The 57,671-nt window shown below is 41.1% G+C and carries 51 protein-coding genes and 5 pseudogenes; 16 read left to right on the top strand and 40 right to left on the bottom strand.

Translation table 11 applies throughout. From position 1 onward, the window contains the following. Nucleotides 1-344: 344 nt before the first annotated feature. On the top strand, nucleotides 345-1,952 hold the full coding sequence (locus tag AC5590_RS06805) for an NAD(P)H-quinone oxidoreductase subunit 4 (protein WP_169263420.1): 1,608 nt from the start codon (nucleotides 345-347) through the stop codon (nucleotides 1,950-1,952). Nucleotides 1,953-2,142: 190 nt separating this feature from the next. Here AC5590_RS06805 and AC5590_RS06800 read toward each other — a convergent pair whose 3' ends face one another. The 8 genes from AC5590_RS06800 to AC5590_RS06765 form a co-directional block, all read right to left on the bottom strand. Beyond that, the gene (locus AC5590_RS06800) at nucleotides 2,143-2,472 is read right to left on the bottom strand and encodes a hypothetical protein (protein ID WP_169263419.1); all 330 of its coding nucleotides are present in this window, start codon (nucleotides 2,470-2,472) and stop codon (nucleotides 2,143-2,145) included. Then, nucleotides 2,469-3,467, bottom strand: a complete 999-nt coding sequence (locus AC5590_RS06795; RefSeq protein ID WP_169263418.1) for a DNA-methyltransferase — start codon at nucleotides 3,465-3,467, stop codon at nucleotides 2,469-2,471. The genes AC5590_RS06800 and AC5590_RS06795 overlap by 4 nt, the downstream gene beginning before the upstream one ends. Before the next feature lie 389 nt (nucleotides 3,468-3,856). Beyond that, on the bottom strand, nucleotides 3,857-5,260 hold the full coding sequence (locus AC5590_RS06790; protein ID WP_169263417.1) for a hypothetical protein: 1,404 nt from the start codon (nucleotides 5,258-5,260) through the stop codon (nucleotides 3,857-3,859). 66 nt (nucleotides 5,261-5,326) lie between these two features. Beyond that, nucleotides 5,327-5,860 (bottom strand): pentapeptide repeat-containing protein, encoded by a 534-nt coding sequence (locus tag AC5590_RS06785; protein WP_169263416.1) that lies wholly within the window; start codon nucleotides 5,858-5,860, stop codon nucleotides 5,327-5,329. A 94-nt stretch (nucleotides 5,861-5,954) separates the two neighbouring features. Further along, on the bottom strand, nucleotides 5,955-6,197 hold the full coding sequence (locus tag AC5590_RS06780; protein ID WP_169263415.1) for a hypothetical protein: 243 nt from the start codon (nucleotides 6,195-6,197) through the stop codon (nucleotides 5,955-5,957). Between the two features lie 327 nt (nucleotides 6,198-6,524). Then, nucleotides 6,525-6,779 carry a TIGR03643 family protein gene (locus AC5590_RS06775; RefSeq protein ID WP_169263414.1) on the bottom strand — a complete coding sequence of 85 codons (255 nt, stop codon included), beginning with the start codon at nucleotides 6,777-6,779 and terminating at the stop codon, nucleotides 6,525-6,527. A gap of 144 nt (nucleotides 6,780-6,923) precedes the next feature. Further along, the gene (ftsH3, locus tag AC5590_RS06770; protein ID WP_169263413.1) at nucleotides 6,924-8,765 is read right to left on the bottom strand and encodes an ATP-dependent zinc metalloprotease FtsH3; all 1,842 of its coding nucleotides are present in this window, start codon (nucleotides 8,763-8,765) and stop codon (nucleotides 6,924-6,926) included. A gap of 427 nt (nucleotides 8,766-9,192) precedes the next feature. Then, nucleotides 9,193-9,978 carry an aminotransferase class IV gene (locus AC5590_RS06765; protein ID WP_169263448.1) on the bottom strand — a complete coding sequence of 262 codons (786 nt, stop codon included), beginning with the start codon at nucleotides 9,976-9,978 and terminating at the stop codon, nucleotides 9,193-9,195. 683 nt (nucleotides 9,979-10,661) lie between these two features. On the opposite strand from AC5590_RS06765, the gene AC5590_RS06760 reads away from it, so the two are divergent. Further along, on the top strand, nucleotides 10,662-12,773 hold the full coding sequence (locus AC5590_RS06760) for a TonB-dependent receptor plug domain-containing protein (protein ID WP_169263412.1): 2,112 nt from the start codon (nucleotides 10,662-10,664) through the stop codon (nucleotides 12,771-12,773). 162 nt (nucleotides 12,774-12,935) lie between these two features. Here AC5590_RS06760 and AC5590_RS06755 read toward each other — a convergent pair whose 3' ends face one another. Continuing rightward, nucleotides 12,936-13,562 carry an SMI1/KNR4 family protein gene (locus AC5590_RS06755; protein ID WP_169263411.1) on the bottom strand — a complete coding sequence of 209 codons (627 nt, stop codon included), beginning with the start codon at nucleotides 13,560-13,562 and terminating at the stop codon, nucleotides 12,936-12,938. A gap of 430 nt (nucleotides 13,563-13,992) precedes the next feature. Between AC5590_RS06755 and AC5590_RS06750 the strand changes: the two genes are divergently transcribed. Both AC5590_RS06750 and AC5590_RS06745 read left to right on the top strand, forming a co-directional pair. Then, on the top strand, nucleotides 13,993-14,289 hold the full coding sequence (locus AC5590_RS06750) for a hypothetical protein (protein ID WP_169263410.1): 297 nt from the start codon (nucleotides 13,993-13,995) through the stop codon (nucleotides 14,287-14,289). 411 nt (nucleotides 14,290-14,700) lie between these two features. Further along, complete coding sequence (locus tag AC5590_RS06745) at nucleotides 14,701-14,958, top strand: hypothetical protein (RefSeq protein ID WP_169263409.1); 258 nt, start codon at nucleotides 14,701-14,703, stop codon at nucleotides 14,956-14,958. Nucleotide 14,959: 1 nt separating this feature from the next. Here the strand turns inward: AC5590_RS06745 and truB are convergent, their stop codons facing one another. After that, on the bottom strand, nucleotides 14,960-15,859 hold the full coding sequence (truB, locus tag AC5590_RS06740; RefSeq protein ID WP_169263408.1) for a tRNA pseudouridine(55) synthase TruB: 900 nt from the start codon (nucleotides 15,857-15,859) through the stop codon (nucleotides 14,960-14,962). On the opposite strand from truB, the gene AC5590_RS06735 reads away from it, so the two are divergent. Next, nucleotides 15,860-16,168, top strand: coding sequence for a hypothetical protein (locus tag AC5590_RS06735; RefSeq protein WP_169263407.1), 309 nt, complete (start codon nucleotides 15,860-15,862; stop codon nucleotides 16,166-16,168). It abuts the gene before it with no gap. Here AC5590_RS06735 and AC5590_RS06730 read toward each other — a convergent pair. From AC5590_RS06730 to AC5590_RS06715, 4 genes are all read right to left on the bottom strand, one after another. Beyond that, a complete protein-coding gene (locus tag AC5590_RS06730; protein ID WP_211178281.1) occupies nucleotides 16,165-17,082 on the bottom strand; it encodes a DMT family transporter in 918 nt (305 codons plus the stop codon). The two genes, AC5590_RS06735 and AC5590_RS06730, sit on opposite strands and share 4 nt — an antisense overlap. Nucleotides 17,083-17,219: 137 nt before the next feature. Beyond that, nucleotides 17,220-18,392 carry a GNAT family N-acetyltransferase gene (locus AC5590_RS06725; protein ID WP_169263406.1) on the bottom strand — a complete coding sequence of 391 codons (1,173 nt, stop codon included), beginning with the start codon at nucleotides 18,390-18,392 and terminating at the stop codon, nucleotides 17,220-17,222. Nucleotides 18,393-18,917: 525 nt separating this feature from the next. Continuing rightward, a complete protein-coding gene (locus tag AC5590_RS06720; protein WP_169263405.1) occupies nucleotides 18,918-19,475 on the bottom strand; it encodes an alpha/beta hydrolase in 558 nt (185 codons plus the stop codon). Between the two features lie 237 nt (nucleotides 19,476-19,712). After that, a complete protein-coding gene (locus tag AC5590_RS06715; protein ID WP_169263404.1) occupies nucleotides 19,713-20,486 on the bottom strand; it encodes an amino acid ABC transporter ATP-binding protein in 774 nt (257 codons plus the stop codon). 193 nt (nucleotides 20,487-20,679) lie between these two features. Between AC5590_RS06715 and AC5590_RS06710 the strand changes: the two are divergent. Continuing rightward, nucleotides 20,680-21,504 (top strand): annotated as a pseudogene (locus AC5590_RS06710) (basic amino acid ABC transporter substrate-binding protein); the annotation flags it as partial. 199 nt (nucleotides 21,505-21,703) lie between these two features. On the opposite strand, the gene AC5590_RS06705 reads toward AC5590_RS06710, so the two are convergent. Both AC5590_RS06705 and AC5590_RS06700 read right to left on the bottom strand, forming a co-directional pair. Continuing rightward, on the bottom strand, nucleotides 21,704-22,276 hold the full coding sequence (locus tag AC5590_RS06705) for a DUF3611 family protein (RefSeq protein WP_169263403.1): 573 nt from the start codon (nucleotides 22,274-22,276) through the stop codon (nucleotides 21,704-21,706). A gap of 109 nt (nucleotides 22,277-22,385) precedes the next feature. Continuing rightward, nucleotides 22,386-22,643 (bottom strand): annotated as a pseudogene (locus AC5590_RS06700) (DUF389 domain-containing protein); the annotation flags it as partial. Nucleotides 22,644-23,046: 403 nt separating this feature from the next. Here AC5590_RS06700 and AC5590_RS06695 point away from each other — a divergent pair. Then, nucleotides 23,047-23,748, top strand: a pseudogene (locus AC5590_RS06695) (amino acid ABC transporter permease); the annotation flags it as partial. Between the two features lie 38 nt (nucleotides 23,749-23,786). Here the strand turns inward: AC5590_RS06695 and AC5590_RS06690 are convergent. The 6 genes from AC5590_RS06690 to AC5590_RS06665 all read right to left on the bottom strand — a co-directional run bounded on the left by AC5590_RS06690 (nucleotide 23,787) and on the right by AC5590_RS06665 (nucleotide 28,899). Then, nucleotides 23,787-23,963 carry a hypothetical protein gene (locus tag AC5590_RS06690; RefSeq protein WP_169263401.1) on the bottom strand — a complete coding sequence of 59 codons (177 nt, stop codon included), beginning with the start codon at nucleotides 23,961-23,963 and terminating at the stop codon, nucleotides 23,787-23,789. A gap of 2 nt (nucleotides 23,964-23,965) precedes the next feature. Beyond that, a complete protein-coding gene (locus AC5590_RS06685; protein ID WP_169263400.1) occupies nucleotides 23,966-25,219 on the bottom strand; it encodes a nif11-class peptide radical SAM maturase 3 in 1,254 nt (417 codons plus the stop codon). A 92-nt stretch (nucleotides 25,220-25,311) separates the two neighbouring features. Next, entirely contained in the window at nucleotides 25,312-25,629 is a 318-nt protein-coding gene (locus AC5590_RS06680; protein WP_169263399.1) for a Nif11-like leader peptide family natural product precursor, read from the bottom strand. Between the two features lie 341 nt (nucleotides 25,630-25,970). Further along, a complete protein-coding gene (locus AC5590_RS06675) occupies nucleotides 25,971-26,372 on the bottom strand; it encodes a Nif11-like leader peptide family natural product precursor (RefSeq protein WP_169263398.1) in 402 nt (133 codons plus the stop codon). Nucleotides 26,373-26,812: 440 nt separating this feature from the next. After that, the gene (locus AC5590_RS06670) at nucleotides 26,813-28,129 is read right to left on the bottom strand and encodes an amino acid permease (protein WP_169263397.1); all 1,317 of its coding nucleotides are present in this window, start codon (nucleotides 28,127-28,129) and stop codon (nucleotides 26,813-26,815) included. A gap of 149 nt (nucleotides 28,130-28,278) precedes the next feature. After that, the gene (locus AC5590_RS06665; RefSeq protein WP_169263396.1) at nucleotides 28,279-28,899 is read right to left on the bottom strand and encodes a GDSL-type esterase/lipase family protein; all 621 of its coding nucleotides are present in this window, start codon (nucleotides 28,897-28,899) and stop codon (nucleotides 28,279-28,281) included. A 561-nt stretch (nucleotides 28,900-29,460) separates the two neighbouring features. Between AC5590_RS06665 and AC5590_RS06660 the strand changes: the two genes are divergently transcribed. Next, nucleotides 29,461-29,967, top strand: coding sequence for a sterol desaturase family protein (locus tag AC5590_RS06660; protein WP_169263445.1), 507 nt, complete (start codon nucleotides 29,461-29,463; stop codon nucleotides 29,965-29,967). A 207-nt stretch (nucleotides 29,968-30,174) separates the two neighbouring features. On the opposite strand, the gene AC5590_RS06655 is transcribed toward AC5590_RS06660, so the two are convergent. Beyond that, on the bottom strand, nucleotides 30,175-30,789 hold the full coding sequence (locus AC5590_RS06655; RefSeq protein ID WP_169263395.1) for a glutathione S-transferase family protein: 615 nt from the start codon (nucleotides 30,787-30,789) through the stop codon (nucleotides 30,175-30,177). A 155-nt stretch (nucleotides 30,790-30,944) separates the two neighbouring features. Here AC5590_RS06655 and AC5590_RS06650 point away from each other — a divergent pair. Beyond that, nucleotides 30,945-31,049, top strand: a pseudogene (locus tag AC5590_RS06650) (fatty acid hydroxylase); the annotation flags it as partial. Nucleotides 31,050-31,062: 13 nt separating this feature from the next. Here AC5590_RS06650 and AC5590_RS06645 read toward each other — a convergent pair. The 5 genes from AC5590_RS06645 to AC5590_RS06625 form a co-directional block, all read right to left on the bottom strand. Beyond that, nucleotides 31,063-31,803: an amino acid ABC transporter ATP-binding protein gene (locus tag AC5590_RS06645; RefSeq protein WP_169263394.1), complete on the bottom strand. Its 741-nt coding sequence runs from the start codon at nucleotides 31,801-31,803 to the stop codon at nucleotides 31,063-31,065. A gap of 83 nt (nucleotides 31,804-31,886) precedes the next feature. Continuing rightward, entirely contained in the window at nucleotides 31,887-33,545 is a 1,659-nt protein-coding gene (locus AC5590_RS06640; RefSeq protein WP_248277140.1) for a mechanosensitive ion channel family protein, read from the bottom strand. A gap of 199 nt (nucleotides 33,546-33,744) precedes the next feature. Next, nucleotides 33,745-34,779, bottom strand: coding sequence for an amino acid ABC transporter permease (locus tag AC5590_RS06635; protein ID WP_169263392.1), 1,035 nt, complete (start codon nucleotides 34,777-34,779; stop codon nucleotides 33,745-33,747). A gap of 10 nt (nucleotides 34,780-34,789) precedes the next feature. Beyond that, entirely contained in the window at nucleotides 34,790-35,707 is a 918-nt protein-coding gene (locus AC5590_RS06630; RefSeq protein ID WP_169263391.1) for an amino acid ABC transporter permease, read from the bottom strand. 123 nt (nucleotides 35,708-35,830) lie between these two features. Then, nucleotides 35,831-36,874 (bottom strand): amino acid ABC transporter substrate-binding protein, encoded by a 1,044-nt coding sequence (locus tag AC5590_RS06625; RefSeq protein ID WP_169263390.1) that lies wholly within the window; start codon nucleotides 36,872-36,874, stop codon nucleotides 35,831-35,833. A 54-nt stretch (nucleotides 36,875-36,928) separates the two neighbouring features. On the opposite strand from AC5590_RS06625, the gene AC5590_RS06620 reads away from it, so the two are divergent. From AC5590_RS06620 to AC5590_RS06610, 3 genes are read left to right on the top strand one after another with little or no spacing between them, the layout of a single operon-like run. Next, a complete protein-coding gene (locus AC5590_RS06620; protein ID WP_348982680.1) occupies nucleotides 36,929-37,087 on the top strand; it encodes an element excision factor XisH family protein in 159 nt (52 codons plus the stop codon). A 15-nt stretch (nucleotides 37,088-37,102) separates the two neighbouring features. Continuing rightward, entirely contained in the window at nucleotides 37,103-37,252 is a 150-nt protein-coding gene (locus AC5590_RS06615; protein WP_211178280.1) for a hypothetical protein, read from the top strand. A 34-nt stretch (nucleotides 37,253-37,286) separates the two neighbouring features. After that, complete coding sequence (locus tag AC5590_RS06610) at nucleotides 37,287-37,811, top strand: GNAT family N-acetyltransferase (protein WP_169263388.1); 525 nt, start codon at nucleotides 37,287-37,289, stop codon at nucleotides 37,809-37,811. A gap of 372 nt (nucleotides 37,812-38,183) precedes the next feature. On the opposite strand, the gene AC5590_RS06605 is transcribed toward AC5590_RS06610, so the two are convergent. The 3 genes from AC5590_RS06605 to AC5590_RS06595 form a co-directional block, all read right to left on the bottom strand. Next, nucleotides 38,184-38,888 carry a haloacid dehalogenase type II gene (locus AC5590_RS06605; protein ID WP_169263387.1) on the bottom strand — a complete coding sequence of 235 codons (705 nt, stop codon included), beginning with the start codon at nucleotides 38,886-38,888 and terminating at the stop codon, nucleotides 38,184-38,186. A 12-nt stretch (nucleotides 38,889-38,900) separates the two neighbouring features. Further along, nucleotides 38,901-39,602, bottom strand: a complete 702-nt coding sequence (locus AC5590_RS06600) for a GntR family transcriptional regulator (protein ID WP_169263386.1) — start codon at nucleotides 39,600-39,602, stop codon at nucleotides 38,901-38,903. A gap of 166 nt (nucleotides 39,603-39,768) precedes the next feature. Then, complete coding sequence (locus AC5590_RS06595; protein ID WP_169263385.1) at nucleotides 39,769-40,476, bottom strand: rhomboid family intramembrane serine protease; 708 nt, start codon at nucleotides 40,474-40,476, stop codon at nucleotides 39,769-39,771. Between the two features lie 120 nt (nucleotides 40,477-40,596). Between AC5590_RS06595 and AC5590_RS06590 the strand changes: the two genes are divergently transcribed. After that, the gene (locus AC5590_RS06590; protein ID WP_169263384.1) at nucleotides 40,597-42,708 is read left to right on the top strand and encodes a tetratricopeptide repeat protein; all 2,112 of its coding nucleotides are present in this window, start codon (nucleotides 40,597-40,599) and stop codon (nucleotides 42,706-42,708) included. 44 nt (nucleotides 42,709-42,752) lie between these two features. On the opposite strand, the gene AC5590_RS06585 is transcribed toward AC5590_RS06590, so the two are convergent. Then, nucleotides 42,753-44,567 (bottom strand): serine/threonine-protein kinase, encoded by a 1,815-nt coding sequence (locus AC5590_RS06585; RefSeq protein ID WP_169263383.1) that lies wholly within the window; start codon nucleotides 44,565-44,567, stop codon nucleotides 42,753-42,755. Nucleotides 44,568-44,854: 287 nt separating this feature from the next. Next, the gene (locus AC5590_RS06580) at nucleotides 44,855-46,414 is read right to left on the bottom strand and encodes a YcjF family protein (RefSeq protein ID WP_169263382.1); all 1,560 of its coding nucleotides are present in this window, start codon (nucleotides 46,412-46,414) and stop codon (nucleotides 44,855-44,857) included. 463 nt (nucleotides 46,415-46,877) lie between these two features. Between AC5590_RS06580 and AC5590_RS06575 the strand changes: the two genes are divergently transcribed. Together AC5590_RS06575 and AC5590_RS06570 are read left to right on the top strand one after the other, a co-directional pair. Beyond that, nucleotides 46,878-48,557 (top strand): sensor histidine kinase, encoded by a 1,680-nt coding sequence (locus tag AC5590_RS06575; protein ID WP_348982679.1) that lies wholly within the window; start codon nucleotides 46,878-46,880, stop codon nucleotides 48,555-48,557. 201 nt (nucleotides 48,558-48,758) lie between these two features. Next, complete coding sequence (locus tag AC5590_RS06570) at nucleotides 48,759-49,283, top strand: DUF937 domain-containing protein (RefSeq protein WP_169263381.1); 525 nt, start codon at nucleotides 48,759-48,761, stop codon at nucleotides 49,281-49,283. Nucleotides 49,284-49,572: 289 nt separating this feature from the next. Here the strand turns inward: AC5590_RS06570 and AC5590_RS06565 are convergent, their stop codons facing one another. Both AC5590_RS06565 and AC5590_RS06560 read right to left on the bottom strand, forming a co-directional pair. Then, nucleotides 49,573-51,168: an alkaline phosphatase D family protein gene (locus AC5590_RS06565; RefSeq protein ID WP_169263380.1), complete on the bottom strand. Its 1,596-nt coding sequence runs from the start codon at nucleotides 51,166-51,168 to the stop codon at nucleotides 49,573-49,575. A 412-nt stretch (nucleotides 51,169-51,580) separates the two neighbouring features. After that, a complete protein-coding gene (locus AC5590_RS06560) occupies nucleotides 51,581-52,351 on the bottom strand; it encodes an SDR family NAD(P)-dependent oxidoreductase (RefSeq protein ID WP_169263379.1) in 771 nt (256 codons plus the stop codon). A 192-nt stretch (nucleotides 52,352-52,543) separates the two neighbouring features. On the opposite strand from AC5590_RS06560, the gene AC5590_RS06555 reads away from it, so the two are divergent. Continuing rightward, a complete protein-coding gene (locus tag AC5590_RS06555; protein ID WP_318284123.1) occupies nucleotides 52,544-52,708 on the top strand; it encodes a hypothetical protein in 165 nt (54 codons plus the stop codon). Between the two features lie 118 nt (nucleotides 52,709-52,826). On the opposite strand, the gene AC5590_RS06550 is transcribed toward AC5590_RS06555, so the two are convergent. From AC5590_RS06550 to mnmE, 5 genes and pseudogenes are all read right to left on the bottom strand, one after another. Then, complete coding sequence (locus tag AC5590_RS06550) at nucleotides 52,827-53,306, bottom strand: hypothetical protein (RefSeq protein WP_169263378.1); 480 nt, start codon at nucleotides 53,304-53,306, stop codon at nucleotides 52,827-52,829. Beyond that, nucleotides 53,284-54,207 carry a hypothetical protein gene (locus tag AC5590_RS06545; protein ID WP_169263377.1) on the bottom strand — a complete coding sequence of 308 codons (924 nt, stop codon included), beginning with the start codon at nucleotides 54,205-54,207 and terminating at the stop codon, nucleotides 53,284-53,286. The genes AC5590_RS06550 and AC5590_RS06545 overlap by 23 nt, the downstream gene beginning before the upstream one ends. A 399-nt stretch (nucleotides 54,208-54,606) precedes the next feature. Continuing rightward, nucleotides 54,607-54,735 (bottom strand): annotated as a pseudogene (locus tag AC5590_RS06540) (cell-cell signaling protein); the annotation flags it as partial. 111 nt (nucleotides 54,736-54,846) lie between these two features. Continuing rightward, nucleotides 54,847-55,905, bottom strand: coding sequence for a lipase family protein (locus AC5590_RS06535; RefSeq protein ID WP_169263376.1), 1,059 nt, complete (start codon nucleotides 55,903-55,905; stop codon nucleotides 54,847-54,849). Between the two features lie 200 nt (nucleotides 55,906-56,105). After that, on the bottom strand, nucleotides 56,106-57,488 hold the full coding sequence (gene mnmE, locus AC5590_RS06530) for a tRNA uridine-5-carboxymethylaminomethyl(34) synthesis GTPase MnmE (RefSeq protein WP_169263375.1): 1,383 nt from the start codon (nucleotides 57,486-57,488) through the stop codon (nucleotides 56,106-56,108). Nucleotides 57,489-57,671: the final 183 nt, after the last annotated feature.

Here is a 57,671-nt window from a genome sequence, read left to right as displayed (position 1 = left end):
ACGAATCAAACAAACACCATCCCCCTTCTTCCCTGTTCTCTATTCCCGGCTCCCGGCTCCCTGCTCCCGGCTCCCTGCTCCCTGCTCCCGGCTCCCTGTCTTTCCCACAGAACCCTCCTAGGGCAGAGTTAACATAACAAATTGTGACGGTGGCTGTTGCCACCTTTTTTGTTGACTTAGCAAAACTTTACAATTAGAATGGATTTGCTTCCAAAAATAAGTATTTGTTACTAATGAAATCTAAAGATTTGGTTTTGATAGAGAAATGACGTTCACAAAAGTATGAACAACTTAATATAATGTAATTAAAATAAAAACGTAAAGTGATTGTCACCTGATAGAATATGTTTGATTTTCCTTGGTTAACAACCATAATTTTATTGCCGATAGTGGCTGCTACAGCCATCCCCCTAATCCCAGATAAAGAAGGCACAACTCTCCGCTGGTATGGTTTGGGAGTCGCCTTTACAGACTTTGCCCTGATGATTTATGCTTTTTGGCATAACTACGATTTTCAAAGCTCTGCATTCCAACTGGTTGAAAAATATTCTTGGATTCCTCAAATAGGTTTGAATTGGTCTGTAGCGGTTGATGGGTTATCGATGCCATTGATATTGTTAACAGGCTTGATTAACACACTCGCAGTATTCGCGGCTTGGAAAGTAACTACCAAGCCGCGTTTGTTTTATGCTCTCATGCTGGTGATGTACAGCGCCCAAATTGGCGTCTTTGTTGCCCAGGATTTACTGTTGTTCTTCTTGATGTGGGAAATCGAGTTGGTACCTGTGTACTTGCTGATTTCTATCTGGGGAGGAGAAAAGCGCCGCTATGCAGCTACCAAATTCATTCTCTACACTGCTGCTGCATCAATATTTATCTTGGTAGCGGGCTTTGCAATGGCATTCTCTGGAGACAGCGTTACCTTCGACATGGCAACTTTGGGAATGAAGGAATATCCCAAAGCATTTGAACTTCTAGTTTATGTGTGTTTCTTGATTGCTTTTGGTGTCAAGCTGCCGATTTTCCCGCTGCACACCTGGTTACCTGATGCTCACGGTGAAGCCCCAGCACCTGGTTCGATGATTTTGGCTGGTGTTTTGTTGAAGATGGGTGGTTATGCACTTATCCGCATCAACGTGGAGATGTTACCCAACGCTCATGTTTACTTCGCTCCAGTGCTAGCAATTTTAGGTGTCGTAAACATTGTCTACGGTGCTTGCTGTGCCTTTGCTCAAACGAATCTTAAGCGGCGCTTGGCTTATTCGTCTGTTGCTCACATGGGGTTTGTCCTGATTGGTATTGCTTCCTATACAGAGTTGGGTATCAGCGGCGCAATGCTACAGATGATTTCTCATGGTTTGATTGCTGCAAGTTTGTTCTTCCTCTCTGGCGTGACTTACGAGCGCACTCACACCTTAATGATGGACAAAATGGGTGGCATAGCAAAAGTCATGCCCAAAACCTTTGCTCTATTCACTACGGCTGCAATGGCTTCTCTGGCGTTACCAGGGATGAGTGGGTTTGTCGGTGAGTTGATGGTTTTTCTCGGAATTGCCACAAGCGATGTCTACAGCTCTAGCTTCAAGGTTGTCGTCGTGCTACTCTCAGCTGTTGGTGTGATTCTGACTCCGATTTATTTACTCTCAATGTTGCGCGAAGTCTTCTACGGTCAGCAAAATGAAGAGTTAGTGCTGGATGCAGTGGTACTAGATGTTAAACCACGCGAACTGTTCATCACTGCTTGTTTGATACTTCCCATCATCGGTATCGGCTTCTATCCTAAGGTGGCGATGCAAACATACGACGTGAAGACTATGCAAGTCGCAACTCATGCTCGTCAAGTTCTACCAGTTGTTGCACAGCAGCAACCAACAAGTTTATATTCCCTTATATTTACCGCACCAACACTGGCTAGTTCAGAAGTTCCAGGTTTGGTTAATATTGCTGAGTAATATCTGTCCCCACAGGAGTGGGACTGTTAAAGAATCCTAGAATGATCATACAGGGGGTGATTCAGCAATCACCCCCTAAAATTTAGTAATAAAGTCACATCAGCTCATGACTTTAGTCCCATGTAATTCCTCAGTAGAATTTTTAGTATTAATTCGGCATTAACATCAAGCACTCAAAACCTGACCCGAATTAAATCTGGGTTAGGTTTTTTTTGTAGTTCGATTGTCCCTGACTTTTTTTTATACTTACAACACCCCGTGCAACCGCACAGCGATCGCCTGCTTTTAGTCTAAACTCCAGTTCATAAACACTCCTGGTATGTTGGGCAACTTTATTGGCTGGTGTAAGTTCTTTCACATCAAGGTTAAGCAGACTCAGCAGAAAATATTTTTGTCGGGGAGTCAGGGTATAAAGCTCGTCGATAAAATCTTTCTTAATGCCTAGAATATCGCAAACAACATCCCAGTTTATTTTGTATTCCCGTTCAAAAACACCTGCCAGGGACAACCAACTTCTCAAGGAGCATTTTGTTCAAATCTCAATTTTGAGCTTTTGATGTAGTCTTCATCAATCTCAAAAGCCAACCAGCGTCTTTGTAAGGTTTCTGCAACTCGACCTGTCATGTTAGAACCCGCGAAAGGTTCTAAAACAATATCGCCCGGTTCTGTACAAAGGTTGATGACAAACTCTGGTAATGCTTGAGGGAATCTTGCCGGGTGTGGCTTCAAACCTTCTTCTTTGCAACGCCGTTGATAATAATCCTTAGAAGCAGTATTCGATGCAGAAATCACATTTACAGGCTGGACTAAATCTTCAAATAAAATTTCTTGTATAAGAGTCGGTTGCCCTATTTCTTCTTTATCTGTACTGCAACGTCCATCAATAATATTCGGGGGGATAGCCCCTCCTCTGTCGTTCCCAAATTTATCGGAAATATCATGACCCGATGGTCTAACTTTGGGCTTGTATCCATTCTTAATCAGGTTTTTCATCGCATCGCTATAAGGCTTTAAAACCCTTCTATTGTTAGCTTTAGGATGTGGTTCTTTTGACAGCCACCAAATTGTATTTACCGAATCTTTAACTCTTTCCCTGCGAACTGTTACCCATTCAGCCGGGGTGGGAAGTTTAGCTGGATTATACCAATATAATTCTTGTGCCAGATAAAACCCTATTCCGCCTTTTTCTTTCGGTTTGCACAGAGCAACAACTAATTCAAAATGGTAAAGAGAGCGAACTGGCATCCCCTTAATCCAACTGCCACCAATATCAATAAACAGTGAGCCTGTTGGTTTTAGAATACGGTGAAATTGTTTTGCAAAATTTTTAAACCATTCGACATATTCGTCGGCGTCAACATTTCCGTATTCTTTTTTACGAACAAGTGCGAATGGTGGAGATGTACAAATTAGGTCGATACTGTCATCGGGAATACCTGCCATTAATTCCAGGCTGTTTCCCAAATAAGTAGCACCAAATTTTGTTTCGTAGTAAGAGTTACAATTAAGTCTCATATAAACTTTGTTAGTACTATTGTACGCTTCACGAAGACAGCATTATCCATAAAAGCATAAGTTTTCCAACTGTGAACTATTTTTTTGATCAATTTGCTGGCTCAATAGGGTGATTGGTACACCTACCCAACCTCCCAAAACTCAAAGGAATTTCTCCAGGTTGCAAACAAAGTTAACCCGGCAAACGTAGAATCCCATACCCTGTCGTTAAAAAAGGTACAAAAATTCCCAAGTTTCGACGCTCAAAAGTCACGTAATTTCTAAGCTTTGCTTTTTACCTTACTTTTTTATACAACTCAGCGGTGCTGAGTCATTTTTCATGCTTTAGTTTAAATTCCAGTTACTTGATATGACAAATCAAAAAAGTGCATGCAATGGAAAAGACCTCATTATCTACGGTCTTCTAGTTCTAATCTATATAAGCCATACCAGTGACGAACTGCAAGCCAGATGACTGAAAGCAAGCCTGCAAGGCTAAGAGTAAGACCGCTAAATGGTACTAATAATCCAAAGACAGGGAGCACAGTGCCAGCAATTGTACAGATCAGGGCAGCTAGAGAAACACTGCGATTTTTTGACCCTAAACCCCATGTCAATGCTAGTAAGACAAGTGAAATCAGAGTCCAACCTAGCTGAGGATTTATGAAGCGACTGAGATAAGTCAAACTCAGCAAACAAGCAAAGAAAACACTACCTGCAATTGCCACATTTGTCAAGCTCATGGGTAGTGATAAATACAGCAGCAATATCCACCAGAAAAATATTGTCGGTGCTAGCAATAGCAGTCGCGGCAGGACACCAGTGTGACGAACAGGGTCGGTGTAGGTGTATACTCCAAATGGGTTCTTGACTGAAACATTATCGTCAAAGAGCCAAGTAAATTGAGTTCCTTGTCTGTCATTTTTTATCTCATTGGGTATGATACCGCTGGCAAAATCTGCTCCAGGGAAGTTGGCGATGGCTAGCAGACGGAAGTTAGAAAGCAACTGCCCATTTGAGCTATAAACCCAGCGTGGTGATCCTTGTGCTTTATAAGTGACTCTTAGACTCGTTTCTTGTCCCGGTTGTAGTTGAAAAGGAAAGCTATAGTCACCAGGATTTGTTTGTGGAAGTCTAGTACCGTCACGCTCTACTTTATAACTTTGCAATAAGGAGTAACCAATGAGTGGTGATGCTTCAAAGAAAAAACTATTAATATCTTTGAGTTGGTTAACAACTTTATAGTCAGCAGTGTAGTCTATTTTATAAATTGCCCGACGACCTCGAACATCTGGGCTTTGGTCAATCTTAACTTGAATTTGCGATCCACTTAATGTTAAGAAACGGCTAATCTTTCGTTTTTCATTTACCTTGACTATCTTGCCATTCACTTGAGTGGTGTATGCATATGGCTCTTCAGTCATGTATCGTATTTGAGGCGCTATTTGTTCTAACCTTTCACCAGCGACACTCTCGGCAACTTGAGCCACCTTTGCCTGTTCCCAATGATGGTAACGATTGCTCAAAGTTGAACAAAGAAAAAACCCTCCCACCAGCAAAACTAACACGAGGGTTAAATGCTGTAATCCCCGCAATAGTTGAGAGTAACTAACTGCCCACTCTCCAATCAAAATCTCTTGCTGTTGTTGATTTTGACGTAGGGCAAAGCTCAACAAAGCAATTGCAATTCCCAAAGCGAAAACCAGAAATACTAATAACAGTGAACCTTTAAGTAGATGCGTTCCAAATTGCATCAGTTCGCTAGGATGCGTTAAATCGGGTAATCCTGGAATGCCTTGGGCAGATTCAGACATGGGGGAGTGTTGGAAGAGTTTGGAGATTCTGACTGAGAAAATCTCCTAAAAGTTTCTTACCAAAAGTTAGGCTTTATCTTCATCCAGGATTGTTCCTTCTAGATTTGCATCATCCAAGTTGGTTTGGTTTAAATTCGCTTCATGGAGTTCTGCATTCTTGAGATCTGCTTGGCTTAAATCTGCTTTAGCTAAGTCAGCATGACTGAGATCTGCTTCAGTTAGAGAAACTGCATTGAGGTTAGCTTCTTGTAGATCGGCTTCGCGCAAGTTGGTATTAATTAACTTTGCGATCGTCAAATCAGCTTCACTCAAATTGGCACCGTCCAAAATTGCTCCTTCTAGAATAGCTCCATCTAGAATAGCTCCATTCAAATTAGCTTGTGTGAGATTTGCCTGATTTAGATTGGCTCCATTTAAGTCTGCTTCAATTAAGCTTGCTTGACTGAGATTAACCCTGCTTAAATCAGCTCCATCGAGAATGGCTCTGTCTAAAATAACTCCACTCAGATCAGCTCCTTCCAAGAATGCTTCGCTCAGGTTTACTTCAGTAAAATCTCTTTTACCTGCGGCGTATTGTGCCAATAGTTCATCTGCTTTCATTGCTTTGCCTCCAACAAGTTTTTACTTCTTTTGTCAGCTACATTAGCAATTTTTTTAGGGCAGAGTATCCCTCTGCCCTCGAAGATGAAACTAATTAACTTTTATTTTCATTTTCAAGCTGCTTGGTTCCCACCAGAAAGTCTATATCTTCCCTTGGCAGTTTGGCAGACAAATCCTTGTCTCCTGGAAGAGGAAACTTAACTTCAAACCCATCTTGATCGCATTCTTCAACCTTTCCTACTAAACCTTCTTTCAAATTCTCGTCTATATCGCGATTTAGTCCAACTAGATCGTCTTTCTCAATAGGTGTTGAGTTGTTATTCTCATTAGGCGTCATATTTCCGACCTCCAGTTACTACTAACTATTAGAGTGGGCTAGCCAATGCTTTCGCAAAGTATTTTATTAAAGTATCCTATGTATCATGACGCATTGTTGCAAAATTCACTTCCTACCTTTGCCCGATATTGACGCTTTGTACCTTGCCTAGAGATATACGAAGAAAGGAAGAGTTGATACAATACGGTTCGGATAAGCACCCTAACAGAAACCCCGTAACTTCTGCGAAACCGGGTTTATACGCATGCGAACTACCCTTAACCGAACCGTATTGAGAGCTGATATGCAGCGTATTAATCTAAACTCTTTTAATAATGAGAGTTTGAATCAAGTCTTTTGATTAGCTGATTTAAACCGACCTGCGACGAATTCTCGCTTTTCTAAATGCTTGCTTTTGCGTCCGGTAACACGTTCGCGCCACATCCGAAAGCTGGATGCTTTCATTTCACGGCGCATGAGGGCAATGACTTGCTTTTCTTGCAAACCGAATTGTTTTTCAATTGCCTCAAAAGGAGTCCGGTCTTCCCATGCCATTTCGATAATACGGTCGATGATTTCGGAATCAAGTAATGGTAGTTTCATTGGTGGTTAACAATGTTCATAAGCAAGATTTGCCAAAAAAATCAGGGCAACTTTGGAAAAATCCAAAATTACCCTGAATATTACAAGTCAAGAATGAGGATAGAAAAGTTTTGTATTCATTCCTCACTCTTAACTCCTCACCTTTTAAGCAAACGTTGCAGTTTTCACATCGTTGTTTGCCAGTAGTTCTTGCAATTCCTCAGCGTCCACAGTTTCCTTATCAACCAGCATTTGCGCGATTTGGTCAAGAATGTGGCGGTTATTTTCCAACACTTCTTTGGAGCGTTGGTAAGCTGTTTCTACCAGTATGCGGACTTCTTCATCAATAGCAGCAGCAGTTTCTTCTGAGAAGTCGCGTTCTGCCATGATATCTCGACCGAGGAACATGTTACCTTGCTGACGACCAAGGGCAACTGGACCGAGGCGATCGCTCATTCCAAAGCGTGTTACCATCTGACGGGCGACACGAGCAACTTGTTGCAAGTCTTGAGCCGCACCTGTGGTCACTTCTTCGTCACCAAAGATGATTTCTTCAGCAAGACGACCACCTAATGCAACAGCCATCTGATTTTCCAGATAAGAACGGCTGTATAAGCCAGTGTCCATCCGGTCTTCACTGGGGGTAAACCAAGTTAAACCACCAGCTCTACCACGAGGAATAATGCTAATCTTCTGCACGGGGTCATAATCTGGCATCAAAGCACCGACAAGGGCGTGACCTGCTTCGTGATATGCTACGAGTTCTTTGCGTTTTTCGCTCATAACTCGGTCTTTTTTCTCTGGACCTGCTAACACGCGGTCGATCGCATCGTTAATTTCATCCATCGAAATTTCGGTTAAATTTCGACGTGCAGCCAAAATCGCAGCTTCATTAAGCAAGTTGGAAAGGTCTGCACCTGTGAACCCAGGAGTACGACGGGCAATTCTTTCTAAGTCCACATCTTTTGCCAAGGTCTTACCACGGGCATGAACTTTGAGAATTTCCACACGTCCACCATAATCTGGGCGATCTACAACGACTTGACGGTCGAAGCGACCGGGACGCAACAGCGCTGCATCTAGAACGTCGGGACGGTTGGTAGCAGCAATGATGATAATACCTGTGTTACCTTCAAAGCCGTCCATTTCTGTGAGTAACTGGTTGAGGGTTTGTTCCCGTTCATCGTTACCACCGCCTAAACCAGCACCCCGCTGACGACCGACTGCGTCAATTTCATCGATGAAGACGATACAGGGGGCATTTGTCTTTGCTTGCTCGAACAAGTCGCGGACACGGGATGCGCCAACACCCACGAACATTTCCACAAACTCAGAACCAGAGATGGAGAAGAAGGGGACACCAGCTTCACCTGCGACTGCACGCGCGAGCAGAGTTTTACCAGTTCCTGGAGGTCCAACCAACAGTACGCCTTTGGGAATTTTTGCACCAACAGCCGTGAAGCGATCAGCGTTTTTCAAAAAGTCTACAACTTCGTTGAGTTCTAGCTTCGCTTGGTCAATACCAGCAACATCGTTAAATGTGACTTGGGTTTGTGGTTCCATTTGCACTCTGGCTTTGGACTTACCAAAGTTCATCGCTTGGCTACCAGGACCATTTTGAGCGCGGCGGAGCAAGAAAAACAAACCAACTAAAAGTAATACAGGGAAAAATAAGCTGCTGAGTGCCTTAAACCAAAATCCTTCGTCGTTTTGCGGCAAAACACTAATATCTACACCGTTTTGGGTAAGGGTGTTAATAAGGTCAGGGTCGTTAACCAGAGTCACCAGCTTCTTGGTACCATCTGTAGGCGTCACAAGAGCTGTAGATCTATCTGCACTTAAACTAACTTTGTTTACTTTACGATTTTGAACTTCTTGAATAAACTGACTGTATCGCCATGTCTCCCGACTTGGTTGTTTTTGGTCAAAAAACGCTGTTCCTAGCGCAATCACTACAATAAACAGCAGTGCATACAGCCCCGCATTTCTCCATCGTTTGTTATTCACCGAGGTTCATCCTCCTACATCTGGTTTTGTGCGATAAGCCGATAGCGTTTGCGCAGCGTCCCTCTTAGGGACTAGGGTGACGTTAGTCATAGGCTTTAAGCTCCGCTTATCGCTTGGGTGTCTGTTTGACAGTTCGACTAAGAGTGAAAATAAAGCTTGCGCTCATTTTCATAAAAAAGCCCTAATTTTTTAATGTCCACATCCTGCTCTTGTCCATGCCTACTAGGAGGGTTCAAGTGAGACAGCGCTGCAGGAGGGTTTCCAACGCCAGATGCTCCACTTGGGGAGACCCCAAGACCGCACTGGCTCCTCCGTAGGCGACTGCGAACCCGAAGGGTAAGACAGCGAGACGCATTTAGTAAAGATAGGCTTTTCTTAGAATTATGTTAACTTATCTTAACGTATAACAAATTTTGCACCTACAATGCTAAAAAAATATTTGCAGTTCTTTAAAACAGGGATGGTGGGGATTATATTCTAGCTTTCCTGAATGCCAGATAACCGTGCGAAGCGGGATAATTTCTACAACACTGTTGCTGTAGGCAATTGCCTCAAACCCCTTGACTAACTCTGGTGTCCAAGGTTCCTCAGGAACTTGGTGCTGCTTTTTCAAAAGCCAGTCTACAAGTTCTCCTCGCACGACTCCCGGCAAGATTTCTGCTGTTAAGGGTGGCGTCCACCAACAACCATCTCGCCACCCCCAGAGGTTACCCGTACTTGTTTCTAGCCAATTTCCCGCAGTATCTACCAAAATAACTTCTTGGGCATCTAATTTTTGAGCGCTAGCTTTTGCTAACCATGCGCTGAGGTAGTTACCTGTTTTATGAGACGGTAAACTGCGAGCAAACTCAGGAACTGCTAAAGTTGCTATTAAACCATTTTTCTGGTTTTCTGTCAAGTTATTTGGCAGCAATCTTCCCGTTATCCACTCACGTCCATTAGGAAATATGGCGATTCTGAGAACAGGGAAGTGCGTCATCATAATTTCTGCTCCTTGACGCAATCGCTCCTCATCTGGTGTTTGCCAACCAAAGGTTTGTAAACTAAATTTTAGGCGATCGCAATGTGAGCGCCAGTGAGTTAATCTACTATCGAGCGAGTTATTGTAAACTCGCAGTGTCGTGAAAACAGTTGCTCCGTAGAGTAACCCAGGATCGTCAATTTCTAATTCTAGAGTTCGAGACTCAATTAATTTACCGTTATACCAGTAAATAAATGTACCTCCTTTGAAAGTGGTTACTCCCGAACCGCTCTAACATTATCTATAATAATTTACTCCTCTGTCTATGTTCTAGTAGTCCACCACATCAACTACGCGTACGACACATCTGAGTCGCTTTGCGACACGCACTCGCGTTGAGTAAGTTGGAGTAGTTTACTCAATTGGTTATCACGGATACAGCTAAATTCTAAACAATTCAGCTAAAGTCTTGGAAAACAGTTTTGCTTAGCTCATAGAAACATGCTTATACGTCCAGATTTTTCCGAACTGGACGTATAAACCTTCTTAATTTTAGTGTAGAGGTTTGATCCTCTCAAATCTGTGGCAGATAGATCTGCTGCACAAAAGTCTATCCCACACCTTACATCTTGCATCTGGTAAAACAAATGTCAAAGTTATTACATATTATTATGTGACTTGGCTGTCGTCCGCCTAGGACTGTAAGTCTCAGGATAGATAATAGGCGAAGTCAATTAAAATGGAACGGCACTTGCTACAATCGGAATCTACGGGAAACCTAGCCAAGCACTGCCTCGCTGCAACGCACTGCTTCCTCACTTTCCACACCAGAGACGAAGTTTGACAGCTTGTCTTTTGACAAGTTGTCTGACTAATCGTAAGTTGACACAACTGCTACTAAAGTTTGGTCAAAGTTGGGTGCTGTGAGGTATAAAATGAAATTTAGTTTCCTGATTTATCAAGTTATATTAATTAACTTTGCTTTAGCTCCTGTCACATTTGCACAAGAAAATAATTTAGAGTCAAAAAAGACTTCTATAAAAAAGACATCAGAAATCCCATACTTGAATGAGATAGAAAAACCATATAGAAGTGCAGAATTACTAACTCAAACACCAATTCCATCTAAAAAACCACAAACAACTGGAAATCCAGAACCAAATTCCACAACAAACGAGTCAAAACCCACAGTTGAAAATGAGGGCGCAATTATTATAGATGTGACAGGGAAGAAAGATGACCTTCCTCAGTCTACTCCGACATATGTGATTGAAAAAGAAGAAATCCAAAAACAAGGTGCGACAAGTGTATCTGATGTGTTGAAAAAATTACCTGGATTTGCTATCAATGACTCAGGTCATGGTGCAGATATTCACACAGGTACATACTATCGCGGAGCCTCGATTAACCAATCTGTATTTCTCATTAATGGCAGATCTATTAACTCTAATGTCAACACATATCATGGTGCAACAGATTTAAATAGTATTCCTGTAGAAGCTATTGAACGAGTAGAGTTGTATAGTGGTGCAGCTTCTACTCTCTACGGCTCCTCAGCTTTTGGAGGAGTTGTTAATATCATCACCAAAGAAGGTAGTACGGTTCCTCGCTTCAATGCTACAGCTGAATTTGGGGATTTGAATTTTAATAATCAACAATTAAGCTATGCAGGTTCAACTGGCTCTTTAAGATATAATTTCAGCTTTGAAAGGTCTTTTCTTGATAACCGTTACCGCGTTCCTGTTGGTGCAGCAAATCGTGATGCCCGAGGGTATTTCTTTAATGCAGATACAGCTAACAGCACATATTTTGGTCATCTTGCTTTTGATGTAGATAATAGAAATACTCTTAGTTTAGATGTAACTACACTTAGCAGTCGTAAGGGATTAATTTATTTTGGCTTTCCTTTACAAAGAGACCGATTAGATCATGATGGTTTAAATATTGGTTTTGCTTGGAAAACTCGCCTTAGTAATGATAACAGTTCTGTTGTGACAACAACACTAGGTTATAACCAAGATTACTTCAACACTTATGGTCCTAGCAGCCAATTTTATCGTACAGGAACTTTAGATACACAATTATATACAGCTAGGATAGACCATGCGTGGCAACTCACCCCAAATTATAAATTGCGCTGGGGATTAGATTTACAAAACACAGATTTAACTGGTGATGTGTTGAGTACAGTTCCTAACCGAGTCGCTTTAAATGAAAATGAAAACGAAAGTTTACTAAATACCGCATTATTTGCTGTTAATACTTTGAATATCACCGATAAACTTCAGGTAGATTTGGGGTTGAGACAAAGCTTTGATAGCAAATTTGGTAATTATTTCAACCCAAGCGTGGGATTTAAATATGATATTTCTCCTGCTTTAGCTGTGCGAGGAAGTTGGGCAGGAGGACAACGCAATCCAGGTTTGGATCAGTTGTATGTTTATGATACGGTACATGGATGGCTACCTAACCGTGATTTAAAACCAGAAACTGGCTCATCTTGGACTGCGGGAGTTGATGTCAAACTGTTGGAAAATTTAATAGGACAGTTTACTTATTTCGGCAGTAGTTTAGATGATCGCTTAGGAGTCGTAGAAGGAAAATGGGCAAATATTGGGTTAGTTGACACAAATGGTTTAGAGGCGGCGCTACGGTGGAACATTGGTTCTGGATGGTCAACTTTTGTCAATTACACTTACACAGATGCGAAAATACAAACAGGACCAGAAAAAGGGTTACAGCTGGGTTTAATTCCCTACTCTGTTGCTTCTGCTGGTATTGGTTATGAAATTGCAGGCTGGCAAGCTAATTTATATGCTACTTACTATGGTGGCGCTCGTCGAGCCATATACACAAGAGTTGGAGAGACAGCTACAGATTTTTCGCCTTCTTTCTTTAATTTAGATTTTAGCGCTCGCGTTCCTGTGACGAAAAATTTAGGGTTGACAGTTTATTTAGAGAATTTACTCGATGAACAATACGAGCGAGTCAATCGTATCTATAGCCCTGGATTTACTTTTCGCTTAGGTTTAACAGCTAATATTTAGCTCATATCTTGCACCTATCCGTAGAAAACCGTACAACCTAAAAAGATATGCGATAAAGCTACATGATTTTTATTGGTTTTTCTCACTCAATAAAAATTTTTTTTGAATACTGAGTTACTAAATACCATGAATCTTTCTTGGTGCAAGATGTGAGTAGACATTTCAAAGATGTGATTGATAAATAAGTTTCACAGAATCAAGGAAATGCTGTGTCTCAGGTTTCATAGTATTAAAATTCCCAGAACCTTCGCTATCAACTATATAGTTTCCTGATTCAAGCTGAGTCATAAACCAATTTAGAAATGACTCAAAATCATCTGCTAAAACAAATTTAACGTCCTCATGTCTACCAAAATTTATAACTTGCCCCACTCTACCCCTCTCTGCTGGGTCAAAATCTATGCCTATGTGGTTTCCAGCCGAATCGTAAGCAAATGGAATCCACTTCTTGTTGATATATATTTCTTTTACTTTTCCAGGTATATGAGATTTCCCGCCAATGTCCTCATTTATTGTCTCATCTTCATCAATTATGTCTGACCATGCTTTCCACTGCTCAAATATTCCTTCCAAAGAAAGAAATTCAAGACCATAAAAAAGTCCGGTAGTCTTACCCTGCTGACCATTATGCCACTTATAAAATTCTCTAAATGACATTGGTAGCTGAATTCCTATTTGATTTTCTAAAGATTCAATTTCGCTTTCAGTCGCTCCAGGGTTCAAATCCGCCAACACTTTCGGCAGATGTTCATTAAACCATGTTTCAATTCTATTTAGTATCTCTTTCATATCTTGATCAGCAGAAAGTGGTTTGTTAGTTTGCGCTATTTGCGCTCTTTACGACTTGCTCCAACTTATTGACTTTAATTGAGATTATAGTTGGATAAACTATTAAAAAGATTGTCAGTAGTACAAGCAACAGAATATAGGACTCATATTTGATTTTTGTTGGCATAGCCTGCGCTCTGCGCTTAAAAAACTCCGTACACTTTCTATTCCCTATTCCCTGTTAAGCGTTAAGCGTTCCCTACCTCCACGAGTCAATTCATAAATCAAACCGGATTCCTATACTCAAATGATGTTTAATTCACATAAACTATAGCCGAAGTGCTACACGTCGCTTACCTCGACTCAATCCCAACCATAACCGTGATTTTGCTAAATTGCCCCTAATAAGAACGATGTTCACACTTTCCCATTTAGGTTAAAATGTCCAGTTATGAGAGCAAAAATTGAAAACGATGTGCTTTTTCTTCACCACGAGGATGTGCCAGAGTATAAAAAAGGCGGTTCCGTGGTGAGGAATAGTTATTTTTGGGCGTTGCGTTCAATCGCTGGTAGAGCGTCGCGTTATGGGGATTGGGAATATGAGCCTGAGGTTTGGTTCGCATTGACGCGGATGCTGTTATCCTTCGCTGAATCTGGATACTTAGGATTAAAAGAAACTGTGCTGGAGTTTCCTCTATCTCAAGGGGCAATTCCTGATGTGCTGCGAGATGTTTCCACTTGGGAATAGATAGAACTGGAGGCTGAGCCTGGTGAAAATTCATTTTCAGGCTGAGTCTGTAAACAAGAAGAATGTAGCAACCTTTACAGAAAAACTTAATATGAAATTCATTCCAAAGTATAGACATTAAAGGTGCAAAACAAGCTACGCTTGTTTTGCACCCTGAAAAAAAAATAATCTACTGGGGAGTTAGAATTCTACAAAAAATTGACGTTTTCAAATACCTGATGTGCTACGAAATATGTCAACTTGGGAATAGGATAGAACTGGAGACTGAGCCTGGTAAAATTCATCTCCAGGCTACAGCCCAAGAATGATCATAACGGGAAGAATGTAGCGCCATTTACAGAGAAACTTAATATGACATTTATCCAAAAGTAGATATGTTTAAGGGGCAAAAATGTAATATATTGGAAAGTTATGGATAAAAGCTCTGAAGAATACAATCAGTTTATTGAAGAATACGAGAAAATGTTAGAGCACTATGCACGTTGTTCACAACATCTTACAGCCATAAAAACTTCAAAAGATCCAAATACTGGAGTCGCCGCAGTATACGAAAAGGCTCTAAAAGCACACATAGACGCCACAAATTCATTCAAAAATTTACTTGCAATCTATAAAGAGTTACTCCATAAATGGCTTTTAGTAGCGCAATCCTATCAGAAAGATGAATAATTTAAATAGGCTCGAATACCATTTCAGGAATGAGTAGCTTGTCTTTCTCTGAATTGACGAGTTTACCTATTCCTAAAAAGTGCCCATCTTCATGGTAAGCTCGTAAAAGCTGTAGTGAATTTTCTAAAACATTGAAAGTTATAGGAATACGTTGACCTTGACACCATTTATGTGCTGATGTTGGTGGTAGGGTGATGAAAGGAAGATGCTGTAGTGGTGCATCAGGAGCAAGGGGTTGAAATGTGCCAGCTTGCAGCTGTGCTTCTAAATCAGTCAAGGTGATGCTATTAGCAAGGTGAAATCCACTGCTTTGTGTTCGTGTTAAAGCAGCGAGAGTTCCACCAGTTTGTAAGATTGTTCCTAAGTCACGGGCGATCGCCCGAATATATGTTCCCCCACCACAGGCGATCGCCACATCCACTTCCGGAAACTCCTGTTCTCGCCAGTCCAAAATTTCAATTTTAAAAACCTCCACTATCCGCGCAGGTACTTCTACATCTTCCCCTTTGCGTGCCAAGTCGTACAAGCGTTTCCCTTGAACTTGAATGGCGCTGTAAATTGGAGGAATTTGTTCAATTTTGCCCACAAATTGTTGCAATGCAGATTTAACTGTTTCTAAACTTAACCCAGTGCAAGGTTGTGAGGTGATGACTTCACCTTGCAAATCATCGGTTGTTGTACGCACACCCAAACGAATTGTGGCTTTGTAAGCTTTTTCTCCTGGAAGATATTGTAATAGACGAGTTGCTTTTCCAAGAGCGATGGGTAACACTCCTGTTGCTGCAGGATCTAAAGTTCCTGCGTGCCCGACTCGTTTGAGACGCAAAAATTTGCGTGTTTTGGCTACACAGTCGTGGGAAGTCCAATCCAATGGTTTGTTGAGATTGAGGAAACCTTGCATATGAATTGTGAATTTAAGAGGGAACAGGGAACAGGGAACAGGGAACAGGGAACAGGGAACAAGTGTGTGATTGTCTCGTTGTGTGCGTATTTTCTCATTAGTTCATGTCCTAATCTATCTGGCAATGCTATAAGAGAGACTCTCAAAACATCCGAAAAATACCGATTTGTTAACCGCACAAGGCGCGAAGAGTGCGGTGTGGATGTTCCTCCCGCACTCTTCGCGGTGGGCGCACCAGAACGCAGAGAAAATACGCAACGCTTTGTCAGAGATAATTTTAGAGCATCGAAGGGAGTAAGTTTAGGTTAACGAGTTTTTCCTAAAGCAATAGTAACCGAACCTGTGACAACTAAAACGGCTCCTATGATTCCGAGAGCGGAAATGTTTTCCGGTAAAATGACAGTTGGCATTATGACTGATACAATCCAAACTGATATTAAAGTAACAATAGGAGCTAATGCCGAAACTGCACTAACACGTGAAGCTTCCAAATGTTCTAAAGATTCAGCAAAAGCACCATAAGCGATGAGAGTATTCAAACCACAAAAAAGTAATAAGCCCAAATGAAAAAAATTGAGTTGAAAAATTGCTTTTGGGTTAGCAAATGGAGTGAATAACAAAGCACATCCTCCATAAATCATGAGCATGATGCTAAAAGAAGATAAAGATTGCAACAACTGCTTTTGTGCCAAAGCATAAAAAGTCCAAGTGGCTGCACCAAAAACAATCAAACCACTACCTACAAGATATTGACCATGAGCCGTCACTAAATTTTTTAATTGTTCGTGAAAAAAGAGAGTGAATCCTACAATAAGAATCCCTACACCAATCCACTGAAGTAGAGTATAGCGTTCTCTAAAAAGAAATAAACCACCAAAACCCATAAGTAGGGGAGCCAACTGAATAATAACTTCAGCGTTAGCGGGTGTAGTCAGTGCTAAACCTTGGGTGAAAAAAATATAGTTCGCTGCTAAGCCAAGAGTGGCAATTACTAGTAATATCCAAGAAGTGGAACGCAATCTTAAAAGCGGTGGTAATTTTCTTTGCCATCCTAAATAAACAGCTAACAACACAAACGATACCAAAAAGCGAAACCAAATAATGGTGTAGACATCAAGTACTTTCAGAGTTACAACCAAGGCGATCGGTAGAATTCCCCACAAAAAAACGGTCACTAACGATAATGCTAAGCCCAAGCGCCAGCGACCGGAAGTTGTATGCATGTTATTTATTAGCTATTAGTCATTCATCAAAAAACAAAACCTTAAATCAGTACCAGGCGTCAGTTGCAGCGAGTGTTAGTTCGACGGTTACCCAAGCAAAAAAGCACTCTTTACTGATAACTGTTAACTGTTAACTGTTAAAAGAAATCAGCCATCCAAGGGGCTGTGCCTGCAAATATTTGAGTCGCTGCAAACCTTGCTGTTTCTGTAGCATCAAGTTGTCCTGCAAGTTGCAATTGTTGCGGGGTAAATAAGCCTGTGTAGAGAGGTGCTAATCCTCTAATATCTAGCTTCATTTCGCCTTTTCCTCCACTGGTAACTTCACCGCGTCCATTGGCAACAGACAGAATAAATTTACCATTATTTTCAGCGAGTAAGTCATCTTGGATTTCCAAGTGCAGTTCTGCTTGAATTCCTGGTGGATAACCACGCTTTTCTAGCGCTTTGACTACATCAATCACACGCAGCATCCAATAGCTAGTAGACTTTTGCTTGGCGGTTTGCTCTGGTAAGAGTAAAGTTAGAGATTCCGTAGCAGAACCTTTCCATCGCACATTTTGAATTTGAGAGCGATGCTTGGCAAGAAAATTCCAAAAAGTTTGTGCTGCAGCGGTTGTCATAACTACAAAATCTCTGACTTTTATAAAAGAGCCATCCTGATCTTGGTGCTGACTGATGATGATGTAACCTTGGGGTTGTTCTGCACAACCGATTAGATAGGCGTAAATTGTTTCCTTCTCATCTGGTTTGAATATACGCTCCCAGAGACTTTGATGTCGCTCTACGAATCCATTGTTGAGCTTTGCTTGCTGCTGATAGAGTTCACGAAAGATTTCATGATCACCTGCAACAGCGCCAACTGCTAGCGGCTGTTCCTTCACTAAAATGCTTTGAGTAGGAACTTCCCAAATAGAAGAGATACCCCCCTGTTCATACCCTGCTTTTCGGTATAGGCGTTGAGTCGCTGGATAAAGAGTGGAGATGGGTACTCCCTTCGCGTGGAGTTCTTTAACAGTGTGCTGCATCATAGTTAATGCTGCTCCATCTCCGCGATATTCTGGAGCAATTCCTACTGCAGCTATTCCCGCCATAAGTACACGTTCACCACCCCACCACTGAGGCATTAAAATAGTCGCTAATCCACCAGCAACTTGCTTTCCTGCACGAAGAACATAAAAGTTTTCTAAACCGGTGCGATTGATAAAAATTTCGCTATCACCTGGCGACATCAGAAAACACTGCTCAAGAATATTCCCCAGCCGCTGAATGTCCTCTTTGATAAGTTGGCTGTATTCAAATTTTGGCATCATAATTGTACACCTCCTAAGACGAAAAAACTACAATTATACTACACTTAAGAGTCGTGTTAACGCCTCACCCAAAAGGTTTACCTAAATAAAGGAAGTTTTTTGGCTTTAATACCAATTCAATAAATAGATTATTATAGTTTTATTGTTTTAGGCATAAGGTAATATCATATAACTTTTATCATCGCTTCGCTCCTCTGGGTGTGGGGTGTAGGGTGTCAGGTGTGGGGGAATATTTGATGTTTTGTACACTCCACACCTAGGAGCAATGGGGTCTAAAACCCCACCGTCACTTGCCCTTCGGGCTCAAATTCAAAAAAGGTCAACGGGTGGTGTTTACGATTGGTTGGGGTTTGAATACCAATACATTCGACCCCTACACCCTATTCGATAATGTCTTTCTTAATATTTGCAACTAATAATATCTATGATCTCTCAATAAGAAAAGTCATAGAAAACGTTTGTTATAAGTATTAGTAAAATAGTATTGTTGAATCAATTTAGAACTTATATAGAACAGCTACATACTTATTTGAAAGATTGGCGTACATTATTATAGAGTACATTTTGTAACCATTGTGCAAGAAGATTGAGTTGCTCATATGTGCGCACAAGACGTTTACCCTCAATGTGAACTTCTGTGGTTGGGTAATTTTGAATGATTTCAATCAATGACACTTTTTTGTCTTTACTAGCTGACAGTACTAAAGATGATCGCAAAGCTTGTCTGTCTGCGTTCCCTGAGGGAGTATGAATTGTCTGACTAATCTGGTCTAATAAAAATATACCAATACGATTATTCAGTACACGATCCAACGTCACTGGGTTAGCATTAACTTCTCGTGTTAAGGTATTGCGAACTGGTTGAGGGTCTTGATCGGCTTGATTAAAGAAGAACCTTAGCTTTTGCGAAAGCTCTCCAGTTTCAGCTAAGGCTGTTAGTTCACTTACTGGTACTGTTTCACGAAATATACCATACTTAAAAACAACAGTTTCAGCCGCGATCGCACTGTTAATATAAAAGACACCACTAACAAATGTGAGTAAAGGAAAAGTGCTTTTTAATATAGAAACAAGGTATTTCATTATTGGATTCTTTATTCTCTCTTAAATAAAATTTATTTGATAAATATTTAATGTTACAAAATATGACTAATAAACGGTTCAATAATTTTTCACTTTTTAACCAGATGTTAATTTGTAATTCTTCTATATCCTTTTATGTTTTCAAGTTAAGAGATGCTGTTTGATAAAACATCTCCCAAAAGTTATACATGCTCTACCAACTGATACCTTTTCATATGGAATTGGTATAAGTTTCTTTTAACCTGTAACATCCAATTCTTTGGCATTCAGACGACTTAGAAAAGTACGTAAGCGATCGCTTTCTGGATGAGAGAGAACTTGGTGAGGCGATCCTTGTTCTACCACAACACCTTGATCCAAAAAGATAACTCGATGCGCCACCTCACGGGCAAATTGCATTTCATGAGTGACAACGACCATCGTCATACCCTCTGCTGCTAATTGTTGCATGACTTGCAACACTTCACCCACAAGTTCCGGATCTAAGGCGCTGGTTGGTTCATCAAAAAGCATAACTTGGGGATTCATACACAAACTGCGGGCAATAGCAACTCGTTGCTTTTGTCCTCCGGAAAGTTGTTCTGGATATGCAGATGCTTTGTCAAAAAGTCCAACTTTTTCGAGATAAAGTCCTGCCAATTGTGCACTTTCTTTCGCTGATTTCCCCAGCACTTGACGCGGCGCAAGTGTCAGATTTTCTAGTACGCTTAAATGAGGAAACAAGTTAAACTGCTGGAAAACCATGCCGACTTGTGTTCGCAGTTGGCGTAGTTGCCTGTTGCTAAAATTCGGTTGTGATACATCAACATTGTTGACTAGTAAACGCCCAGAATCAATAGCTTCCAAACGGTTGAAGCAGCGGAGTAAAGTACTTTTGCCACAACCAGAAGCACCAATGACTGCGACGACTTCTCCTCGTTCTATCTTGCCAGTAATCCCCTTGAGAACTTTTAGGGAACCATAACTCTTTTCAATATTTTCAAAGACAATTGCAGAGGAGGAGTTGTCCATTTTCGATATCTGTTGCACTACAAATTATTATAAGAACTCATTGCTCGCTTCTGTAATACCTTAAAATTTGATTTTTAGAACATATAATTTCTGTTATCAATAATTTATTTGGCAAAAAACCATGTTCCAGCCAAAAGTGACGCGATCTGCGCGGAGCGCAGCAGCTAAGCTATCGCGCAAAGCACCGGCTCTTATGGGGCGATCGCATTTCATAAAATATTTCTTAACTGGTTTAGGTACGGCTGCGATTTTGTCAGCTTGTTCAGGCAGCAATACTAGCAGTACTTCTAAGGGTAATTCACAAACAGCTACAGCAGGAAAAACAATTAAAGTTGCTACAGAACCTGCTTTTCCGCCTTTTGAGTCCAAAGGTTCGGGCAATGAACTCGTAGGCTTTGATATTGATCTGATCAAAGCAGCGGGACAAGCCGCTGGATTAACGATTGAGTTCCAAAGTCTACCTTTTGATGGTATAATACCAGGACTTCAAGCAAATACTATTGATGCTGCTATCAGTTCAATTACTATCACCCCAGAACGTGCTCAAGCAGTATCTTTTTCTCGACCATATTTTAGAGCAGGGTTGGCGATCGCAGTCCGTCAAGACAACACAACTATCACCAACCTAGATAGTCTCAAAGGCAAGAAAATTGCTGTCCAAATTGGCACAACCGGATCTAAAAAAGCTAAAAGTATCTCTGGTGCTCAAGTTCGGGAATTCGACTCTGCCCCTTTAGCTTTGCAAGAATTGGCAAATGGTAATGTAGATGCTGTCATCAACGATGCTCCTGTGACAATAGAAGCTATCAAGAGTGGTAACATCAAAGGTCTAAAGGTAGTTGGTCAACTGCTCACCGAAGAATACTATGGTATTGCTTTGCCGAAAAATTCTCCCAACCTCAACGCCATCAACACAGCTCTTGCAAAGATAATTTCAGACGGTACTTACGCGCAAATTTACAAGAAGTGGTTCAATACAGAACCTCCGCAACTACCAGAGACTGCGCCAGCTTCTACTTCTTGAGGGAAGGAGGGAGGGACACACAGAGGGAGGTGAAAATTCCTAACTAGTGACTAATGACTAATGATTAATGACAGTCCTGATGAGTTAACTTTCAGATTTACGCACAAAAAAAGTTACACTATCAAAGAAGTGGAAATGTCCCAGAAAAGAAAAAGCGGTCAGCTATGTTAAACTGACTGCTTACTGCTATTTTTTATTGATCTAACCAGTTAACCAGCCCAAGTGAAGTAGCGCCTCCTACAAGGTGAGCGCCAATCAGATTGACGTTTGCCAAAACTACAAAAAGATCTAGGGAACGAATGACATTTTCCGGTCTATAGACTGCTACTCCTTGAGGCAGAGCTAGAGATTTCGATAATACAGCAATAACGGTCACTTCAGATGCTAAAAAAGCTAACAATAGCCCTATCAAACTAACGATTAATCCAATTTGTAATACTTGAATTACGTCCTCTTTCCTTGGATGTAATTCACGATTAGGCGACTGTAAAAGTTTGTCTAAACGCCTGTAGCGGTTGACCCAATAGACCCTGAAACACAGCACTAAAATTCCAATAATACCCAAAAAGACTCCAAACCCCATGACCGAATTCGTCGTTGTTTGGACAGTGGAATTACGGCTAAATATAGCCAACGCCAAAGCCAAGCCAGAAACAGCGCCTAGTGCTAACTGTACCCAGAAGCTAATCGGTCTTACTACGCCGAAGGTGGCTGCAAATCGTTGTTTACTCGGTGTAGGTAAGTAGGAATTTAAGTCATTTGACATATTCGTTCTCCTTAAGCCTGATAAACTATCTTTTGATTTTTGAAAATAGTCTTACTTCGGTAATTTTGGGCTTGACATAGCGCCTTAAGTAGTGAAAAATTGTCTACTTGTTGCCTGCTAATGCCGCAAATGCCAGCCCCCTAATAGGTAACATTAGGGGAGCAACAATCATGGCACCTATAATCACAGCCGCACTATTGGAGAGTAGTCCAAAGGTGGCAATGGCGCAGGAGCCGACAATCAACACAAGATAGTTAATATCTAGGGTTGATTCTTCTAGTAGCCCAAGTTGCATTTCCTCTAGCTTTTCTGGTTCGGGTTTTCTCCTGCTAAGATTACTAAAACGGTTGTGAAGATTCCTGTGCAAAATCCTCTCCTTCCATAATTAAAAGCCTATTACCAACAATTAAGCGATTATCTTTTAAGTTATTCTCTCCCTTAAGTATTATTCTTGCTTTATCCTCACAACCTGAAAACTTGGGATTAAGCCGAATGGCACTAAGGTTAAGATGCGATTTCCATCAATTGCTAGCCCAGTTTCGTCACGACAATCCGGATTACGGCATTGTTGACCTTAAGGCATATTGTCGCGATCATAAATATGTGCATGAGACGATAAAATTGCTTACACAAAAACAATCGCCAATTTTATTGACCCAAATTTTCCACAAGATATCTTGTTTGGGTTGCATCCATAAAGCTGAACCCTGTGTCCACCCTTCGTAATTGGCGAAGGTATTGTTGTACCAACTTACTTAACAATGATTCAAAGTTTAACTATCATTCTCAACGCCCTACCAAATTTACTTGTTGGTGCTGTCGTCACACTTGAGATTACCGCGCTTTCAGTTGTTTTTGGTATGATTGGCGGTTCGTTGATCGGAATTGCCCGACTTTCGCCCCTTGTACCCTTGCGCTGGATAACTCGCGCTTATGTTGATTTTTTTCGTGGTACGCCTTTGCTTGTGCAGATTTTTATGATTTACTTTGGTTTGCCAGCACTGGCTCAAAGCATTGGCATACCTCTGCGTTTTGACCGTTTACTTGCTGCTGTGGTTGCTTTGAGTCTCAACTCTGCTGCATATATAGGTGAAATTGTTCGTGCTGGAATTCAATCTATTGAACCAGGACAAGCAGAAGCCGCAAACTCGCTGGGTATGAGTCAAGTGCAAACCATGCGCTACATCATCTTTCCCCAAGCGTTGCGCCGTATGATTCCACCACTTGGAAATGAATTTATTACCTTGCTTAAAGATACCAGTCTGGTAGCAGTTATCGGCTTTGAAGAATTATTTCGACGCGGTCAATTAATTGTAGCTGATACTTATCGTTCTTTCGAGATTTACACTGCAGTTGCGTTGGTTTATCTGGTTCTCACCTTAGCAGCATCCCAATTTTTCTCTCGTCTAGAAGTTTGGATGAACCCAATCAAGCGTAAGAAAGCAAGCCAAAAAAGATTGAGTTCACCATAAGTTATATTTGGGCTATTTTTGACAGTCGCCTCTGGTTTTTAACTTTCCAACACATTTAAACCTGCTTCCTTTTCTATTCTGTCTAAAGCCCTCTTCGCTTTTAAAACAACTCGCAAATAAGCTATCTGATTACTCCAAGCTAAACGAGGTAACAGGGGTGCTTGAGAGTCTACCTGAGTTTGGGAGTCAGTAATAGTTGTATTTTCTTCAGACATGATTAATGAGTTGTTAATGAAGGGACTGATAATTCTTGTTGCCAACTTTGTGACCATTGAATGCGATCGCCACTAAACTGAAGTGGATCATTGACTGGCAAAGGAGCATCAATAGCTTCCTCAACCAGAGCAAACTCGCCATTATCAAACGGGTTTCCCTGCGCCTTATGTTGGAGAAACACTCGCTCGCGAACACCGCGTTTTGCTTGCGTTAAAGCACGGTGATGACAGTAAGGATTATTACCTCTTTTGTCAAAGAAAACATGAGCAGTCCAAGAGCAACCACCACGACAGAGTTGAGCAAATTCACAAGTCTTGCAGAAACCCCAAAGATGATCTGTCCCTTTAGGAGTATCAGCTCCGAGATTAAATCGTAATTCCTCTGCCTCTTCAATGATTGTTCGCAGTGAGTGGTCGCGGATGTTACCTCCGGTGTATGCGGAAGTCGGCAGTGAAGGACAACCTTTGATTGCACCATCGGCTTCAATGCCCAAAGTAGCCAGTCCGGCGTTGCATCCCTGCCAGAAAGCCCAAGCATGTCCTCCCCGCAGCAGTCGTTCGTAGGGACCGTAATAGCCGATATTGTTTCCTGGCTGAACCTGCACTCCTTCTTCCTGGGCGCGTTGAGCAACACGAGCTATCATTGGATAGACATCAAGCAGTTCATATGGTTGCAGCAGAATGTCACTATTATCCGCTGCATTGCCCATTGGGACTGTTAACTGAATCTGCCAAGCAAAAATGCCAGCATCGCGGATACGCTCGTAGATTTGGGGAAATTCCGGTGCAGATAGGCGATTTATTTGAGTGTTGCAGCCAAAGATAATACCAGCTTCCTTAAGATGGCTCATGGTCTTAAACGCCCATTCCCAAGAGCCTTTTCTACCCCGGAGACGATCATGAGTCGCTTCTAAGCCATCAACCGAAACAGACACTACACTAATTCCAGCTTCCTTCATCCGGCGTGCTGTATCCAAGGTGATGCCATAACCACCAGTCGTCATGCCACAACGCATTCCAGCATTGGTAATCGCAGAGGCAATTTCCAACCAATCAGGACGGAGGAAAGCCTCACCCCCAATGATGGTGACTTCTGTAATCCCGACTTCCGCCATTTGTTTGACTAAATCAAGGGCTTCTTCTGTCGAAAGTTCTTTCGCCCTTGTGTGCCCAGCACGAGAACCGCAGTGCTGACAAGCTAAATTGCACTTCAGCGTTATTTCCCAAACCGCATAACTGATTCTGCGATAGGTCATTGAAATATCCTCAGCTAATTTATTCAGATAGGGACGGACTTACTTGCATCCGTCCCAAGAAACTTAAGCTTATTACTTAAACTTCCTTGAAATTATTCTTCTAGCCGTACCACAACTCCATATAGAGGCAGAAAAGAAGGAGTGGGCAGCCATAGCTCAGATCGCGCAGCAATCCCACCAAAAATAGTTACCAATTCTTTTTCGTCTAACTCTGCCAGTTCGTCCTCATCAGCACTTAACTCCAACAGTTCGGCTGTATATTCTTTCAACTCTTCTTGGGTGAAATCATAGCCAGCACTTTTAACCGTTTGGCTACATTCATCCTTAGTGTTAGCTCCTTGAACTTGGGTACGAAAAGCTTCGTCAGTTCCTAGTCTTTGGTAAAATGCTTTGACGTTTTCTAGAGACATAATTCCTCTTAGGATGAGTTAAATACAACTAGTGCGATTACGCAACCATGCTGCAATAAATATTTCAGCATTCTGCCGTGCTGCACTAATAGTTTTGCTTAACCAGCCGTCAGTTTTACGACGGCATCAATTGTTTTCTACTGCTTAAGTGAAAACATGTAAGCAGTATAACATTGTTAATAATTTTCTCACCTAGACAGTTTAGATTCAATGCCTCCTGCCAATAAGCTAATATCAAGCCAAATGCTAGGTCATTGAAATACCCTCAGCTAATTTATTCAGATAGGGACGGACTTAACTGCATCCGTCCCAAAAAACACAAGCTTATTGCTCAAACTTACTTAAATTTCATCTGCTGGCCTTATAACTCCATATAAAGGCTGAACAACTCCATATAAAGGCTGAGCAATGGGTGGCTTAATGGGTGGCCACTTAATGGGTGGCTTAATGGGTGGCCGACCAATGGGTGGTTCATAAATGACTCCATACAGCGGCTGTGCAATAAATCCACCAAAAACAGTTGCCAATTCTTTTTCGTCTAAATCTGCCAGTTCGTCCTCATCAGCAGCTAACTCTAACAGTTCGGCTGTATATTCTTGCAATTCTTCTTGGGTGAAATCATAGCCAGCACTTTTGACCGTTTGGCTACATTGATCCTTACTATCAACCCCTTGAATTTGGGTACGAAAAGCTTCGTCAGTTCCTAGTCTTTGGTAGAATGCTTTGACGTCTTCTAGAGACATAATTTCTCCTGGGATTACTTAAATTACAGCTTGAGATGGGTAAAATGCGGGCGCAGCCTGACACATTTTACCCATCTCAACTAGTGCCATCAGGCAAAACAGAGTTACACTCATAACATCTGGTTTTGAGCTTTCAAAAACTCAACAGATATTTCTGCCGTACTGCACTAGTAGTTTTGCTTAAACAGTCGTCAGTTTTACTACTGCATCAATTTTTCTTTATTAGTTATAGAAAGTACTGGAGCAATAGAATTACTGACTGAGTAATCTTCTCACCAAGACAGTTTCCATTCAACATGTCTTAATGATTTTTCAATTTTTGTCTACTGCAAAGATGCTAATATCAAGCAAAATGTTACATACCAGGCTTGATAGAACGTGCTGAGCGCAGCCTGTTCCATAGGACATAGGGACGAGAGTTCGGGAAGCAGTCCAAACAATTAGTGTCCAAACGAACCCCACATTAACACCACTTGTTTCCCGATCACAACCAACGCAACGCCAATCATTGCAATCAGCGTCACTTTACCACCAGGAACAAGCGGTTGACTCATGCTATTTGATTGTTCCTGCTCTTGACGTTGCTTCCAAGTCATCAATGCCGGAATAATTCCACCTAAAACTGAAATACTGAACGTTCCAGCATAGTCTAGAGCAGCCAAGAAGATGCTAGGATTAAGCGCCCCAAGACTCATAGGCGGAAAAAGAATCAGTGAAAAAAGCGGTAGACGTTTAGCAGGCTCATTAGATGCTGAAATATCTTTGAACAAATCCAGCAAGCCATACACAAATCCAATAAATGATGTGACAATTGCAAACTCAGAGAAAACGGACACTAACACTCCTAACCATTCTCCTGCACCACCATCACGCAGAATTTGCAGTGGATCAAAAACAGTTCCGCCACCAGAAGTGCCTTGTAGCATATCAGTGCTGACGCTTCCCAAAATCACGGCATTCCAAGCCAAGAACATGATTAAGGGAATCGCAGAACCAATGAAGATGGACTGACGTATTTTACGGACATCACCTTCGAGTTGAGTGACAACTGTTGGCACAACGTTACTGTAAAAGAGCGCCACAAACATCACTGAAACGGCTGCAGGAAGCGCACTCCAATCTTGAAATGAGAAAGAGGAAGTCTTAAGCTGCGTTCCTGCCAACACTAATAGTCCAACAAATGAAGCAAGGACAATCGCTACAAACGCGCTGTTTAATTTCTCTACAAATCTTTCTCGCCCAAGGTACATGATCCCACCAAATACCAGAGTGAACGCCGTTGTCCCCACCCAAGCAGGCAGATTATTCTGCACACCTAACACTTTTTCAACAGCAGATATTAAAATCTTTCCACCTTGGCTAACATAAGCAACAAGCAAGGCATAGTGCAAGAACAGATACGCACCACCAGCAAAGCGCGCACCCAGCTTCCCAAGCGTCCTCTCAACCATCACCAACAAACCTGAACCCGAACTGCCGACAAGACGCATCGTGTTTAAAGTCACCTCTGCAATCAAAAGACCTGAAACTAAAGTGTAGACCCAAACAGCAACAAGTAGAACTGTCGATGGTACAACACCAGATGGCAGAGTTACCGCAGGTAATGCGAGGATACCAGCACCAACAGTCGTTCCAGCGACAAGTGCAGTACTTCCTAAAACACTACCTGGTTGATGATTGAGTTTATTTCCATAGAGTTCAAGGTTAGAAAATAGTCGAGTGAGTTGTGAGGTATCCGAGTTGAGAACTGCCTTCATATCGGTCTTGTTAAAATACGCGCATTCTGAAACAATTTGTAACTTAACATAAAATAATGTAAATTATTTTAGCAAAAACAGTTATTTTTCTCACCCTGGTGCTTGTGATCACTGCTATTTTCAAAGGCTACGCTGTTTGACGAGATGTTTTATAGATCAAACCAATTTAACCAACCGTCCCAACTTTGCACGATTTCTGCAAATTCTGCGTAACCACCTGCTCTAGGATGAGCACCATCATTGTTTCTTGCTTCATCTTGCCAAATATTTGACTTTTGCAAAATAGGAAAAATATCTAGATAAGGTATATTGAGTTGATCACAAACCACAGCAAACTGTTTAGATAAATTCACTATTCTGTGGTCTCTTCCATCTTGTTCTTCATCTGCACATGGTGGTGGACCAACCATTAAAACAGGATACAACTGTTTAGCTGTACTCAAAATACTGCGGACATTTTCTATTGAATCTGCTAATTCAACACGAGGTTTACCATTTATCAGTGTTGTATCATTCACCCCAAAAGAAAATACAACTCTGCCATCATACTCTTTTGGTAAACGATAAGAAACTTCTTTTAACCAACGTTGTCTTAGCTGTGTACTCGTTTCCCGCCTAACTCCTAAATTATAGAAGGTGATATCATAGCCTTTTCTCGCAGCATGAACACAGATTCTTCCAGTCCATCCAAGAAACTCAGGATCACCAGTACCGTTGACAAATGATTCACCAAGGAAGCAAATCCTGATTTGTGGTCGATATTTTGACATAACTCAATCGAAATTCCATCTTTGGAGCGTAAGCCAAAGGTAGGCGACCTCCGTTAGGCTTTTGCTTATATCCACGAGGAAATTTTAACCGAAATTTGTGCAAATTTTAACTTAACTTTTGCTCTTAGTACCTTACTCTATCTAAGGAATAATACTAAATCTGAGTCATGCCCACTTTTTTCACTAGTCAGTGTGCGCTTCCTTCGCGCATACGCTGACTAATCTCGTATAGCCGCACTATGCAAGGGTTAAGAGAGGGTTATGATAGCGGATTTAATATAACTGTGATAAAATACGGAAAATCGATAGATTTTTAGCAATATGCAAAATCATCAATAAATATTCCACAAAACAAGTCAGTCTAAAACTGTCATTCAAAGCAAAATCAACAAAACCTAAGAATTCCAGTCGAGAGCGAGAATCCTTGCAAGGTACTTCACGGTACTGATTTTTTGTATATTTTGTTTTTCGTCAATCAGGATATGTCCATGGAAATACTGACAGCAGAAAATTTAGATTCTTTGTGTGGTGGTTATTACTAAACATTTGAGGATGAAATTAATGTTTAAGGCGATCGCGTGTACTTGGATACTCCTTATTATTGGTGACTTCCTTTCTACTTTTTGCTATCACGTACCTGAACACGTTTTTGGTATCCTTCACTTACGAACTCACCACTCCTACAAAAAGAGTTTTCGCCATTATGCCATCCTAACTTTTAATTCCCAAGTTCTTCTGGATGGTATTTTGGGTGCTTTACCTTATTTACTCGTAGCAGCAGTTTTATGGTTTTTCTCTCCCATAGGTGTTGTGTGTGGGCTGCTGTTTGGTCAGTTTCATGTATGGTGGAGACACACGACTACCTTGGGTTGGCAAACTCCAAAGTTAGTAGAGATTTTATGCCGAATTCTGTTTATCACGACTCCAGAAAGACATTGGGAACATCACCAAAAAACTAACCAGGGTTATGGCGATATTTTCACATTTTTTGAACAGCCAGCTAAAGGCTGGTTGCGTTTGTTACGTCTGTTGAGGTTGCGTTTCTCGCACTCGCTTGTATCTCAATGATATTGAGGTTTTATTAGAGAATTTGAGATAGGAATTTGCGAGTGCGCAGATAAGCGCAGCGTGTCCCCTTGGGACTCAGCAATCGCAAGGATTTCGTGCATTTTACATTCTGTTACAGAGTTCGGTTTATTTGTACCGACTTACTTAACTCAATCGAAATTCCATCTTTATTCTTTTTGCATTGTCTGCATTTAAGTTGCGAGCACCTCAAGTTTTTCTAGGAATAGTTGACTTGACTGACTCACACTCGTGTAATCTCTCAAACCATTCTCTCAAATGAGGGTACTCAAGAAGCCAATCCTCATTTAAGCGCAGGCTGTAGTAACCTAGAGAACATAACGCTGCTACGTCTGCTACAGTCCAACTTTCGCCGCCTAACAAATATTTAGCAGTTCGCAGTTGTTCTTCAAAAATTGGTAAAAGGCGATTAATTAATGTTTCATATTTTGTCCGATAATAAGTAGGAGCTATATCGCCCGTCAAGTTTAATACCCACAGATTGATAACATTCTCACCTAAAGTATCTGCCAGTTCTTCCCATTTACGACACTCAAGTTTTTGACGAGGAGCGCTTGGATAAAAATTTGGTTGTGGATAGGTTTCGTCTAGATACTCTGCAATTAGTGTTGAGTCCCAAATAGCTGTGCCATCTTCATCCACAAAAACAGGTACTTTAGCAATGGGATAAATTTTGATAAATTCAGGGGGTTTATTAACTAAATTAATTTCAATTAGTTCACATATCAAATTTTTCTCTGCCAACAATATTCGGATCTTTCGAGAAAAATGTGATTGCTGATGATAATATAATGTTCTCTTCATAAGATTTCTTTTTGCTCGAATTTGTGTCTAATATCAATTTACATTCAAGCAGGATAGAAAAGAGCTTCAAGAATAAAGTTATATAAAATCAACAAATAAATAACACACTATAACGTGAGATTACTGAGAACATCATGAAGGCGATGCTCCAGCAGGGTTACGGCGATATTTTCACATTTTTTGAACAGCCAGCAAAAAGCTGGTTGCGTTTGTTACGTCTGTTAAGACTACGTTTCTCGCACTTACTTGTGTTTCAATGATATTGAGGTTTTGTTAAAGAATTTGAGATAGGAATTTGCGAGTGCGATCGTGCTTGGGACTTTGAAAGAAAATACTTGGTGTGGCTTCCTCTACAATCGTACCGCTATCCATTAAGATCACGCGGTCAGCAGCTTCGCGAGCAAATCCAACTTCATGGGTGACAACAACCATTGTCATACCATCAGCAGCAAGGGTTTTGATAACGTCCAAAACCTCCCGCACCATCTCCGGATCTAAAGCGGAAGTGGGTTCATCAAAAAGCATAACTTTAGGCTGCATAGCTAATGCTCTTGCAATAGCTACTCGTTGCTGCTGTCCACCTGACAACTGTCCTGGATATTTCTGTGCTTGTTCCAAAATTCCGACTCGTTCTAGCAACTGCATCGCCGTTTCTTCTGCTTTGACTTTGGTCCACTTGCGCACCCAAGTTGGTGCCAAAGTGATATTTTGCAATACTGTCAAATGAGGAAACAAGTTGAACTGTTGAAACACCATCCCGACTTCTCGCCGAATTGCCTCAATATTTCGTAGGTCATTCGTAAGGTCAATTCCATCAATTTCAATTCGTCCCTGTTGATATTCTTCTAAAGCATTAAAGGTGCGAATAAAAGTCGATTTTCCCGAACCAGAAGGTCCCATCAGTACTACGACTTCTCCACGATTAACAGTTAAGCTAACCCCTTGGAGAACGTGAAACTTACCATACCACTTGTGGATATCTTGGGCAATAATAATAGGCTTTTGTTGGTTCATAATTATTTTTTCATGAGTTATTAGTTAAAAGTTCTACTCCATTTTCTCACTTTTATTATGACTCATGAGATTTGAGCCGACGATCACTTCTGTGAGTCGGGTTGATTGAAGCCATTACTTGGAGAAGAAATTTTAAAACCGGGTGCTGTGTAGTCTTGAGAAAGATAGTTTTCCGGAATGGTGATCTGATTGCCATCCCGGATCGCATAGTATTGAGGCGAGAGGATTTCAATGCCTGCTTCGTTACACTTGTCTTGGATGTTCTGATGCAATTCTGAGTAGATTCTTGCCATGATGTGGGGTTTTTTAGTGTGGGCATTCAACTCATAGCTAACATAGAAATCATCTAAACTGGTTTGTAACACGAACGGTGTAGGATCTTTCAAGATGTGTTGAGTGGCAAGACCTGCGTTAATTAAGACTTCGTGGACTTTTCGCCAGGGTATGTCATAACGCAGTGTTAATTTTGTGTGCAAAACAAGCGGTGTGTCGGAGTCTTGAACTAAGGCGCTATAGTTAGTCACCTGGCTATTGAGAACTGTTGAATTGGGAATTGTGATTACCACATTCTTGACAGTACGAATCCGCGTTACCAGAAGTGTCTTTTCTGCAACATCTCCAATAGCATCGCCAATTTTGACGCGATTACCAACCTGAAACGATCGCGTGTAAATGAGAATTACGCCAGCAACAATGTTTGCAACCGCAGCGGAAGAACCAAGTGACAACAAAAGCCCCAGAAAAATAGAAATACCTTGAAATGCAGGAGATTTTGCTCCAGGTAGATAAGGAAACACCACCACTGCTGCCAAAGCGATAATTAAAAATGTTGCTAACTTGTAGGTGGGTTCTGCCCACTCTGGATAAAACCAGGGGAAAGTCCTATCCCTGCCTAAGGCTTTGAGAACCAGCCGGGTAAAGCGAAGGATATAGTAAGTAACAACGATAATCACAGCAATCATCAACAATTTTGGGAGATAGGCTAAAAAACCCTCCCACGCACTCTTAACAGCAACAACCAGGTTGTGAACTATGACGCCTTCCAATCCCCTTGTCCAAGGGAAGAAGCTGATAACAAGGGTGAAATAAACTGCTAGAATACACAGCCAGAGAGCTAGGCGAACTAACTCAGCGAAGCGAGTCAGTAGAGAGGCAACCTGAGCTTCAGATAGCAACTCAAAATTGTCGATTCTCATCGCTGGAACTGTTTGTTCATGATGATTAAGTCTGGCAAAAATTCGGGCAAAGCCCTGATGAAGTAATTTAAATAGGATTAATAAAGTAATCGTGGCAATGACGCTATAAAAAACTCCAAACAAGATGTACTTTAAGCTATGTTCTTGTCTATATTTTTTAATCACAGTTTGAATCTTGCTAGTATACTCACGCGCAAGTTCTTGTCTAAGTTTGCCTGCGGCTTTAGCATCTGCCTCTGTAACTGTAAAAAGTACTTTTTCTCCTGCTAATATATTGACACTATTTTCTTCTTCCTGAGTCTTCAGCGCCGTAACTGGAATAGATACATCCTCAGCTAGGGCTTGGAGTCTAGTGTTGACTGCTTGCGAGCGCTCTGCTACTGAGAATGATCCAATTCGTGCCTGGATTACAAAAATTTGATCATCCCCCACAACGACAGGAATTCCATCAACTGGATTACCATTTGTAGCATTTGTTTGAGAATAAGCAAAGGGTACTGCTGTAATCGTCACAAATACTGCCAGGACTAAGGAAATGAATTCCATTAACTGCTTTTTCAAGCTAAGTCTCATTTTTTATAAAAAGTTTAGAGTTTGTTTTTAAAGTAATAGTACTCTCAAGAATACAGGAAACAGTGAACACAACAGAAGAGGAATTGTGTTTCTTTTCCTTTTATATCACTGTTTAAACTCGATCTGGTTAATTATAAGCATCAAAATTATAGTCATATACCTCATTTTTCTATTACCTTTGACCCACACCCAATTCCTTTTCTAAGCGTCGAGAAGCTAGCGACATGGAATAGCAAAAGACCCAATAAATAAATGCAATGAATAAATAGACTTCTGCATAGCGGGCAATAAATTGAGGTTGAGCCAGGATAGCACGAGAAATTCCTGTTAATTCCAATAATCCAACAATTGATAACAAAGAAGTATCTTTAAACAAACCAATAAATTGACCAACAAGGGCTGGAATAACAGCACGTAGCGCTTGGGGAAGAACAATGAGTAAAACTGTTAAAGGAGCATTCAACCCTAGTACTTTAGCAGCTTCAATTTGTCCGCGTGGAATTGATTGAAGACCACCACGTACATTTTCTGCTAAATAAGCAGCACTAAAGAAAATTAAACCAGCAATTCCCCTTAGGACTCTGTCTAAACGGTATTCTACTGGTAGGAACAAGGATAACATCACTTGAGCAAAGAACAAAACTCCAATCAGTGGCAGTCCTCGGATAATTTCAATGTAGAGGATACTAAACCAACGCACAACAGGTAGCTGACTTTGACGCCCCAATGCTAATAAAACACCCAAAGGAAAAGAGAGAACAATACTAATTACCGCCATCACCAAAGTCAGCAACAAACCATTCCACAAATTGCTTTCTACTGGTTGCAGTCCAAAGCCTCCCCCAATCAGCCATAGGATAATTGGAAAAGAAAGCGCCCAGCCAAGTGGTAACCAACTGTTCATTTGACGGGGTAAGCGTTTTGTAAAAGTTCCCCATGACAAGCCAGTCAGAGCGAGGATAATAAACAGTGACAGCCACAATCGCCAGTAAAGTTGTTGTGGAAAACGACCAACAAAAAATAAAGATAAATTGGCTGTGATGACTTGCCATTTTGCTTGAGTCAATACCCAAGTCAGGACACCTTTGATACCAAAAAAGAGCAACCAGAGACAGACAACAGTGAGAATACTGTTGTACCAGTTGTTAAACAGATTTTTCTGTAGCCATTGTAAGATAGTGGGTTTTTGACTTTTAAAAGAACTCATTTTAAAAAACTCATCTTTCCTTGAGTTGCACGCTACGGTTTAACAAATTCATCCCTGAAGAGATGATCAGGCTAATGGTCAGATAGGTAACCATAATTAACAGAATAACTTCTACAGATCGACCTGTTTGGTTAAAAGTTGTGGAGGCGACAAAGTAAATATCAGGATAACCGATCGCAATTGCTAAACTAGAATTCTTCGCTAAATTAAGATACTGACTGGTTAATGGTGGAATAATCAGCCGCAAAGCTTGGGGAAAAATCACTAGCCGTAACATGAGATTCGGCTTAAAACCTAATGCTCGTGCAGCTTCCCACTGTCCTTTAGGAACTGATAAAATTCCCGCTCTCACAATTTCGGCGATGAAGGCACCAGTGTATAGTGTTAGTCCTAAAATGAGTGTTGATAATTCAGAAGAAAGTTCTATTCCAAAAGGAAGGGTAACTCCTCGATTATTAATATTTATAAACCCAAGTAGGGAAATTTGATTTTCTGTTTTTGGCAAAGTGAGGAAAACCGCAAAGTACCAAAAGAACAATTGCAGAAGTAAAGGTGTATTGCGTAAGATTTCGACATACACTAGAGCTAGCTGACGTACTAACCAATTATCCGATAGCCGCCCCACTCCCACAGTAATACCAATAATTGTTGCCAAAATAATACCAAAAACTATAACTCGCAATGAGTTGACTAGTCCAACTAATAAAGCACGGCTGTAGGAGTCAGAAGATTTATAGGGAATGGGGGTTTCGCCAATATCGAAGGATGCTTGGAATTGTAAAAAATCAAATCCTAACTGGAGACCTAGCCGGTGGAGATTATATATTAGGTTGTGCCATAGTATCATCACGATTATGGCAACTATGAACGCGGCTATTACCTGACCGAGAATAGGAAAAAACTTTCGGTTGCGCCAAATTGGAGTCATAGTAAAACAGTGAACAGTGAACAGTAAACAGGGAACAGCGGAGTCAGTGAACAGTGAACAGTAAACAGTTAACAAAAGAAACAGATCCGTATTTTATGTTGTAACTGATAACTGATAACTGATTTATCGAAAGGGTGGAGCGTAAAGAATACCACCTTGATTCCAAAGTTTGTTTGGACCGCGTTCCAATTTCAACTCAGAGTTTTTCCCTAAATTCCGCTCGTAAATTTCACCATAGTTGCCTACGTTTTTGATAATATGAACTACGAAGTCGTTTGTTAAACCCATGCCTTTACCAAGGTTACCTTCTGTACCTAGCAAGCGCTTCACTTCTGGGTTATTACTGTTTGCTAATTGACTAACATTTTGGGAGTTGACTCCGAGTTCTTCAGCATTGATAAGAGCAAAAATTGTCCATCTCACCATATCAAACCACTTAGAATCTCCATTGACTACAGCAGGTGTAAGAGGTTCTTTTGACAGCACAGTATCTAAAACAACATGATCATCCGGTTTAGATAGGGTGGTGCGACGGGAAACGAGTTGAGAACGATCTGCAGTGACGCCTTCGCAGCGACCTTGCTCGTAGGTGGCAAAAACCGTGTTAGCATCTTCAAAGACCAAAGGCTTGTAGTTAACACCGCGTTGCCGCATTTGGTCTGTCAGGTTTTGCTCGTTGGTGGTTCCTGTTCCGATACAGATGGATTTGCCCTTGAGGTCTTCTAGCTTCTGAATACCACTATTTTTTTTCACCATTATGCCTTGACCGTCGTAAAATACCACGGCAGTAAATTTTATACCTATAGAGGTGTCTCGGCTCATACTCCAAGTGGTATTTCGGCTGAGGATATCTACTTCGCCCGTTTGCAAGGCTGTAAAACGTTCTTTGGAGTTTAAGTTGCGGAACTCTACTTTGTTGGGGTCATTAAAAATTGCTGCGGCGATCGCCCGACAAACATCCACATCCAGCCCTGCATATTCACCGTTAGACTTAACATAGCTAAATCCTGGCAATTGTCCGCTGACACCACAGATGAGCTTACCACGGCTTTTGATTGTATCCAACAGACTTCCACCACTTCCTCCTATTTGTCCAGCACAAGCACTCAGTGAAAAGACTAGGGGTAAAGTAGCTAGCAGTGATAACCCCCGTTTGAGCTTCAACATTTACCAATTTTCTCCTCTGCTCAATAAAGACTAAGATACTTTATTGTTTCCTAAATGGTTGCAGAGGTGATCTGTTTATACTGGAAATGTTATGGCAAGCTATGTACGCTCTCTATGCCAGCTAAAGATATTTACCATTATGCGGTGAGAAACGCTCTGGAAAAAGAAAGTTGGAACATTACCGCATCAGATGATTTAAGCATTAATATATAGCAATCCTACTGAGTTGTGAAAATTAACGAACCGCCAAGACGAGCCAGCGCTGCAGGAGGGTTTCCCGACCTAGGCGACTGGCGTCGCCAAGAGCGCCAAGAAAAGAAAAAGAAGCTTATGCGCAAGCGCAGGCACTTTCACACAAATGATTTAGGACTGCTATAGATGAACCAAAGTAAGAAACCAAAAATCGCAACTTATGGAAAGCTTAGAAAAAGTAAGTTTAGAGAGTACAAGACTAATTCTCCAAGGGATTTCGCTGGAATACACAGAAGATGTGTTTCGGGAATTCACAAGCGAAATTACCACCTTTATGTATCCGAAACCAGCTGACAATATCAGTGAAACCGAGAAGGTCATCAAAGGTATGATTCAACAACGAGAAAAGAAAACTGACCTAGTGTTGGTAATTCTCAAGAAGGATACTTTGGAGTTTTTAGGAATTTGCGAGGTTGGTGCTATTGAAACTGATATACCGGAGTTAGGAATTTGGATAAAAAAATCAGTTCACGGTAATAGTTTTGGTAGAGAGGCAATTTATGCATTGAAAGACTGGGTGGATAAGAATTTGGAGTACAAATATCTTTCCTATCCTGTTGATAAAAGAAATATTCCCAGTCGGAAAATTGCGGAAAGTTGTGGGGGTAAAGTATTTCGCGAGTTTCAACAGACTAACAAGAGCGGTAATCTTCTCGATGAGGTTGAATACAGGATTTATAAATAAACGACATGTTCTAAACTAAAACTAACGTCGTAAACGCTAAAAAAAACATTATGAACATTGATAAACGCTCTTTTTCAGAATTTTTTACTGAATGTGCTTGTTTCATATTTTGCGGGAGCGTTAATCGCGCCCGTGGTTGGCTCAGATCTTGCACCTCGACTTTAGTACGCCTTGAACTTCAGTTCAAGGCTCATAGCCAAAGTCCGTTAAAACGGACTCAAAGATTTACCCAGTCCGTTTTAACAGACTTGAACTTTGAGCCAAGAAATTTATTTCTTGGCGGACGAGAATTCTAGTGCAAGATCTGAGGAGACGCATTCGTCTAATATTCACTCTAGACGAATGCGAACACGTGAAACCAATGATGGTACTTCAAAAATTGATTTTTGCAGCCAAACTTTTCAAATCTGGTACTTCCAAATCTGGTTTACCTTGAGCAGGTAAAGCAGCTCCCGAACCTTCTTGCCCTAATCTACGATTTACCCAAACTGTCGATAACCCAAGGGAATTTGCCGGAACAATGTCGTGGTAAACACTACAAGCGACGTGCAGGATGTTTTCAGAGGGAATGCCGATTTCTGCGAGACGGGCGATCGCCACGTGAAAATTTTGCACAGAAGGTTTATAGCTTTTCACTTGCTGTGCAGTCACAACCTCATCAAACTTAACTTGCAGATGTTTTGCACTGAACGCAAATAGGTCATCGTCAACATTAGAAATAATTGCCAGCTTCAATCGCCGTTTCAATGTCTTAAGAGCTTCAACAGTATCAGCAAAAGGTTGCCAATCCTTGATAGAATCAGCAAGCGCATTTAACTCCTCAGAAGAAGGCGTAAATCCAAATTGTTCTCCAAACTTTTGCACAACCCCCTTGAGAACATCTTTGTAATTACGGTACTCTCCCTGCTCAAGACTAGATTCAAAACGAGCGAACCACTCAAGGATTTCGTTCTCACTCAATTGAATATGATGAGACTGCAAAACTGGTTGCAACGCCTCCAGCACACCTTTTTCCCAATCAATCAAAGTTCCATAGCAGTCAAAGGTTAAGACTTCATATTGATTCAGATCAATCATGGTTTATGCTCCCTAGCTCAATGCTTTGTCAGCTGAATTTTGTTTTTCTATTTCTTGCAGGTGTTCGACGAGTGCTTTACCATCTGTATTGTGATTTCGGGCGATTAGCTCTGCTCTTGACGCATCGCCTGAGCAAATTGCGTTTACCAATTCCCGGTGCTGCTCTATGATGTCATCTAAATCTGGGTGCAGCGCATTGCAGGAAATGATGTAAAGACGGATTTGCTGTTCAACAATCTTGTACTGTTCCTGTAACCGCCGATGACCAGCAAGTTGAATAATTGTTTTATGTAGAGCAAAGTCTCCATCAGCCACTTCGTTCCAACTGTTTTTCTGGGCTGCTTTGACTAATTGCTGCAAGGCAGCATTGAGTTGTTTTGCCTGACTCGGTGTGATTGCAGCAGCTGCGAGTCTCGCCGCCAAACTCTCAAGTGCACTCCGTAGCGTATAAAGCTCCCAAGCATCCTGGGAACTCAATCCCGAAACAGTACAACCTTTGTAGGGGAGCTGTATAACCAAGCCTTCATAGGTTAACTGTTGCAATGCTGAGCGTATAGTTGCACGACTTAGATTAAATTCCTTTGCGAGGTTGATTTCTAGCAAACGACTACCCGGTGCAAGTGTACCATTGAGAATTTGTTCTCGAATGACATCAGCTGCTTGAACATCTAAGCTTCGAGGTATGACAACAGGCTTGGGTTGGTTCTGTTTCATTGTGATTGTCGTAAATATACGAACAAGTTGAGCCACAGTTACAAATCTGCAACTTGTGGTTTGATTGCAAACTATTCATACTTTGACTCTAAACGTCAAATTGTAGATTGTCAACAATCGACAATCTACAACTGAAATTAAGCTTATTTTGTGGAAGTCCTTGTCACTAAAATCTCTGTAGTAGCTTGATAAAAGCCACACCAATAAATAAGCCCGAAAATTGCGCCAAATAACCAACACTTATGGGGTTAACGCCACCAGGAATATTCAAACTCCCAATTCCGTAAGAAATCTGCTGCACAAACCACCAAAATAAATAGAAATAAGCTGGTACTTGTATGGGAAGAAACACAATCAAAAGGGGCAGAATAGTGTCAATTTTTGCTTTAGCGAACTTAAAGACATAAGCTCCTAAAATAGCTGTAATCGCCCCATTTGCTCCAATCAATGGCACAGCCAAACTCGGTTCAGCTAGAATTTGGATGAATCCGGTAAGAATGCCAGAAACTAAGTAAAATACTAAAAATCGTCCGTATCCCAGAATGCTTTCAATCGTTTTACCAAAAACCCACAAAAATATCAAATTCCCTAAAATTTGGCTAAAACTGCCATGAAGGAACATTCCTACAAGCAGTGAAGTCAAACTCTTCAGCACAACTATCCAAGCAGCTGGGTTTCCAGCAAGTGCATTTGCAAAAGCTGCACTGATTTGTGCGGGAACGACGCCCCAGCCATTGACAAAAATGCCCAATGTACCACCAAGCTCAAGTGTCAGTTCCCATAAAAATAGACCAATGTTAATGCCAATAAGACAGTAAATAATTATTGGCTTTCTCCGTTTGAAAAAGTAAATGCGATCGCTAATAGGAATCATATCAATAAGTCATCAGTTACATAGTTATTCTCTTTATCTGGCTTATCCCCTTATCGACCCTTAACAGAAGCTGTGGCAAGATTGGAATCAGACTGTACTACATGAAACTAGGCTAACCAAATGTTGGGAACCATACTTGTTGGACGATACCAAATTATTAGTCACTTGGGAGGAGGGGGATTTGGTGAAACTTTTGTTGCTTGTGATACTCAATTACCTGGTTCTCCTCAATGTGTCGTCAAAAAACTCAAGCCCCAAGCTAGTGACCCTGATACTTTGCAAACAGCCAGACGCTTATTTGATACAGAAGCGAAAGTTCTGTATAAATTAGGCATTTATGACCGCATTCCTCAACTTCTAGCTTACTTTGAGGAGAAACAAGAATTCTATCTCGTACAGGAATTCATAGAAGGTCATGACCTCAGCCAAGAAATCATACCAGGAAAACCCCTAAATCAAGACCAAGTTATTTGTCTTTTAGAAGAGATTTTAGAGATTTTAGATTTTGTCCATCAGCAGCAAGTTATTCACCGTGACATCAACCCACGAAACATCATCAGACGCAAGCTGGATGACAAGTTAATTTTGATTGACTTTGGCGCTGTCAAACAAATCACTACCCAAGTCATTGTTCCTAGTGGAAAAACAAAATTTACCGTTGCGATCGGTACTCCAGGGTATACTCCCAGCGAACAAGCACTGGGAAATCCAAAATTCACTAGTGATATCTATGCTTTAGGGATACTTGGCATAGAAGCACTCACGGGATTATCTCCTGAAGAACTAGAAAAAGATACAGAAACTGGTGAGATTGTATGGCAAAAACACACCTCGGTCAGTCAGGATTTTGCCAAAGTTTTAAATAAAATGGTATGTTATGACTTCCGGGAACGTTATTCTTCTGCAAAACTTGCCCTACAAGGTTTGAAGGATTTAAAAAACTCAAAATCTCAGATGATGACATTGAGTTTTGGTATACCAAAGCATAATATAAAGAAAAATTTACAGAAAATTAATCCACCTAAAAAAAAGGACATAAAAAAGATTTTAGTGGGCATAGGTTTAATTGGGATAGGTGTAGGAGCATCTATATATATTGCTCATGCGATCAATTCTGTGAATGCTACTGAATTGTATAAGCAAGCCAATACCCTATATGAGTTACAGCGTTATCAAGATGCTTTATCAACATATGCAAAAGCGGTTAACATCAGACCAGATTACGCTCAAGGATGGAATGGACAAGGTAAAACTTTGTATGAATTGAAAAAATTTCAAGACGCACTTGCAGCTTATGACAAAGCAATTCAAATAGAACCAGATTATTTAGAAGCTTGGAGTGGACGTGGATTTGCATTGAATAAGTTGCAAAGATACCAAGAAGCGATCGCCTCTTTTGAAAAAACATTGCTTTTGCAAAAAAACTCTCCGGAAGTCTGGAATGCAAAGGGAGAAGCTTTAGCTAAATTAAATGAGTATGACCAAGCACTGAAATCTTATGAGAAAGCCATTGAATTGAATAAAGAATATTATGAAGCGTGGTACAATAAAGCATTGTTGCTACAAAATTTAAAACGTTACGATGAGGCAATAACAGCTTATGATAAAGTACTTGAGTTCAAACAAGACTATGAAAGAGCTTGGTATAACAGAGGCAACGTTTTAGTTAATTTGCAACGCTATCAAGATGCAGTTGCAGCGTATGAGAAAGCAGTCCAATATAAACCTAGTTTCTACCAAGCTTGGTTATCTAGAGGTAATATACTTATCAAATTGCAACGTTATCCAGAAGCGCTTGAATCTTTTCAGCAAGTCATTAAATCTAATCGTAGAAATTATCAAGCGTGGTATGGTAGTGGATGGTCACTACATCAAATGAAACGCTATGAAGAAGCAGTTTCATCTTATAGTAAGGCAATTGAATTAGACCGTAGAAATTATCAAGTCTGGTATAGCCTAGGAAATTCACTCTACAATTTAAATAAATACCAACAGGCAATTTCATCTTATAATAAAGCAATTAATTACGATTCTAAAAATTACGATATTTGGTATAGCAAGGGTAATGCCCTGTATAATCTGAAACGTTATAAAGAAGCCATAGCTTCATACGATCAGGTTATTAAACTAAAGCCAGATTATCAACCAGCAATAAACGCCCGCAATCAAGCACAACAACAGGTACCACAGGTTCTCGTTCCAAGTCCTGAGTCTATCTTGAAAAATCCATAGCCGAAAGTTTTTTAATTCTTTCTTCTTGACTTTTGAGCCAAGACTTATCTTATATTCACCTCTTCCATTTGGTGACTTAGGTCAAAAGATTCTAAATTCCTAGCAGAATTGCTGCTGCTCAATGGTTTTTTCATATTTGTAAAAGCTGCTGCTTTTGATGAAGCTATTTTTTGATTTTTAGCTTGCACAATCTGTTGTTTTTGAGTATATTCAACAAGTTTCACTTGAGCTGTAGCATATACAGGAGTATCTTTGGGAACCTGTTGGAGAAATTGAACAGCACTTTTGAAATCTCCCTCTGCTGCTTTGTTGTAAGCTTTCTGTAAGAAGTAAGCTGCTCTAACACTCTTTTTGTGGTTATACTCAGCCAACTTTTGTTGAACTATTGCCCCTGCGGAGCTTTCTTCCGGAATTTGACTCAGATAATCTAAAGCGCTGCTGAAATCTTTTAATGATGCTTTTTCATAAGCCTTGGTTAATAAATCCTGAGTTTGTGCCTCAATATTGACTTGTGCTTGTTGAACTAATTTATCTGTTTTTGTTTGCCAATATAAGATATCAGGAAGTTGAGAGGTTGCACGCAATACATCTGACCAACGATTCTCTTGAAAGGCTTTTTCTGCGGCTTGGTATTGTTGAGTAGCATTCTGCCATTGCTTTTGCCATTCTTCAATACTGGCTTGTGCGTCAGGATAGACATTACTATTCGAGGGAATTGATTTGGCTAGAGCAATTGCTCCGTCCAAATCTCCTGATTGATATTCTTCAGTTGCTTTATATAGTGCTTCTTTTTCTGAATAGGTTGGAGTGTTATGTATGATAAAGTAAGTTCCAAATCCCATGACCAAAGAATTAGCAACCAACCCCACTTTCATTCCTGTCAAGAGTGGAGAGGAATTTAGAGATATTGAATGTTTAGGGTTAGTATTTAACTTACTTTCTGGCTGATTTTTTTCACAGTCCTCTTCAGAAACGGTAAAATCGACATCTACAATGTACGAGTATTGAGTTTCAAACGGCATTTGCTGAAGCGCCCGTAATGCAACACGGGCTGATTGGAATCGCTCTTCGTAGTTGTAACGAGTCATTTGGGTGATAATCGCAGCCAAATAATCGCTAACTGGTGTGCTTGCAGAACGCCACAGAATCTCATTAGTTTGGGGATCTACTTTCAGTTGCAGCGGTGTCACCCCGGTCAAAGCCTGAATGGCAATCATTCCTAAAGAATAAATATCGCTATTAGGTTGTGTTAGACCAATAAATTGCTCTGGTGGTATATAACCCAGTGAACTGACGGGAATGCTATCTAAAGGTAATATCTCATCAATGATTTCAAAATCGATTGATTGAATTGAACCAAAATCAATCAGAACTAACTTGTTATCACAAGCACGTCTGATTAAGTTTTCTGGCTTTATATCACAGTGAATAACACCTTGAGAGTGAACAAAGTCTAAAATCGACAGAACATCTTGTAAAAAGTTGATAACCTCACTTTCACTCCAGAAATGACCCAAATTGAGATTGATGGGAAGTTCCGCTGTGAGTGCGTGTCCTTCTACAAACTCTTGCACTAAGTAGAATCGCTCATGTTCTTCAAAGCACGATATCAATTGAGGAATTTGCTTATGGTGTCCCAATTGTCTCAGTGTTTCAGTTTCTGTAATAAATCTTAACCTCAGAGTTTGTAAGTAGCTTGGTTGGGAACTGATAACCTTGAGCTGTTTAATAACATATTTGGGATTCTCTAAATTCTCAATGTCTACAGCGATGTATGTTTCGCCAAACACCCCTGCACCCAGGGCTTGGACGACTTGGTAACGTCCTTGTAGTACTTTACCGATCATGTGGTTAGTCATTAGCTAGTTACTTAGTCACTGCTTATATAGGTTTTCTAAAATTGCCTCTTATTTCCGGAACCCTGATTCAATTAAATGAAAGGAGCACTGAATATAGCCCTGAGTGGTTAAATAAGAGTTTTGTTTTTCTACGTATTGCTACTTATTTCATATTTTTTTTAGTTATTTAAAAAACATAATAATTTAGATTATCCTAAAATATGAAATAGCGCCACTGCTGTCAAGCACTGGCAATATTACTAATCTGCAGTGTGTGCCAGTTAATGTATCTGGTCTAAGCAGTATTCCTACTGTAAAGATTTATTGTCAAGTTCCTCTTCATCTACTTGAGAACTTCCTTGCAATGGCTGGACGATTCGTTGTATTGCCTGTTGAATAAAAATCTTAATAAATTCATCGCGGCGATTGAGTTGAAACTGTCGCTGCACAACTTCGGTGATTCCCCCGTCACCCCAATCTTGATCCTGGCGAAAATACTCAATAAAACTCTTCCCAGCAATTCGCGTCAAATAAGCGGCTGTCACGCCTTGAATTGCTCTACCAACAATAAAAGTGGCGACATTAAGCTGCAAGGCGGTAGTAAGTAACTGTAATGCTCCCTTGACTATCCCCAAACTAGCAAGAGTTTTTGCCAAAGACAGCGCCAATTCCTTTGCATTCTCCATATTCAACTCACAGCCGTAAACTCTGCCAATTTCCACCACCATTTGAGCATTGACAGCTGCTGTTGCTAGCAAATCAACCACTGGTAGAGGCGTCACCGAAACCACACCAGCACCAATCCACTGAAACCGATCCACAATTTTGTCAGCTTGACGACGACGCTGAGTATCGATGAGTTTCCGCGCTGATTCTCCCAGTCGTACGGATTGTAATAGGATGTTATCTGCTACTAAGTCTTCACCCTCTGCCCGTAAAATCGCTGCCATTCGCCGGACTAAAGGTAAGATATCAGGCTCAGGTTGGAAAATTCCCCCATTTTCTAGTTCTGCAGATTGGGGATTTGCGGCGATCGCCACCACATCACTCGGTGCAATAAATCCCCGCACTTGTTGACGCAACCTCGCCAAAATCGCTTCTTTGTCCTCGTCTGTATACAAATCGCTTTTATTGAGGACAAGCACAGATCGTTTACCAATTTGAGCCAATGCTCGTAACGGCTCAAATTCGGACATCCGTATGTCATTATCCACCACAAACAACAGTAAATTTGCTTCCGTCGCCACCTCTCGTGCAAGTTGTTCCCTTTCGGTTCCCGCCACCCCTGCTTCTAAAATACCTGGTGTATCCGTGATTAAAATCCTGCGTTCTAATCCCTTCAACCTCAGACAATAAGTTTCTCCAACCTGAGTCGTTCCCATTGCTGCATCAACCTTACCAACCACACGTCCCATCACCGCATTCACCAGGGAGGTTTTACCAGCACTCCCAGTTCCAAACACGACAACTTGAATCTCACCGCGAGCCAAATAAGTCTCAATCTCCCGCGACTTACTCAGTAAAGCTTGGCGTGTCACTTCATCTTGAATTTGCGCGACTTGTTGCTTAACAGCTTCTAAAGTAGAAGACGCAGCCTCAGATTTAGCTGTAGGAACTTCTACACTTGGGCGTTGTTTGCGCTGACGCCGTTGATTCTCGCCTCGCCGAATCACGAACACAGAATAGATAAACGCCGCGATTAAGGCTCCGATCAGGAGAATCAGCAAAAACAACAGCAAATTACCCAGCAATGGCGCAGAATAGGAAAATTGCCAATAAAGCCGACTGAAAGAATCAATCAGCCACAGACTCAGTCCGAGAATGACAATGAGACCAACGAGCAGCGTGATAATACGTGACAGAGGCATGGTTGGTAAGAAAAGCGTGGATAAGTAGCCTGATGCTTCTCATGTTAATGGTTTCAGTGTTTTTCGCCACAGTGTGAACAAAGTTATTTTGTTGAATTCAAAACCGAGCTTGTATAAAATTTAGCGTACAAAAATTTGATATAATTCATTTTTTATTCAGAACAAGCTTTATTTGTAAAACTTAAGCAGCAAGTACCACCATAATACCAATTCAAAATTCAAAATTCGTCTTGAAAAGTTTGCGCGTCCGGGTTTCCCGGCGCAAAACTTTTCGCAAAATGAAAAAAGCCAGACATCACAAGGGTTTGCAAGTGTGTATCTGTCGCATTCTTTTTTCAAATTGGTATAACTTGGAAAGTTTTATCAGTTACCAAGTACCCGCAGTTACCAAGAGAAAATACGGGTCTGTTTCTTTTGTTCACTGTTCACTGTTCACTGTTTGACTCTGACTGGGATATAACGAGTGTTCCACCAACTTAGTATTCGACAAAAAATTATCTGTGGGTATGTTATTTCCTTTGGGATTGCTGTTGTGGGAACAACGGTGGGGTTGGTGATAGGCGATCGCTACTTCCAACATGCTAGACAACAGATGATAATGGCAGACCAGGAAGAATCTTTATTGAATAAGTTGCAAATATTGTTGTTGGAAATCGACACTAATCAGCAAGAACAAGTATTTTTGTTAGAGCAAAAAGCTGTACAACAGAAACATTATCAGATTGAAGTATGTCTTAAGGAAACTGAAACGTTATTGAATGAGTTGGGAGAATTTAGCCAAACTAACTCGCAAGGGGATTTGCAAGCTTTGCTCAATAAGTATGACAGCGTACTAACAGAGTATATTCGGCAACTGCGAGTCCTGCTACAGCAAATTTCCTCCCTTAGCCCCAATTCACAGAAAGTTTCAAAAGCAAGGGAACTTATCTGGGAATTTAATCAAATTAAAGCAACACTGAAGTTTTATCAATTTACGCACGAATTAAACAACTTTGCCATATTAGTTCGCCAGCGTGAGGACAAAGCTGATGTCGTTTCAAATGATACTTATGTACTAAAAGGGCTAATTATTATCTGTAGTATGTTGCTGTCAACAGTACTGGCGACCATTTTTGCCTTATATACAAGTCGTGCGATCGCTCGTCCCCTGAAAGCAGTAACAGACATTGCTCAACGCGTTACCCAAGATGCCAATTTTGATCTACAAGCGCCTGTGACAACAAAAGATGAAATCGGCGAGTTAGCCACCTCTGTCAACCAACTTATCCAACAAGTCAAGCAACTTTTAGAAGAACAAAAAGCCGAAACTCAAGCGCGACTAATTCATAGCGAGAAAATGAGCAGTTTGGGCAAAATGTTGGCTGGTGTCGCTCATGAAATCGTCAATCCCGTGAATTTTATTTCTGGTAACCTTGTACACGCGAAAAACTACATTGATGATCTCTTAGCCCTACTGCAAACATACGAAGTTGAAGTTCCTAACTCCCCCACCGCCGTAGAAGTATTAGCAGAGGACATAGATTTAGAATTTCTCAAAGCTGACTTGCCAAAACTCCTAAATTCAGTAGAATTTGGGGCTGAACGTATCCACGAAATTTCCCGAAGCTTGAAAGACTTTTGCCGTCTGGATGAAAGAGAAGTTCAGCTAGTTGACATACACGTATGTATCAACAGTACGCTGTTAATTCTACAAAACCGCTTAAAAACCGGTATCAGTGTTATGTGTCACTACGGTGATATTCCACCCATTCCAGGCTATACAGGACTACTGTATCAGGTGTTCATGAATCTCTTGAGTAATGGGATTGATGCTGTAGAGGAAAAGTCTGCTCTGGGTTCGGAGTTTTCTCCTACAATTACGATAAATACCGAACGCCAGGACAATAATTGGGTGAAGATAACAATTGCAGACAATGGCTCAGGTATTGCACCCCAAAACCAAGATAAAATTTTTGAAATGTTTTTTACGACCAAACCGCGAGGTCTTGGTACTGGATTGGGTTTATCAATTAGCTATCAGATTATTGTTGAAAAGCATCTTGGCGAAATAACTTTCAAGTCTGAGTTGGACAAAGGTACAGAGTTCACTATTTCTCTACCTATTGATAGAAGTTCACCACCGCTATTGGGCTTACAAGCTTGAGATATAGGACTCATCTTTGATTTTTGACGAAGCTAGGTACACTTTCTGTTAAGCGTTCCCTACCTCCACTTTGTCTATTCACTAAATCAAACCGGATTCCTATAGAAAAACCTTATTTTTTACTAAATACTTCGGAACAAGTCGTCGCTGGTGTGTCAGAATTTGGTTTTGTAAGGATGAGTACACAGGGAGAAAAAGCTCATGGGACTTTTTGACCAAATTATCGGTGCAATTGGAAATTCTAGTCAGCAAGGGAATATGGGTCAGATTGGGAATATCCTCAACACCGTACAGCAATTAAGCAATAATGCTGGTACAGACCCCTCCACAATGCAATCCGTTTTGGGTATTGTTGGTGGTCAGGTACGTTCAGCTTTACAACAGAAACGAGATACAGAAGGTCCGGAAGCAGCGCAAGAGGTCGTAAATCAGTTTGGCGATACTTCCCCTAATCCCCAAGCTGTTAACTCTCTTTTTGCTCCTTTTGTGCAGCAGCAGTTGGCTAATACTGTTGCCCAGCGCACAGGGTTGAATGCAGGAGTGGTTCAACAATTACTACCAAGTGTGGTTCCTTTGATTCTGAATGTATTAAGAACTGGCGCAAGTTCTCAAAATTCTCAAGCAGGAGGAAATCCAGTACTGAATTCTTTTCTCGATGCAGACGGCGATGGCGATGTTGATATTTCTGATATCATGCAAATGGCTAGCCGGTATCTGGGTCGGTAATAGAGAAATGCGAATTTCTCATTGCTAATAAGTAGGGTAGGTATGAGTAATGCCCAACGCCCTTCGGGTTCGCCAGTCGCCTAGGTCGGGAAACCCTCCTGCAGCGCTGGTCTCACCAGATGCCTAGGTCGGGAAAACGCCAGGTGCTACAACGGGGGGAACCCCCCTCCGGGTTCGCCAGTCGCCTAGGTCGGGAAACCCTCCTGCAGCGCTGGTCTCACCGTAAGGCGCTGCTCTCCGCAACGCACTGGCTCCCCTCCTGCAGCACTGGCTCCCCTACACAGGATGTTTAGTCTTTTTCTGGTGGTAAGTCTACACTGTAGAGAGTTTTACCTTCCAAGTTCACCAATGCAACTCTCATCACCTCTGTATAACCATCAATTTTGACAGTACCAAAGAATTGGAAACCCTCACTTGGAGGTCGATTTGCTTTCAAATCTTCAGGTATACCTAGGAACTTCACCTCTGGACCAAAGGTATTGTCGAGTTTGTTTGGTCCAAACGTACCAGAGTTGAGAGGACCTGCGACAAACTCCCAGAAGGGTTTGAAGTCTTGAAACTGTGCTTTGTTGGGGTCGTAATAGTGTGCGGCGCAGTAATGTACGTCAGCAGTTAACCAGACAACATTCTTGATATTCTTTTCTTTGATGAACCGTAGTAAATCAGCAAGTTCTAGTTCCCGTCCCAAGGCTGGACCATCTGAGTTCGCTAAGTTTTCAAAGTTGGTGGGACCATCTGGAACGACTAGTCCAATAGGCATGTCACTTGCAATGACTTTCCATGTTGCTGTTGATTTCCGCAATTGGTTTTTCAACCAACGCACCTGTGCATTGCCTAAAAATGCCGTTTCTGCACTTTGTTCTGTCTGACGATTGGTTGTGTTTGGCCCCCGGTAACTGCGTTCATCTAGCATGAAAATTTCTAAGTTAGGACCATGCTTAAAAGAACGGTAAATTCTGGTTGGATCATCAGCATTGATCTGAATTGGTACGTATTCTAAAAATGCTTGATTTCCTCGCTGTGCTAACAAGGATACGTCCTTGACTGTGTAGCGACTATCATCAAGTATCTCGCCTGGATACCAGTTGTTTGTGACCTCATGATCGTCCCATTGCGCTAGTATGGGTACTTCAGCATTAAAGCGACGGACGTTTTCATCCAATAAGTTATATATATAGTTACCACGAAATTCTGCTAGGGTTTCAGCAACTTTTGATTTTTCTGGTGTGGTGATATTTTTCCAGATACTACCGTTATCTAGCTTGACTTCCGCTTGAATCGGACCATCGGCATAGATATTATCACCAGAATGAATGAAAAAGTCTGGCTTGAGACTCCGCATAGTCTCGTAAATCTTCATTCCACCAAAATCTGGATTAATACCCCATCCTTGACCAGCAGTATCCCCTGACCAAGCAAAGAATACATTTTGCCGATATGCAGCAGGAGTTCGGAAAGTACCCTGGACAGGGGCGCTGGAAATTTTTGTATCAGATAAATCCCGGAAAGTCACCCGGTAGAATATTTGCTGATCTGATGGTAAATCTTTGAGATAAACCCGTGCTGTATAGTCGCTGGCATCTATTGCAGTTGGTCCAACAATACGCTGTGCGCCACGGAAAGATTCATCAGTTGCATATTCTACAATCATTCGGGCTGGGCGATCGCTCCGACTCCAAACAACAGCTCTATTCCCATTGATGTCACCACTAGCCACTCCATAGGGTATGGAGGGACGTGCTTTCTCAGGTGTGATGATAGCAGGTGCTTGAGCAAAACCTGTTGATTTTGAGAAAACGTTTGTCGCAATAATTCCACCACTGGTGATCGCTGAAGTTAGCAAGAACTGGCGACGGTTGAGCTTGAGTGAAGAATTAAATTTCATAAAATTAAGAATTGGTTAAAGTTGCTATTTGGAATTGAATGAACATCAAGTAATGTATTACAGCAAAGACATTTTACGAGTTATATCTAACGTCTACGCGCTTTGCCCTCCAATCCTATAAACTTTATTTAGCGTAGACTTTAAAATTTAACTGAAAGCGAAAAAATGAAAACAAGCATCAATTTCAAGAACAAATATCAGGTAATACCTTAAACCAGATTAATAACTTATTAAGTTATCATTAATGTGTCCCCATTCATATCAAATGGAATTGCTTGATACTCACAATAATTCGATTGACAGCACTTCGTCAATGCCAAAATTTATAACCGTTTCTTAACCTGATTTGCCTAGAAATTTAACCTAATATCTTGATAAGCTTTAGAAAAAAACTCTTTTATTTTCACTTTTTTCACCAAGGTAAGCGGCTACCATCCCAGGAAAAAAATTGCCCGCTATCCCCATCCTGAAGCTGTTCGATGACAGCGAATAATTGATTAACTGTGCGTTCCACTGGAAACAATTTTTCAGGAGGTACATTTGCCTGAAATGGACGAGAAAGGCGTGTATCAGTTGTCCCAGGATGTAACATAACTATCACAGTCTTGGGACTCGTTCTTCTATACTCAATAGCCGCTGTTCGCATTAACATATTGAGTGCAGCTTTGGAGGCTCGATACCCATACCATCCTCCTAGTTGGTTATCACCAATACTACCTACCTTAGCAGAAATACTGGCGAAAACACTGCGCTCATGATGACGGAATAAAGGTAACAGGTGTTTGGCAAGCAGGATAGCCCCAATACTGTTGACTTGGAAGTAGCGGATCAAAGACTCTGAATTGATACGTTTTAAACTTTTTTCTGGTTGCAAAGCACCCTCATGCAGCAATCCCACACAGTTAACAACTAAATGCAACTTGTTAACTGCTGCACTTATCTTTTGAACAACATCAATAATCTGCGACTCATCAGTAATATCCATCGACAGACAAGTTAATTTGTCTGGATATTCGCCTTCAAGAGTTAATAAATCAACAGCGGATTCTGGCTGACGATAAGTCGCATAGATTTTGGCAAACCTGTCATCTTGCAGTAATTTTTGCACAAAACCTAAACCAATGCCTTGGCTTGCTCCTATGATGAATGCGTTAGCGTTGTTAAGTTCTTGGAGAAAAGACATTTGTTTATATTCACAAACTTTGTAAATCAATATAAATCATTTTCATGCTATAATTTTCACATCATTTTTATTTCTTTGCTGTTGAACCGCATGGAAATCACAAAATTATCCAGTGAAGAACAAGTACGTGTTCCTGAATCTTAGCGGGAAGCTCATCACTAAAAAGTTGGTCAAGAACTCATCGCTATTGATATGGGTGATGGAATTCTTCTCAAGCCAAAAAAAGTTTTTCCAAAAATTAAATTAGATGATGTCGGAGATTGCTTAAAATATCAAGGCAAGCCCAAGAGTCTTGAGGATATGGATAATGCTATCCGCCAAGGTCTAGAAAAGTTATGGCATGATAGCAACGGATGACTTTAAACCCCAGATGCACACAGAGAAACGCAGACAAATTAAACGATTAATGTTAGTAAAACAAAGAGCCTTTGCGGTTTTAAGACTGTCAAGGCTCTTTATTTTAGTTGTTATTAACTTAACGGTTCAATTCGATATTAGATGTGGTACACTGTTGGGGACTTGACTGGGGTCTGATCGCAGTAATGTAAAAGGTTGACACTCCTAAGAATAAAACGGCGATCGCGCCTCCCCATAACCAAACAATGCCTCTTTTTTGCTTAGATATGTTGGATGCGTTAGATTGAGTAACTTGCTCTATTTCTATAGGAGTCTCGGGAGGAGTAACTTGCTCTATAACTGTGGGGGCGTAAAGCTTCAAGCAGTAGTCTAATGTAGCAGGTAGGGATGTTTCGTCTAACTCTCGCCACTCGACTTGATAATTGCCATTTCTAAAAACATTCCCATACAAAACTCCATGCTTGTTTTTGTGATTTCGCAAATTGAAAATAACCTTATGCGTGAGGTAGACAGCCACGCTGGGATCATCTCCAATTGGTCTTTCTTTAGGGTCAAATCCTCTGAATTTTAGAAATTCAATTGCTTGTTCTAACGTCACCGTTTTTCAACCTTACACTGTTTACAAAAGTAGACAGAATTTCATACTGGTAGTTAGTAACCTCTTCGTCCCAATCAACTAGGTGAGACTGTGGAGTCATTCCCCAAACGTCTTGGATGATCTGCTCGGTACTTCTGCCAAGAGATTTTTGATGTCTAACTAACTCTTCATCATTTTGAATAGCTGATTGAATTTTTTTATTATCCCGAGCTTTTTCGACAAAAGCTTTTGGTCGCTCCAACAATCCTTTGACTCGCGTTGTAACTGGTATCAAGTTTTGCGGTGTGTGAATATTGATCTGATTGTTGTATTCCTTAGTGCCTTTTTTCTCAGGCTCTCTGTCCATGTTAATAGTAGTAGTGTAGGAAGCAGCATTCCCAGAATCTGTTGTGATAACAGTTAAGATCCAGGGAACGTCCAGTTTGAAAAGTTTAGCAGCCCATTCTCTTATAGTGATCTCCTTGTTATACTCTGATCCAAAAACACTTCTGGCTTTTGGTTGCAACTCTTCCCAGGTAGAAAGCTCGATTACTGATTCGCCAAGGTGAGCGACATTCTTTTCGATGGCATAACGAAGCTTATTCCACCACTTCCCAAGCGTCCCATAAATTGCTGGATCTGCGACTTCATCACTCTGTAGATAAAACTCTTCAAACTCGTTTGGGTCTACTAAGCGCAAGCTTTCATATACTGCTGGTGTAATTTGGGCTTCTCGTAACTTTTCTTCAATAAGGGCGATCGCTTCTTCATTTTCGGAGTCTGTCCCTTTCAATATCGCCGCAATATCTTCCAACACGATTTGAGGATTTTCACCCCCTTGTTCACAAAAAAGACGAACCACCTTTTTGCAGAATGGACGACGGTTTGAAAACAAATAATCAACTTGATTCAGAGTTGACACTAATCCTCTCCCAAAAATGTACTCTATGTAGAGTACATTTTTGAAAAAGTAAATTACGGAAAATATGCCAAAACATCCATCACAAAAAGTTTGGCAAAAGACGCACAAGGATAAAATTGATCAATACCAAAGGAAATATCTAGACAACAAGGTAAGGATATGTGTAGTTTTAGACAAGGAACTGGTAGGGCAAATTGATAGAGTGAAGCCATCAGACCAGACTTATGCATCCTGGATAAAAAGAATATCGCGGGACTGGCTGAGTCAACACACGGTAAATTCGCTTTTACCGAATAATTGAAGGTAATGTTGTGGGCGCGTTGCAGACGAAGCGACGAGCGCAGACGCCAAGGGCGTATCGCTTTTTCCGCTTTTGCAGCCAGTCTTTTAATTGTTCGTTCTTATTGTCGCATAGATTTTGGCAAACCTGTCATCTTGCAGTAATTTTTGCACAAAACCTAAACCAATGCCTTGGCTTGCTCCTATGATGAATGCGTTAGCGTTGTTAAGTTCTTCGAGAAAAGACATTTGTTTGCTTTAATTAAGAAAATATCAATCTTTTTAATATTAGGAATCATGAAGGTTGGGTAACTAAATCACAACAGGACACCCCAACCCACAACTTGAGTTATTACGTGACTAACTAGAGACAGATTTATTATTCACTTCCCACTCCTCTCTATGTTTTTTCAAATTGACAATATATTGCTTCATCATATGATCGCCCAAAAGGTCAGCGCGATCAAATAGACCTCCAGTTGTCAAAGAACCTGGGGCTATTTTTAACAAACTATCTAAATGTCCAGCTATCCTATCAAGCCATTTATCGGCAATACCTAAACCCTCGTCATGAAGAACACCATCTTTGTCAAAATACTTCAAATGTCCAACGTGGTAATAGTCAACCATTGTGTGGACATTAACTATATTTAGCTTATGAGAGCGGGGCAGATATTTAACAATATTGGGGATTTTAACAGAAATATCCGATTGACTCAGAGGAAGAAAAGGCACAATATCATTATTATTAGCAAAACGAAATGTCTGGTTTACAAACCTCTTGTTAAAAGCTTCAACAAAGTCCTCACTACCAACTTTAGGTTGTCCATAGTTATATAACCCGTTTGGGACAATGTTGAGTTCAAACAGACAATGAGCAGTAGCCATGACTGCTAAACCAGCTCCTAAACTATGCCCTGTAAACCACAGAGTTTTGTCTCCTTTATTTTTAATGTAAGGCTCTATTTTATCCCAAATTGACATCAGAGCGTAATATATTCCAAAATGTACGCCGTAACCTCCAGGTCCTTTAGTACGCTGTATGATTTGGGAATCTGTTAGCCAATCTATCCTTTCTTGAGAACCGCGAAAACCAATAATCACTACCTCTTGATTTTCTAGTACGATCGCTTGGGTATCTGTCAAACTCCAAGTATCACTGTCAAACCAATTTAGCTTTGTTTTATCTAGAGCCAGATCTGCAACATGAAATTTTGAAATCCAACCTGGTACATCTTTTTGAAGGTTTGGATTTAGTTGTGTCCCATTTTTATAAGCTAAGGAAGAAATCAGTCCCAAAGTGTAGGCATTATTTGGGTGATAGCCAACTGCTTGTGGCTGAAAGTAAAAAGGCTCATCCTGCAATGTCTCCATCACGTTTTGCTGATTGGTGATGAGTTGTTTCAATTTATTAAACATGACAAATCCTTGTAATGAGTTGCGTTTAAATTAGTATTCCCCTATACGCTCAACTTATAGGATTTTAGTGATATCATGTTTGCCTAATTACTTACAATAAAAAGACCTCACCCCCTTCCCCTCTCCTTACTAAGGAGAGGGGTGCCCGGAGGGCGGGGTGAGGTTCTTCGTTTTTTATAAGTGTTCATTCGAACATGATATTACTTACCAATACAAAACTTACTAAAAATCCGGTCTAGAACAGATTCCGTCACTTCTTCGCCTGTTATTTCCCCTAAAGCATGAATCGCGTCTCGTAAGTCAATTGTCCAGAAATCAAGAGGTAACTGCTGGGCAATTGTCGCCTGGACTTGTTCTAGAGATGTTTTCGCTTTTATCAATGCGGCTGCTTGTCTTTGGTTAATTGCTAAATCTAAGTCTGCGGCTTGGACTTTGCCTGATTTGACTTGTTCTAAGATTGCAGTTTCTAGAGCATCAATACCTTGGTTTTGAGCAGCGGCTGTTTTGACAACATGGTTGATACTTGTTGGATATTGCACCTTTTCTGGAGATGCTAAGTCAACTTTATTAATCACCAAAATTAAGGGACGATGTTGCACTTGAGAGTAGATTTCTTGGTCTAGTGCTGTCCAACCTGCTGTGGCGTCAATGGTCAAAAGCACTAAGTCGGCTGCACTAGCTGCACGGCGCGATCGCTCAACCCCAATCTTTTCTACTTCGTCTTGTGTTTCCCGAATTCCCGCAGTATCCAATACCTGCACAGGAATTCCACCGACAACTAACTGCGATTCCACCACATCGCGGGTTGTCCCAGGTAAATCGGTAACAATGGCTCTATCGCTTCTACTCCAAGCATTCAACAAACTTGATTTTCCGACATTCGGACGCCCAACGATCGCCACTTTTAAACCTGTCCGCAGCAGTTCCCCTTTATCCGCAGTTGCAAGAATCTGGGAAATTTCTGCTGAGATTCTCTCAATTTCTGATATGATGACTTTATCATCCAGCGGAGCTAAGTCTTCCTCAAAATCTATCCTGGCTTCAATTTCTGCCAAGATATCTAAGGCGATCGCCCGTAGCTGACGAATAGGAGAAGCTAATTTCCCTTGTAAACCAGCGAGTGCTGTTTGTGCAGCTTGAGGCGATCGCGCTCCTACCAAATCCGCTATACTTTCTGCTTGAGTTAAATCTAGTCGTCCATTCAAAAACGCCCGCAAGGTAAATTCTCCTGGTTGTGCCAGTCTTGCGCCATTTTCCAAACACAGTTGCAAAACTTCTTGCACCACCATAATTCCCCCATGACACTGGAACTCCACCACATCTTCACGCGTGTAAGAACGGGGTGCTTTCATAATCAGCAAAAGTGCTTCATCCACCAATTGCTGCGTTTGGGGATGCCGGATGTAACCATAAAGAATGCGGTGACTTTCCCATACTTGATGCCCTGGTGCACAGAAAAGAGTTTGGGCGATGTGGATTGCTTGTGAACCAGAAACGCGGACAATCCCAACACTACCCTGCTGGGGAACAACAGCAGTGGCGATCGCGGCAATGGTTCCAGTAGTAGCAAAAATTTCTGACATTTGCGCCCTTTTAACCAAGACATAGAATTTATTTGGAATCTCTTCTCGATTGTAGAGACTTCGTATGATACGCTTGCTGTTTACCTTCAATTTTATAAGGAGGGGTGGCTGAACCCCCAACCCAGCAAAACCTCACCCTGCCCTATCGGGCATCCCTCTCCTTATTAAGGAGAGGGAAAGATT

The sequence above is a fragment of the Brasilonema octagenarum UFV-OR1 genome, from assembly GCF_963888615.1.
GTDB classification, from domain to species: Bacteria; Cyanobacteriota; Cyanobacteriia; order Cyanobacteriales; family Nostocaceae; genus Brasilonema; species Brasilonema sennae.
The sequence above is the reverse complement of the archived record's forward strand: the minus strand, read 5'-3'. Positions and strand labels throughout refer to the sequence as shown.

Excerpts from the sequence above, each read along its gene's own strand:
- AC5590_RS06805 (WP_169263420.1), top strand. The coding sequence starts at position 345 with ATGTTTGATTTTCCTTGGTTAACAACCATAATTTTATTGCCGATAGTG.
- AC5590_RS06795 (WP_169263418.1), bottom strand. The coding sequence starts at position 3,467 with ATGAGACTTAATTGTAACTCTTACTACGAAACAAAATTTGGTGCTACT.
- AC5590_RS06790 (WP_169263417.1), bottom strand. The coding sequence starts at position 5,260 with ATGTCTGAATCTGCCCAAGGCATTCCAGGATTACCCGATTTAACGCAT.
- AC5590_RS06785 (WP_169263416.1), bottom strand. The coding sequence starts at position 5,860 with ATGAAAGCAGATGAACTATTGGCACAATACGCCGCAGGTAAAAGAGAT.
- AC5590_RS06780 (WP_169263415.1), bottom strand. The coding sequence starts at position 6,197 with ATGACGCCTAATGAGAATAACAACTCAACACCTATTGAGAAAGACGAT.
- AC5590_RS06775 (WP_169263414.1), bottom strand. The coding sequence starts at position 6,779 with ATGAAACTACCATTACTTGATTCCGAAATCATCGACCGTATTATCGAA.
- AC5590_RS06760 (WP_169263412.1), top strand. The coding sequence starts at position 10,662 with ATGAAATTTAGTTTCCTGATTTATCAAGTTATATTAATTAACTTTGCT.
- AC5590_RS06755 (WP_169263411.1), bottom strand. The coding sequence starts at position 13,562 with ATGAAAGAGATACTAAATAGAATTGAAACATGGTTTAATGAACATCTG.
- AC5590_RS06750 (WP_169263410.1), top strand. The coding sequence starts at position 13,993 with ATGAGAGCAAAAATTGAAAACGATGTGCTTTTTCTTCACCACGAGGAT.
- AC5590_RS06745 (WP_169263409.1), top strand. The coding sequence starts at position 14,701 with ATGGATAAAAGCTCTGAAGAATACAATCAGTTTATTGAAGAATACGAG.
- truB (WP_169263408.1), bottom strand. The coding sequence starts at position 15,859 with ATGCAAGGTTTCCTCAATCTCAACAAACCATTGGATTGGACTTCCCAC.
- AC5590_RS06735 (WP_169263407.1), top strand. The coding sequence starts at position 15,860 with ATGAATTGTGAATTTAAGAGGGAACAGGGAACAGGGAACAGGGAACAG.
- AC5590_RS06730 (WP_211178281.1), bottom strand. The coding sequence starts at position 17,082 with ATGCATACAACTTCCGGTCGCTGGCGCTTGGGCTTAGCATTATCGTTA.
- AC5590_RS06725 (WP_169263406.1), bottom strand. The coding sequence starts at position 18,392 with ATGATGCCAAAATTTGAATACAGCCAACTTATCAAAGAGGACATTCAG.
- AC5590_RS06720 (WP_169263405.1), bottom strand. The coding sequence starts at position 19,475 with ATGAAATACCTTGTTTCTATATTAAAAAGCACTTTTCCTTTACTCACA.
- AC5590_RS06715 (WP_169263404.1), bottom strand. The coding sequence starts at position 20,486 with ATGGACAACTCCTCCTCTGCAATTGTCTTTGAAAATATTGAAAAGAGT.
- AC5590_RS06705 (WP_169263403.1), bottom strand. The coding sequence starts at position 22,276 with ATGTCAAATGACTTAAATTCCTACTTACCTACACCGAGTAAACAACGA.
- AC5590_RS06690 (WP_169263401.1), bottom strand. The coding sequence starts at position 23,963 with ATGTCTGAAGAAAATACAACTATTACTGACTCCCAAACTCAGGTAGAC.
- AC5590_RS06685 (WP_169263400.1), bottom strand. The coding sequence starts at position 25,219 with ATGACCTATCGCAGAATCAGTTATGCGGTTTGGGAAATAACGCTGAAG.
- AC5590_RS06680 (WP_169263399.1), bottom strand. The coding sequence starts at position 25,629 with ATGTCTCTAGAAAACGTCAAAGCATTTTACCAAAGACTAGGAACTGAC.
- AC5590_RS06675 (WP_169263398.1), bottom strand. The coding sequence starts at position 26,372 with ATGTCTCTAGAAGACGTCAAAGCATTCTACCAAAGACTAGGAACTGAC.
- AC5590_RS06670 (WP_169263397.1), bottom strand. The coding sequence starts at position 28,129 with ATGAAGGCAGTTCTCAACTCGGATACCTCACAACTCACTCGACTATTT.
- AC5590_RS06665 (WP_169263396.1), bottom strand. The coding sequence starts at position 28,899 with ATGTCAAAATATCGACCACAAATCAGGATTTGCTTCCTTGGTGAATCA.
- AC5590_RS06660 (WP_169263445.1), top strand. The coding sequence starts at position 29,461 with ATGTTTAAGGCGATCGCGTGTACTTGGATACTCCTTATTATTGGTGAC.
- AC5590_RS06655 (WP_169263395.1), bottom strand. The coding sequence starts at position 30,789 with ATGAAGAGAACATTATATTATCATCAGCAATCACATTTTTCTCGAAAG.
- AC5590_RS06645 (WP_169263394.1), bottom strand. The coding sequence starts at position 31,803 with ATGAACCAACAAAAGCCTATTATTATTGCCCAAGATATCCACAAGTGG.
- AC5590_RS06640 (WP_248277140.1), bottom strand. The coding sequence starts at position 33,545 with ATGGAATTCATTTCCTTAGTCCTGGCAGTATTTGTGACGATTACAGCA.
- AC5590_RS06635 (WP_169263392.1), bottom strand. The coding sequence starts at position 34,779 with ATGAGTTCTTTTAAAAGTCAAAAACCCACTATCTTACAATGGCTACAG.
- AC5590_RS06630 (WP_169263391.1), bottom strand. The coding sequence starts at position 35,707 with ATGACTCCAATTTGGCGCAACCGAAAGTTTTTTCCTATTCTCGGTCAG.
- AC5590_RS06625 (WP_169263390.1), bottom strand. The coding sequence starts at position 36,874 with ATGTTGAAGCTCAAACGGGGGTTATCACTGCTAGCTACTTTACCCCTA.
- AC5590_RS06620 (WP_348982680.1), top strand. The coding sequence starts at position 36,929 with ATGGTTGCAGAGGTGATCTGTTTATACTGGAAATGTTATGGCAAGCTA.
- AC5590_RS06610 (WP_169263388.1), top strand. The coding sequence starts at position 37,287 with ATGGAAAGCTTAGAAAAAGTAAGTTTAGAGAGTACAAGACTAATTCTC.
- AC5590_RS06605 (WP_169263387.1), bottom strand. The coding sequence starts at position 38,888 with ATGATTGATCTGAATCAATATGAAGTCTTAACCTTTGACTGCTATGGA.
- AC5590_RS06600 (WP_169263386.1), bottom strand. The coding sequence starts at position 39,602 with ATGAAACAGAACCAACCCAAGCCTGTTGTCATACCTCGAAGCTTAGAT.
- AC5590_RS06595 (WP_169263385.1), bottom strand. The coding sequence starts at position 40,476 with ATGATTCCTATTAGCGATCGCATTTACTTTTTCAAACGGAGAAAGCCA.
- AC5590_RS06590 (WP_169263384.1), top strand. The coding sequence starts at position 40,597 with ATGTTGGGAACCATACTTGTTGGACGATACCAAATTATTAGTCACTTG.
- AC5590_RS06585 (WP_169263383.1), bottom strand. The coding sequence starts at position 44,567 with ATGACTAACCACATGATCGGTAAAGTACTACAAGGACGTTACCAAGTC.
- AC5590_RS06580 (WP_169263382.1), bottom strand. The coding sequence starts at position 46,414 with ATGCCTCTGTCACGTATTATCACGCTGCTCGTTGGTCTCATTGTCATT.
- AC5590_RS06570 (WP_169263381.1), top strand. The coding sequence starts at position 48,759 with ATGGGACTTTTTGACCAAATTATCGGTGCAATTGGAAATTCTAGTCAG.
- AC5590_RS06565 (WP_169263380.1), bottom strand. The coding sequence starts at position 51,168 with ATGAAATTTAATTCTTCACTCAAGCTCAACCGTCGCCAGTTCTTGCTA.
- AC5590_RS06560 (WP_169263379.1), bottom strand. The coding sequence starts at position 52,351 with ATGTCTTTTCTCCAAGAACTTAACAACGCTAACGCATTCATCATAGGA.
- AC5590_RS06555 (WP_318284123.1), top strand. The coding sequence starts at position 52,544 with ATGGGTGATGGAATTCTTCTCAAGCCAAAAAAAGTTTTTCCAAAAATT.
- AC5590_RS06535 (WP_169263376.1), bottom strand. The coding sequence starts at position 55,905 with ATGTTTAATAAATTGAAACAACTCATCACCAATCAGCAAAACGTGATG.
- mnmE (WP_169263375.1), bottom strand. The coding sequence starts at position 57,488 with ATGTCAGAAATTTTTGCTACTACTGGAACCATTGCCGCGATCGCCACT.